Origin of the sequence: Pseudohaliea sp. (assembly GCF_040217025.1) — a bacterium.
Taxonomy (GTDB): domain Bacteria; phylum Pseudomonadota; class Gammaproteobacteria; order Pseudomonadales; family Halieaceae; genus Pseudohaliea.
Genome location: NZ_JAVJOA010000010.1, coordinates 734,085 through 788,248, shown reverse-complemented (window position 1 = coordinate 788,248; position 54,164 = coordinate 734,085). Strand labels below are relative to the sequence as shown.

Annotated in this window: 56 protein-coding genes (1 of these 56 only partly in view); 23 read left to right on the top strand and 33 right to left on the bottom strand. The window is 70.0% G+C overall.

Going from position 1 to position 54,164, the window contains the following annotated elements; genetic code table 11:
- The 3 genes in view from RKE50_RS15015 to RKE50_RS15005 are tightly spaced (at most 23 nt apart) and all read left to right on the top strand, a layout consistent with a single transcriptional unit that may run on beyond the window.
- Positions 1 to 690 carry the final stretch of a BCD family MFS transporter gene (locus RKE50_RS15015; RefSeq protein WP_350037666.1) on the top strand. The gene continues 699 nt to the left of window position 1, outside the view, so the window shows 690 of its 1,389 coding nt (coding positions 700-1,389); its start codon lies off the left edge, out of view; its stop codon occupies positions 688 to 690.
- Between the two features lie 5 nt (positions 691 to 695).
- Complete coding sequence (locus RKE50_RS15010) at positions 696 to 1,889, top strand: geranylgeranyl diphosphate reductase (protein WP_350037664.1); 1,194 nt, start codon at positions 696 to 698, stop codon at positions 1,887 to 1,889.
- 23 nt (positions 1,890 to 1,912) lie between these two features.
- Positions 1,913 to 2,167 carry a hypothetical protein gene (locus tag RKE50_RS15005; protein WP_350037662.1) on the top strand — a complete coding sequence of 85 codons (255 nt, stop codon included), beginning with the start codon at positions 1,913 to 1,915 and terminating at the stop codon, positions 2,165 to 2,167.
- 25 nt (positions 2,168 to 2,192) lie between these two features.
- Here RKE50_RS15005 and acsF read toward each other — a convergent pair whose 3' ends face one another.
- Positions 2,193 to 3,251, bottom strand: coding sequence for a magnesium-protoporphyrin IX monomethyl ester (oxidative) cyclase (gene acsF, locus RKE50_RS15000; RefSeq protein ID WP_350037660.1), 1,059 nt, complete (start codon positions 3,249 to 3,251; stop codon positions 2,193 to 2,195).
- A gap of 219 nt (positions 3,252 to 3,470) precedes the next feature.
- On the opposite strand from acsF, the gene RKE50_RS14995 reads away from it, so the two are divergent.
- Positions 3,471 to 3,941 (top strand): BLUF domain-containing protein, encoded by a 471-nt coding sequence (locus tag RKE50_RS14995; RefSeq protein WP_350037658.1) that lies wholly within the window; start codon positions 3,471 to 3,473, stop codon positions 3,939 to 3,941.
- Positions 3,942 to 3,991: 50 nt separating this feature from the next.
- Here RKE50_RS14995 and RKE50_RS14990 read toward each other — a convergent pair whose 3' ends face one another.
- From RKE50_RS14990 to RKE50_RS14980, 3 genes are all read right to left on the bottom strand, one after another.
- Positions 3,992 to 4,636 carry a DUF4136 domain-containing protein gene (locus RKE50_RS14990; protein WP_350037656.1) on the bottom strand — a complete coding sequence of 215 codons (645 nt, stop codon included), beginning with the start codon at positions 4,634 to 4,636 and terminating at the stop codon, positions 3,992 to 3,994.
- A 75-nt stretch (positions 4,637 to 4,711) separates the two neighbouring features.
- Positions 4,712 to 5,710, bottom strand: coding sequence for a DUF3080 family protein (locus RKE50_RS14985; protein WP_350037898.1), 999 nt, complete (start codon positions 5,708 to 5,710; stop codon positions 4,712 to 4,714).
- A gap of 46 nt (positions 5,711 to 5,756) precedes the next feature.
- Positions 5,757 to 6,386, bottom strand: coding sequence for a glutathione S-transferase family protein (locus RKE50_RS14980; protein ID WP_350037654.1), 630 nt, complete (start codon positions 6,384 to 6,386; stop codon positions 5,757 to 5,759).
- Positions 6,387 to 6,613: 227 nt separating this feature from the next.
- Between RKE50_RS14980 and RKE50_RS14975 the strand changes: the two genes are divergently transcribed.
- Positions 6,614 to 7,066 carry a c-type cytochrome gene (locus tag RKE50_RS14975; RefSeq protein ID WP_350037652.1) on the top strand — a complete coding sequence of 151 codons (453 nt, stop codon included), beginning with the start codon at positions 6,614 to 6,616 and terminating at the stop codon, positions 7,064 to 7,066.
- A gap of 32 nt (positions 7,067 to 7,098) precedes the next feature.
- On the opposite strand, the gene RKE50_RS14970 is transcribed toward RKE50_RS14975, so the two are convergent.
- From RKE50_RS14970 to RKE50_RS14960, 3 genes are all read right to left on the bottom strand, one after another.
- On the bottom strand, positions 7,099 to 9,087 hold the full coding sequence (locus tag RKE50_RS14970) for a UvrD-helicase domain-containing protein (protein ID WP_350037650.1): 1,989 nt from the start codon (positions 9,085 to 9,087) through the stop codon (positions 7,099 to 7,101).
- 75 nt (positions 9,088 to 9,162) lie between these two features.
- A complete protein-coding gene (locus RKE50_RS14965; protein WP_350037648.1) occupies positions 9,163 to 10,662 on the bottom strand; it encodes a YifB family Mg chelatase-like AAA ATPase in 1,500 nt (499 codons plus the stop codon).
- A 49-nt stretch (positions 10,663 to 10,711) separates the two neighbouring features.
- Positions 10,712 to 10,975, bottom strand: coding sequence for an accessory factor UbiK family protein (locus tag RKE50_RS14960; protein WP_350037646.1), 264 nt, complete (start codon positions 10,973 to 10,975; stop codon positions 10,712 to 10,714).
- A gap of 357 nt (positions 10,976 to 11,332) precedes the next feature.
- Here RKE50_RS14960 and glnK (RKE50_RS14955) point away from each other — a divergent pair, with 357 nt between their 5' ends.
- The 3 genes from glnK (RKE50_RS14955) to glnK (RKE50_RS14945) all read left to right on the top strand — a co-directional run bounded on the left by glnK (RKE50_RS14955) (position 11,333) and on the right by glnK (RKE50_RS14945) (position 13,420).
- Entirely contained in the window at positions 11,333 to 11,671 is a 339-nt protein-coding gene (glnK, locus tag RKE50_RS14955) for a P-II family nitrogen regulator (protein WP_350037644.1), read from the top strand.
- Between the two features lie 37 nt (positions 11,672 to 11,708).
- Positions 11,709 to 12,947 (top strand): ammonium transporter AmtB, encoded by a 1,239-nt coding sequence (gene amt / locus RKE50_RS14950; RefSeq protein ID WP_350037641.1) that lies wholly within the window; start codon positions 11,709 to 11,711, stop codon positions 12,945 to 12,947.
- A gap of 134 nt (positions 12,948 to 13,081) precedes the next feature.
- Entirely contained in the window at positions 13,082 to 13,420 is a 339-nt protein-coding gene (gene glnK / locus RKE50_RS14945; RefSeq protein ID WP_035518223.1) for a P-II family nitrogen regulator, read from the top strand.
- A 46-nt stretch (positions 13,421 to 13,466) separates the two neighbouring features.
- On the opposite strand, the gene RKE50_RS14940 is transcribed toward glnK (RKE50_RS14945), so the two are convergent.
- From RKE50_RS14940 to argH, 6 genes are all read right to left on the bottom strand, one after another.
- Positions 13,467 to 14,168 (bottom strand): HAD family hydrolase, encoded by a 702-nt coding sequence (locus tag RKE50_RS14940; RefSeq protein ID WP_350037639.1) that lies wholly within the window; start codon positions 14,166 to 14,168, stop codon positions 13,467 to 13,469.
- Positions 14,165 to 15,112 carry a tyrosine recombinase XerC gene (xerC, locus tag RKE50_RS14935; RefSeq protein ID WP_350037637.1) on the bottom strand — a complete coding sequence of 316 codons (948 nt, stop codon included), beginning with the start codon at positions 15,110 to 15,112 and terminating at the stop codon, positions 14,165 to 14,167. The genes RKE50_RS14940 and xerC overlap by 4 nt, the downstream gene beginning before the upstream one ends.
- Before the next feature lie 4 nt (positions 15,113 to 15,116).
- Positions 15,117 to 15,830: a DUF484 family protein gene (locus tag RKE50_RS14930; protein ID WP_350037635.1), complete on the bottom strand. Its 714-nt coding sequence runs from the start codon at positions 15,828 to 15,830 to the stop codon at positions 15,117 to 15,119.
- A 17-nt stretch (positions 15,831 to 15,847) separates the two neighbouring features.
- The gene (dapF, locus tag RKE50_RS14925) at positions 15,848 to 16,678 is read right to left on the bottom strand and encodes a diaminopimelate epimerase (protein WP_350037633.1); all 831 of its coding nucleotides are present in this window, start codon (positions 16,676 to 16,678) and stop codon (positions 15,848 to 15,850) included.
- 8 nt (positions 16,679 to 16,686) lie between these two features.
- Positions 16,687 to 17,937 carry a diaminopimelate decarboxylase gene (gene lysA, locus RKE50_RS14920; protein ID WP_350037632.1) on the bottom strand — a complete coding sequence of 417 codons (1,251 nt, stop codon included), beginning with the start codon at positions 17,935 to 17,937 and terminating at the stop codon, positions 16,687 to 16,689.
- A 190-nt stretch (positions 17,938 to 18,127) separates the two neighbouring features.
- Positions 18,128 to 19,549 (bottom strand): argininosuccinate lyase, encoded by a 1,422-nt coding sequence (gene argH, locus RKE50_RS14915; RefSeq protein WP_350037896.1) that lies wholly within the window; start codon positions 19,547 to 19,549, stop codon positions 18,128 to 18,130.
- Positions 19,550 to 19,662: 113 nt separating this feature from the next.
- Here argH and RKE50_RS14910 point away from each other — a divergent pair, with 113 nt between their 5' ends.
- From RKE50_RS14910 to RKE50_RS14885, 6 genes are read left to right on the top strand one after another with little or no spacing between them, the layout of a single operon-like run.
- Positions 19,663 to 20,724 (top strand): sensor histidine kinase, encoded by a 1,062-nt coding sequence (locus tag RKE50_RS14910; protein WP_350037630.1) that lies wholly within the window; start codon positions 19,663 to 19,665, stop codon positions 20,722 to 20,724.
- Entirely contained in the window at positions 20,721 to 21,440 is a 720-nt protein-coding gene (locus tag RKE50_RS14905; RefSeq protein WP_350037628.1) for a LytR/AlgR family response regulator transcription factor, read from the top strand. Before RKE50_RS14910 ends, RKE50_RS14905 begins: the two co-directional genes overlap by 4 nt.
- A gap of 55 nt (positions 21,441 to 21,495) precedes the next feature.
- Positions 21,496 to 22,428, top strand: a complete 933-nt coding sequence (gene hemC / locus RKE50_RS14900; protein WP_350037626.1) for a hydroxymethylbilane synthase — start codon at positions 21,496 to 21,498, stop codon at positions 22,426 to 22,428.
- Positions 22,428 to 23,213 carry a uroporphyrinogen-III synthase gene (locus RKE50_RS14895; RefSeq protein ID WP_350037624.1) on the top strand — a complete coding sequence of 262 codons (786 nt, stop codon included), beginning with the start codon at positions 22,428 to 22,430 and terminating at the stop codon, positions 23,211 to 23,213. Before hemC ends, RKE50_RS14895 begins: the two co-directional genes overlap by 1 nt.
- On the top strand, positions 23,210 to 24,589 hold the full coding sequence (locus RKE50_RS14890) for a uroporphyrinogen-III C-methyltransferase (RefSeq protein ID WP_350037622.1): 1,380 nt from the start codon (positions 23,210 to 23,212) through the stop codon (positions 24,587 to 24,589). The genes RKE50_RS14895 and RKE50_RS14890 overlap by 4 nt, the downstream gene beginning before the upstream one ends.
- The gene (locus RKE50_RS14885; protein ID WP_350037620.1) at positions 24,589 to 25,878 is read left to right on the top strand and encodes a heme biosynthesis HemY N-terminal domain-containing protein; all 1,290 of its coding nucleotides are present in this window, start codon (positions 24,589 to 24,591) and stop codon (positions 25,876 to 25,878) included. The genes RKE50_RS14890 and RKE50_RS14885 overlap by 1 nt, the downstream gene beginning before the upstream one ends.
- 92 nt (positions 25,879 to 25,970) lie before the next feature.
- Here RKE50_RS14885 and ubiD read toward each other — a convergent pair whose 3' ends face one another.
- From ubiD to trxA, 3 genes are all read right to left on the bottom strand, one after another.
- Entirely contained in the window at positions 25,971 to 27,455 is a 1,485-nt protein-coding gene (gene ubiD / locus RKE50_RS14880; RefSeq protein WP_350037618.1) for a 4-hydroxy-3-polyprenylbenzoate decarboxylase, read from the bottom strand.
- 46 nt (positions 27,456 to 27,501) lie between these two features.
- Positions 27,502 to 28,770, bottom strand: coding sequence for a transcription termination factor Rho (gene rho, locus RKE50_RS14875; protein WP_350037617.1), 1,269 nt, complete (start codon positions 28,768 to 28,770; stop codon positions 27,502 to 27,504).
- A gap of 216 nt (positions 28,771 to 28,986) precedes the next feature.
- Entirely contained in the window at positions 28,987 to 29,313 is a 327-nt protein-coding gene (trxA, locus tag RKE50_RS14870; RefSeq protein WP_350037615.1) for a thioredoxin TrxA, read from the bottom strand.
- 118 nt (positions 29,314 to 29,431) lie between these two features.
- Here trxA and RKE50_RS14865 point away from each other — a divergent pair, with 118 nt between their 5' ends.
- Positions 29,432 to 29,695 carry a GIY-YIG nuclease family protein gene (locus tag RKE50_RS14865; protein WP_350037613.1) on the top strand — a complete coding sequence of 88 codons (264 nt, stop codon included), beginning with the start codon at positions 29,432 to 29,434 and terminating at the stop codon, positions 29,693 to 29,695.
- Here RKE50_RS14865 and RKE50_RS14860 read toward each other — a convergent pair.
- Positions 29,640 to 31,592, bottom strand: coding sequence for an ABC-F family ATP-binding cassette domain-containing protein (locus RKE50_RS14860; protein WP_350037611.1), 1,953 nt, complete (start codon positions 31,590 to 31,592; stop codon positions 29,640 to 29,642). The genes RKE50_RS14865 and RKE50_RS14860 overlap by 56 nt on opposite strands.
- An 83-nt stretch (positions 31,593 to 31,675) precedes the next feature.
- Between RKE50_RS14860 and RKE50_RS14855 the strand changes: the two genes are divergently transcribed.
- Both RKE50_RS14855 and bamJ read left to right on the top strand, forming a co-directional pair.
- A complete protein-coding gene (locus RKE50_RS14855; protein ID WP_350037610.1) occupies positions 31,676 to 32,158 on the top strand; it encodes a TIGR02444 family protein in 483 nt (160 codons plus the stop codon).
- Positions 32,159 to 32,250: 92 nt separating this feature from the next.
- Positions 32,251 to 33,021, top strand: a complete 771-nt coding sequence (gene bamJ / locus RKE50_RS14850; RefSeq protein WP_350037608.1) for a BamJ family beta-barrel-assembly machinery protein — start codon at positions 32,251 to 32,253, stop codon at positions 33,019 to 33,021.
- Positions 33,022 to 33,072: 51 nt separating this feature from the next.
- Here bamJ and RKE50_RS14845 read toward each other — a convergent pair whose 3' ends face one another.
- From RKE50_RS14845 to moaA, 7 genes are all read right to left on the bottom strand, one after another.
- Entirely contained in the window at positions 33,073 to 33,567 is a 495-nt protein-coding gene (locus RKE50_RS14845; protein WP_350037607.1) for a disulfide bond formation protein B, read from the bottom strand.
- A gap of 20 nt (positions 33,568 to 33,587) precedes the next feature.
- Positions 33,588 to 35,171, bottom strand: a complete 1,584-nt coding sequence (gene gshA / locus RKE50_RS14840; protein ID WP_350037605.1) for a glutamate--cysteine ligase — start codon at positions 35,169 to 35,171, stop codon at positions 33,588 to 33,590.
- 90 nt (positions 35,172 to 35,261) lie between these two features.
- Entirely contained in the window at positions 35,262 to 35,714 is a 453-nt protein-coding gene (locus RKE50_RS14835; protein ID WP_350037603.1) for a PilZ domain-containing protein, read from the bottom strand.
- A gap of 17 nt (positions 35,715 to 35,731) precedes the next feature.
- A complete protein-coding gene (locus RKE50_RS14830; RefSeq protein WP_350037601.1) occupies positions 35,732 to 37,621 on the bottom strand; it encodes a DUF1631 family protein in 1,890 nt (629 codons plus the stop codon).
- 19 nt (positions 37,622 to 37,640) lie between these two features.
- A complete protein-coding gene (locus RKE50_RS14825) occupies positions 37,641 to 39,077 on the bottom strand; it encodes a VWA domain-containing protein (RefSeq protein WP_350037599.1) in 1,437 nt (478 codons plus the stop codon).
- 6 nt (positions 39,078 to 39,083) lie between these two features.
- On the bottom strand, positions 39,084 to 40,013 hold the full coding sequence (locus RKE50_RS14820) for an AAA family ATPase (protein ID WP_350037894.1): 930 nt from the start codon (positions 40,011 to 40,013) through the stop codon (positions 39,084 to 39,086).
- A 26-nt stretch (positions 40,014 to 40,039) separates the two neighbouring features.
- A complete protein-coding gene (gene moaA, locus RKE50_RS14815) occupies positions 40,040 to 41,050 on the bottom strand; it encodes a GTP 3',8-cyclase MoaA (protein WP_350037597.1) in 1,011 nt (336 codons plus the stop codon).
- Between the two features lie 145 nt (positions 41,051 to 41,195).
- Between moaA and RKE50_RS14810 the strand changes: the two genes are divergently transcribed.
- Both RKE50_RS14810 and RKE50_RS14805 read left to right on the top strand, forming a co-directional pair.
- Positions 41,196 to 42,575 carry an SLC13 family permease gene (locus tag RKE50_RS14810; protein WP_502937895.1) on the top strand — a complete coding sequence of 460 codons (1,380 nt, stop codon included), beginning with the start codon at positions 41,196 to 41,198 and terminating at the stop codon, positions 42,573 to 42,575.
- Between the two features lie 102 nt (positions 42,576 to 42,677).
- On the top strand, positions 42,678 to 43,322 hold the full coding sequence (locus tag RKE50_RS14805) for a paraquat-inducible protein A (protein WP_350037595.1): 645 nt from the start codon (positions 42,678 to 42,680) through the stop codon (positions 43,320 to 43,322).
- Here RKE50_RS14805 and RKE50_RS14800 read toward each other — a convergent pair.
- Positions 43,319 to 43,798: a peroxiredoxin gene (locus RKE50_RS14800; RefSeq protein WP_350037593.1), complete on the bottom strand. Its 480-nt coding sequence runs from the start codon at positions 43,796 to 43,798 to the stop codon at positions 43,319 to 43,321. The two genes, RKE50_RS14805 and RKE50_RS14800, sit on opposite strands and share 4 nt — an antisense overlap.
- 71 nt (positions 43,799 to 43,869) lie before the next feature.
- On the opposite strand from RKE50_RS14800, the gene RKE50_RS14795 reads away from it, so the two are divergent.
- Positions 43,870 to 44,514 carry a class I SAM-dependent methyltransferase gene (locus RKE50_RS14795; protein ID WP_502937894.1) on the top strand — a complete coding sequence of 215 codons (645 nt, stop codon included), beginning with the start codon at positions 43,870 to 43,872 and terminating at the stop codon, positions 44,512 to 44,514.
- An 8-nt stretch (positions 44,515 to 44,522) separates the two neighbouring features.
- Here the strand turns inward: RKE50_RS14795 and RKE50_RS14790 are convergent, their stop codons facing one another.
- The 5 genes from RKE50_RS14790 to hslO form a co-directional block, all read right to left on the bottom strand.
- Complete coding sequence (locus RKE50_RS14790; RefSeq protein ID WP_350037589.1) at positions 44,523 to 45,197, bottom strand: TetR/AcrR family transcriptional regulator; 675 nt, start codon at positions 45,195 to 45,197, stop codon at positions 44,523 to 44,525.
- 20 nt (positions 45,198 to 45,217) lie between these two features.
- Entirely contained in the window at positions 45,218 to 45,694 is a 477-nt protein-coding gene (locus RKE50_RS14785) for a phasin family protein (protein WP_350037587.1), read from the bottom strand.
- A 141-nt stretch (positions 45,695 to 45,835) separates the two neighbouring features.
- Positions 45,836 to 46,339, bottom strand: a complete 504-nt coding sequence (locus RKE50_RS14780; RefSeq protein ID WP_350037585.1) for a hypothetical protein — start codon at positions 46,337 to 46,339, stop codon at positions 45,836 to 45,838.
- A gap of 211 nt (positions 46,340 to 46,550) precedes the next feature.
- On the bottom strand, positions 46,551 to 48,110 hold the full coding sequence (locus tag RKE50_RS14775; protein WP_350037583.1) for a phosphoenolpyruvate carboxykinase: 1,560 nt from the start codon (positions 48,108 to 48,110) through the stop codon (positions 46,551 to 46,553).
- A 125-nt stretch (positions 48,111 to 48,235) separates the two neighbouring features.
- On the bottom strand, positions 48,236 to 49,123 hold the full coding sequence (gene hslO / locus RKE50_RS14770; RefSeq protein ID WP_350037581.1) for an Hsp33 family molecular chaperone HslO: 888 nt from the start codon (positions 49,121 to 49,123) through the stop codon (positions 48,236 to 48,238).
- Positions 49,124 to 49,190: 67 nt separating this feature from the next.
- Between hslO and RKE50_RS14765 the strand changes: the two genes are divergently transcribed.
- Complete coding sequence (locus RKE50_RS14765; RefSeq protein ID WP_350037579.1) at positions 49,191 to 50,066, top strand: DMT family transporter; 876 nt, start codon at positions 49,191 to 49,193, stop codon at positions 50,064 to 50,066.
- 20 nt (positions 50,067 to 50,086) lie between these two features.
- Complete coding sequence (locus tag RKE50_RS14760; RefSeq protein WP_350037577.1) at positions 50,087 to 50,392, top strand: polyhydroxyalkanoic acid system family protein; 306 nt, start codon at positions 50,087 to 50,089, stop codon at positions 50,390 to 50,392.
- Here the strand turns inward: RKE50_RS14760 and RKE50_RS14755 are convergent.
- Both RKE50_RS14755 and RKE50_RS14750 read right to left on the bottom strand, forming a co-directional pair.
- Positions 50,385 to 51,449 (bottom strand): patatin-like phospholipase family protein, encoded by a 1,065-nt coding sequence (locus RKE50_RS14755; protein ID WP_350037575.1) that lies wholly within the window; start codon positions 51,447 to 51,449, stop codon positions 50,385 to 50,387. The genes RKE50_RS14760 and RKE50_RS14755 overlap by 8 nt on opposite strands.
- Entirely contained in the window at positions 51,442 to 52,440 is a 999-nt protein-coding gene (locus RKE50_RS14750; RefSeq protein ID WP_350037573.1) for an AraC family transcriptional regulator, read from the bottom strand. Before RKE50_RS14750 ends, RKE50_RS14755 begins: the two co-directional genes overlap by 8 nt.
- Positions 52,441 to 52,560: 120 nt before the next feature.
- Here RKE50_RS14750 and RKE50_RS14745 point away from each other — a divergent pair, with 120 nt between their 5' ends.
- Positions 52,561 to 53,769: a ferritin-like domain-containing protein gene (locus RKE50_RS14745; protein WP_350037571.1), complete on the top strand. Its 1,209-nt coding sequence runs from the start codon at positions 52,561 to 52,563 to the stop codon at positions 53,767 to 53,769.
- 127 nt (positions 53,770 to 53,896) lie between these two features.
- Here RKE50_RS14745 and rpsT read toward each other — a convergent pair whose 3' ends face one another.
- Positions 53,897 to 54,163 (bottom strand): 30S ribosomal protein S20, encoded by a 267-nt coding sequence (gene rpsT, locus RKE50_RS14740; RefSeq protein WP_350037569.1) that lies wholly within the window; start codon positions 54,161 to 54,163, stop codon positions 53,897 to 53,899.
- Position 54,164 lies beyond the last annotated feature (1 nt).

Here is a 54,164-nt window from a genome sequence, read left to right as displayed (position 1 = left end):
GTCTGGGAAGAGGCCGACGCACGCCGCTTCACGATCTTCGTTTTCGTTTCCATGCTCGCCTACAGCACCCAGGACCTGATCCTTGAGCCCTACGCGGGCACGGTCTTCGGCATGACTCCCGGGGAGTCCACGCAACTTGCCGGCGTGCAGCATGGCGGGGTGCTCCTGGGCATGCTGCTCGTGGCGATTAGCGGTACCGCCGCGCGGCGCGCGGCGCCGGGGCTGCTGCGCTGGTGGACCGTGGGCGGCTGTGCCGCCTCGGCAGTGGCCCTGGCGGGCATCGCCTACGGGGGCGGGCAGGCGCTCGCCTGGCCGCTGCGCCTCAACGTCTTCCTGCTCGGCGTCGCCAACGGCGCCTTCGCGGTGGCCGCCATAGCTTCGATGATGACCCTCGCCGGTCGCGGCAGGCGTCGCAGCGAGGGTATCCGCATGGGGCTGTGGGGCGGCGCCCAGGCCATTGCCTTCGGCCTGGGCGGTTTTCTCGGCACCGTCGCCATCGACGTGTCGCGACAGTTTCTCGACAACCCGGTGCACGCTTACGCCATCGTCTTTTCCGGCGAGGCGGCACTGTTCATCTACGCGGCGGTGCTCGGACTGACCGTGCGCCTCGCTACCACGGACAACACAGCTGACCGGCCGGCACCGACCTTCGGGGACGTGGCCATGGCCGAGGTACTCCAGGGGAGGTAACCCGGATGCAGGACACAGAAACCTTTGACGTGGTCGTGGTCGGCGGCGGTCCCGCCGGTGCGACTGCCGCCACGGACCTCGCTCGCGGCGGGCACAGCGTGCTCCTGCTGGAGCGGGCCTTCCGCATCAAGCCCTGCGGCGGCGCCATTCCGCCGCGGCTGATCGAGGACTTCGATATCCCCCAGCACCTGCTCGTGGCCCGGATCAGCGCCGCGCGCATGGTCTCCCCGGCCAACGAGCGTGTCGACATGCCCGTAGGGGATACCTATGTCGGCATGGTGGACCGCGACGTCTTCGACCCCTGGCTGCGCAAGCGCGCGGCGGAGGCCGGCGCGACGGTGCGCACCGCCACCTTCAAGGAGCTCGAGTACCTCGACGACGGCAGGGTCCGAATCACCTACCTGGACAAAGATACGGTGGGCGAGAAACGGCAGGTCGTGGCCCGCGCGGTGATCGGCGCCGACGGTGCCCGCTCCCGGGTGGCCGCGGGCTGCGTGCCCGGTGGCGACAAGGTGCGCACGGTATTCGCCTACCACGAGATCGTCGAGTCGCCCGCGGCCAACGACGGCGCCGACTTCGACCCGCAGCGCTGCGATGTCTGGTACCAGGGCCGGCTGTCACCGGATTTCTACGCCTGGGTGTTCCCCCACGGCGACAAGACCAGTATCGGCGTGGGCAGCGAGCAGAAGGACTTCTCGGCGCCGGAGTCCGTGGCAAAGCTGCGGGCCGACGTGGGCCTGACCGACGCCCGCACGGTGCGCCGGGAAGGCGCGCCGATTCCCCTGAAGCCGCTGAAGCGCTGGGACGACGGGCGCAACGTCCTCCTCGCCGGCGATGCCGCCGGGGTGGTGGCGCCGGCCTCGGGCGAGGGCATCTACTACGCCATGGTCGGTGGTCGCCTGGCCGGTGAGGCCGTGGCCCAGTTCCTGGCTACCGGTGATGCGCGCGTACTCAAGCGCGCGCGCAAGCGCTTCATGCGCGAGCATGGCCGGGTCTTTTTCATTCTCGGCATCATGCAGCGCTTCTGGTACACGACCGACAAGCGCCGCGAGAAGTTCGTGAAGATCTGCAAGGACCCGGACGTCCAGTACCTGACCTGGCAAGCCTACACGCAGAAGAAGCTGCAGCGCGCCCGCCCGGTGGCGCACGTGCGCATTTTCTTCAAGGACGTCGCCCACCTCCTCGGCTTCGCCCGCTAGCCGGGGCCTCGGGCCCCGGCGGCGTGGAAAGCTGGTTCGCCAGCGGGCGCATCGTCGATGCGCTACTGCTGCTGGTGCTGGTTGAAGCGATAGTTTTCCTGTGCGCCGGCAGGGGCCGGATGCTGCTCCCCAATCTCGCCGCCGGCGCCTGCCTGCTGCTGGCGCTGCGCTCGGCGCTGACCGGTGCACCGGTTGCGCTCACGGGCCTGTGGCTTGCCCTGGCGGGCGTGGCCCACGGGCTGGACGTGGCCGGTCGCTGGCGGACCGGCCGGGGTTAGCCTGGCGGCGGGCTTGACCCGCGGCTCACCAGGCCGGTGCCATGCGCACCTGCTCGGGCAGCTCGTTCGACTTCACGGGCATGAGGTAGAGGCGGGCGAAGGTCGCCGCGCCGCGTAGCGCCAGCCAGCCCCGCTGCAGCCCACCGACAATGCCGCCGCGCTGCTTGGCTGCCTGGGTGGCGACGTTGATGTCGCGCAGCCGCTCCAGGCCGCGGCGGAAGGCCGGGTTGTCCGTATCGAGGGTGAGCGGGAAAGTCTGCTTGCTGATCTCCGTGGTGATGTCGAAGACCTTGTAGTCGAACTCCGTCGGGTCCATGCCCAGCGCCCGGTAAAGCTGGGGCCGGGTGTGGTCGCGCACGTACATTGTCGAATACACCGCGAGCAGGAAGAAGCGGATCCACAACTTGTTGAGGCCGCTGGTCAGGTGCGGATTCGCGCGCATGATCAGCGCGAAGGCCTCGCCGTGGCGGAACTCGTCGTTACACCACTCCATGAACCAGTTGAAGATCGGGTGGAAGCGGTACTCCGGGTGCCGCTCGAGATGCCGGTAGATGGTGATGTAGCGGGCGTAGCCGATCTTCTCGGAGAGGTAGGTGGCGTAGAAGATGTACTTCGGCTTGAAGAAGGTGTACGCCTTCTCCCGCTTGAGGAAACCGAGGTCCACGGCGACGCCGAGGTTCTTCAGGGACTTGTTGATGAAGCCGGCGTGGCGCGACTCGTCCCGGGCCATGTAGCCCATGAGGTCGGCGATGTCCTTGTTCTGCACGTTCTTCTGGATTTCCTGGTAGAGCACGCAGCCGGAGTACTCCGAGGTCACCGACGTGGTGAGGAAATCGAGGAACTCGTCGTGCAGCTCTTCCGGAATGTTGACGTCGTCGAAGGTGATTTCCTTGCGGAAGTGGGGCCGGTTCTCATCACGCTCGAATTCGGCCATCATCTCGTCCCATTCGCGACGAACGGGCGTGATGTCCAGGCGGTCCATGGCGTCGTAGTCCGTGCGGTAGAAGCGCGGCGACAGCAGGGTTTCCTGGGTGGCTTTTTCGGTGGTGGATGAGATGCCGGTGGCGGCGATGGTCTGACTCATGGCGTTTGGTCCTCGTCATTCCCGCGCAGCACGCCCGCGCGACGGCAGCCAGGGGTGCAATGCGAATCACTCCCATGAGCATGGGTCAGCGGCGCGAGACTGTCAATAAAATTTGACATTATGCATGTCAAGTATAGGTAACTATACTTGGAGTCTCAAGCTAACCGCCCGTCAGTGGCGGTAGGCCGGCACTCCCGCCGGCTCGAGGGAGGGAAGGCAATGCCAGATGGTTCGGAACGCGGCCGAAGCCGCGAACCCGGGGGCCAGCCCACGCTGTATCACATCGGTTACGTGAGTACCCAGCGTAGGCCCATGACCGCCGATGAGCTCCTGCACCTGCTGGAGAACGCCCGCGCCTACAACGAGGCCCGCGGCATTACCGGTGTGCTTCTGCACCGCGACAATTCCTTTTTCCAGGTTCTCGAGGGGGCGGAGAGCGACGTCCGCGCGATCTTCTCCCGGGTCACCGCTGACCCGCGCCACGAGCGTGTTGAGGTGCTGTTCGATGAACCGGTGGAGGAGCGCGAGTTCTCCGACTGGCGCATGGGCTTCCTGGAACTCGATGGGGTCGACGTCACCCAGCTCGACGGTGTCTCCGACTTCCTCACCCGGGATCTCGACCCGCGGGAAATGTTCACCCGCCTGTCCCGGGCCAAGCGGCTGATGCTGCTGTTCCGGCAGATGTGCTAGCGGGTTTCCGCGTCACCCCGGCCGCGGTGCCGGGGCGACGGTGAGCGCGGCTACTCGCTGTCGGGCAGTCCCGCCAGGGGCGGGAAGGCGGCGAGGATGCGCACCGCGGCGCTGTCGTACTTGTCCTGGTCACGCTCCGGCTCGCCCTTGAGCCGGGAGCTGGTCACGCTTCGCCAGACCGATTTCTTCAGTGCCGGGTCGATCATGTCGACAATGAAGGTGCCGAGCGTGTACTGCTGCACGGAGACATCCGTCCGTGTGGGCATGCAGGACCAGCAGCTGTACATGGAGTAGCGGTTGTATGGTCCCCAGCCGGCACCGTACATGCCGCCGTAGGCCGGCGTCTCGTAGGTGCGCACGTCGGTCTTGTCTTCCGTCGCGAGATGCCAGCTCAGGAGCAGGTCGGCGTTCGCAGGGTCGTCGACGATGGTGATGCCCTTGGCTTCCAGCGCCCGCTCGAGTGCGAGATCGATGCGGTCGCGGGTCATGTCGGAGAGGTTCAGCGGGTTCTGGCCGCCCACGTGACCCGAGTCCCGGTACCAGGCCACGGTGTCCACGCCGCTGAAGTCATAGCCGGGGTTGAAGTCGACCATCGATTCCGGTGGCTTGCTGGCGCAGGCGCCCAGTCCGGCCAGTACGAACAGTGCGATCACGGCGCCGACGAGGCGGTGCGGGAAGAGGAGTCGGTCAGTCATGGGGGCGTCCTTCCGTTGGCGTCTTCTCATGGTACCACCGCTGCCGGCGCCGTGAACGGTGGCCCGGCTGTGCCGTCAGGCGGGTGCGGGGCCGGGGGAAACGCCAGGGCCGCCGGGGCAGTCGGCGAGCAGCTCGAGAATGGCTTCCACGTGCCGTCGCGGGGCCCCGGCCGCGGCGAGGACCTCGTCGCGCTGCCGGCGCCACTGCAGGTAAGGCGGGGGCAGTGCCTCCACCAGCCGACCCTCTAGCGCCTCGAGCGGTGGCAGGAGCTGCTGTCGCCGCCGCTCCACGGCAGCGGACCAGGGCTGGACCCCGCCCACGAAGAACTTGCGCACGACCGTGCGCAGTACGTCGACTTCCGCGGGCACGAGGCCGCCCCGGCACAGCGGGCCCTCGGCCGAGCGCCGCGCCAGCATGGCGTTGGCGCGGGCCAGCGCCTCCCGCTGCAGGGCCAGCGCGGCCAGCAGCGCACCGCCGTCGCCGCGGGCGACGGCGGAGAGCAGCAGCTCGAAGGCCTGGTTGTCCGCGCGGTAGTCGCCGGCGAGCCAGCGCGCCGCGAGCGCGTCGATAGCGGCGAGGGCGCTCACCGGCTCGCTGCTGGTTTCCGCCGGATAGGCAGCGAGCGTCGCCGGAGCCCGCCAGAAGTCGCGGAACTCGTCACTGCCCAGGGTGGCGTTGAAGATCCGCCCCGGGAGCTGCGCCCGCTTGCTGGCCGCTGCCCGGTCAAGGGTCGCCGCCAGCTCGTCGCGCCCCTCGCCGCGGAGCCGCTCGCTGCAGGCGGGGGCGAGGCGAAGGAATTCCAGCTCCAGGAGCAGCCGCTGCGAGGGCGCGGCGAGGCGGCCCAGGCTGCTGTTGCGCTTGCCGACGGTGACCTGCAGCGCGCAGCCGCGCAGCGCGAGAAAGTCGAGGGCGTCGATGCTGTCGCCGGGCAGCGCCAGCTGGACCGCGCCCACCCGCGGTGGCAGCGGGCGGCCGGCGTCGCCGGCCTCGGGCGCGGCGGTGCCCAGGGCCCCCTCGAGGCGGCCGACGTAGCGCTCGAGGTCTTCCCCCGGCCCGCGCGTGCAGGCGCCCAGGCAGGCAGCGAGGACCAGGGCTGTGAGCGCGCCGCGGGGCAGGACGCTAGCCCTGGATGCCCAAGGTCTCGCGCGTGCGGGCCAGCCAGCCGTGGAGGTGGGTACAGCTTTCCGGCACCGACTCCTTGATCCAGCCGGCGAACTCGATGGCCACGAGCAGGTCGATGTCCGCGAGGGTGACGCCACTGCCAACGAGGAAGTCGCGCCCGGCGAGTGTCTTGTCCAGCGCCGGCCAGGTCTGCGCGAGCCGCTGCCGGCCGCGCTCGCAGAGGGCCGGGATCTGCGTGACCTTGAAGGGCCCCGGGAGGGCGCGGTCCTCGAAAGCCGGGTTGCCGTTGCGCAGGGTCTCGGCGATGGCCATGAACACGCCGACGAAAAGGTGATGGTCCCAGGCCAGTACCTGCGCCCGCGCCAGGGGGCCGTCGCCGAAGAGCGGCTTTTCCGGGTAGAGCGCCTCGAGGTAGTCGCAGATACCGATCACCTCGGCCATCACGGTACCGTCATCGAGCACCAGGGCCGGGACCGTTCCCGCCGGGTTGATGGCGCGGTAGCTCTCGCCCAGCTGCTCGCCCTTCATGAGATCGACCTGGGTGGTCGGAAGCTCGATGCCCTTGTAGGCGAGGAACAGGCTCAGGCGCCGGGGGTTCGGGGCCGGGTCGAAGGTGTAGAGCTGCATGCGGTGACTCCCACGGATCTGGAACGGGCCCGTAATGTAGCAGCCCCCGCAGGACATGTCGTGCCGGCGTCCCCGGCCAGTTCCCGGCGGCTCCTGTGCGCGTTCCGGCAGGGAGCCCGAGGGCGATCAGCAGGCGCTGCGAGGCGGTTGAGAAGGGGTTGCCGGGCGAGTTTCCGGCCGGCGGCCGAGTGGCTATAATGCGCGCCCATTAACAGGGAGGAAACACCGTGTTGAAACAGATTCTTGTGGCGGCCGCGGCCGGCAGCCTGGCCCTGTCGGCCATGGCCGTTGACCTGACCGAAGAGCAGCGCGCCGAGATCGCCAAGCGGCTCGAGCCCGTCGGCTCCGTGTGCCTCCAGGGTGACAGCAGCTGCGTGAAGCAGGCCGGCGGTGCCGGTGCGGCAGCGGGCGGCGACGCGATGGCGGCGGCCACGGTCGACGGCGAAGCCGTTTACAACCAGGCCTGCATGGCCTGCCACGCGACCGGCGCCGGCGGGGCGCCGATGGTCGGCAACGTCGACCAGTGGGAGCCGCGGATCGCCAAGGGCATGGACGCGCTGCACAGCAGTGGCATCAACGGCGTTGCGGGCACCAGCATGATGGCCAAGGGTGGCCGCGCCGACCTGTCCGACGAGCAGGTGATGGCCGCCGTTGACTACATGGTCGAGAACAGCCAGTAAGCCCTTCCCGGACCGGCGGCCGCCGGTCCGGCTCAGTCAAACAGCGCCTGCAGCGAGGCCAGGGTTTCCTGGCCCCGTTCGCTGTTTTTCTTTTCGTCCGCGTCTGTACCCCCGACACGTTCGAGGTCGCCCTGCGGCAGCTCGTCGAGGAAGCGGCTCGGCGTCGTGTCGATCTTTTCGCCGTACTGGCGCCGCTGGCGCGCCCAGGTCAGGGTCAGCGTCTCGCGGGCGCGGGTGATGCCGACGTAGGCCAGCCGCCGCTCCTCCTCGATGGCACCGTCCTCCAGACTGTTGCGGTGCGGCAGCAGCCCCTCCTCCATGCCGATGAGAAACACGTGGGGAAACTCGAGCCCCTTGGCCGCGTGCAGCGTCATCAGCTGCACCGCCTCACCGCTGGCGCGCTCCTCCTCCTGCTGCTCCATGAGGTCGCGCAGCACCAGCTGTGCGACCGCGTCTTCCAGCGACAGGCTTTCCCGGCGCATGAGCTCGCCGAGGCTGTCCACCAGGAACCAGACGTTGCGCATGCGACGTTCGGCCACTGCCTCGTCCGAGCTCTGCTTGACCAGCCAGTCCTCGTAGCGGATTTCCCTGAGCAGCCCGCGCAGGGCCTCCGTGCCGCCGCCCTCGCGGGCCGCGCGCCGGGCCCTGCCGAGGAGGGCGGTGAAGGCGCGCAGCCGCTCGGCGGTCGCCGCAGGCAGGCCCTCGCCCTCGCAGGCCCGGGCCAGGCTGGTGCCCGAAGCCGCGGCGGCCTGGCCGAGCGCCGCGAGGGTGGTCGCACCCAGGCCCCGGCGGGGGGTGTTGGCGGCGCGCAGGAAGGCGTTGTCGTCGTCGGGGTTGAGGAGCAGCCGCAGGTAGGCCATGACGTCCTTGATCTCGTTGCGGGCGAAGAAGGACGTGCCGCCGCTCAGCTGGTAGGGCACCTGCTGGCGCTGCAGTACCAGCTCCAGGAGCCGCGCCTGGTGGTTGCCCCGGTAGAGGATCGCGTAGTCGCCCCAGCGCGTGCGCCGGCGCAGCCGGTGGTCGGCGATTTCAGCGACGACCTGTTCGGCCTCCGCGTCCTCGTCGGCACACTGCATGACGCGAAGCGGATCGCCGGGGCCCAGCTCGCTCCACAGTGACTTTTCGTGCAGGTGCGGGTTGTTGGCGATGAGCGTGTTGGCCGCGTGCAGGATGCGGGTGCGCGAGCGGTAATTCTGCTCGAGCTTGATGACGCGCAGGGCCGGGAAATCACGGCCGAGCTGGCCCAGGTTCTCCGGCCGGGCGCCGCGCCAGGCGTAGATGGACTGGTCGTCATCGCCCACGGCGGTGAGGGCACCGCGCGGGTCCACGAGCTGCCGCACCAGCAGGTACTGCGCCTCGTTGGTGTCCTGGTACTCGTCCACGAGCAGGTAGTGCACCCGCTCCTGCCAGCGCTGCCGCGTTTCTGCGCAGCGCCCGAGCAGCTGCGTCGGCAGCGCCAGCAGGTCGTCGAAGTCGACGGCGTTGAAGGTGCGCAGCGCCTCGTCGTAGCGCTCGTAGGCGCGGGCCGCCAGCAGCGCGGCGGCGTCGGTTGCGGTGCCGGCGGCCTGCGCGGGCTGCACCCCGGCATTCTTCCACTGGCTGATGCGCTGCATGACCGCCGCGGCCTGGTCTGCCGCGCGGCCCTGTTCACCGGCGAGCAGGTCCCGGAGCAGGGCGAGGCTGTCGAGGTTGTCCATGATGGAAAAGCCGCGGCGCAGCCCCGCCTTGCCGAGCTCTGCACGCAGGATGCGCAGGCCGAGCTGGTGAAAGGTACTGATGGCCAGGCCCTCCGCCTGCTCCCGGGGCAGCAGCCGGTGAAGGCGCTCGCGCATCTCCCGGGCCGCCTTGTTGGTAAAGGTCACCGCGGCAACGCGATCGGGGCGCAGGCCGCAGTCGCGCACCAGGTACGCGACCTTGCGGGTGATGACGCTGGTCTTGCCGCTGCCGGCTCCGGCGAGGACGAGGAGCGGGCCGTCGATGTAGCGAACGGCTTCGCGTTGCTGGGCGTTCAGGTCGGTCATCGGGCGGGTCGTGGCTGTCCGGGCGCGTAGCGTGTCACGAAGGCCGCGGCAGGGGAACCTTGAAACCTTGATCAGTCACTCCGCCGCCGGCTGCCGGTAGCCGAGCGCCTCCACCAGCTGTGCCCGGCCGGGTGCCAGCACCGCGGCGAGGTCTGCCAGGGTCAGGGCGACGCGCAGGCAGCGCTTCAGGGCCCGCGGTGACAGCCCGAGGCGCTCCGTGGCCTGGGCGAGCAGTTCGCGATCAGCGCCGCCCAGGGGGCAGTATTGGGCCAGCGCCTCGTCGTCCAGTTCCGCGTTGCACCGGCCCTGGCGCGCGCGCTGCCGGTTCCTTGCCACCAGCACCCGCTCGCGCACCGGCGCGCTGCCCTCGCCGCGGGCAGCCTGCGCGAGGAGATCCCGGGGCGGCGGGCGCGGGACGGGGACGTGCAGGTCGATGCGGTCGAGCAGCGGCCCGGAGACCCGCTGCCGGTAGCGGTTGATCTGCTCGGGGGTGCAGCGGCAGGCGTGATCCGGGTCGCCGTCATAGCCGCAGGGGCAGGGATTCATGGCCGCGACCAGCTGGAAGCGCGCCGGGAAGCTGACCCGGTGCCGGGCCCGCGCCAGGGTGACGCGGCCGGCTTCCAGCGGCTCGCGGAGCATGTCCAGCGTGTGGCGGCCGAACTCCGGCAGCTCGTCCAGGAAGAGCACGCCGCCGTGGGCGAGGGATATCTCGCCCGGTCGGGGTACGCTGCCCCCGCCCACGAGCGCAGCGGCGGTCGCACTGTGGTGCGGTGCCCGGAAGGGCCGTTCGGGCACGCTGCCGCGGCTTGCAAGGCTGTGCAGGGCCAGTGTTTCGAGCGCCAAGCGCGGCTCCGGCGGCGGCAGGAGGCCCGGCAGGCGGCTGGCGAGCATGGTCTTGCCCGTGCCCGGGGGACCGGTGAACAGAAGGTGGTGGCCCCCGGCGGCGGCGATCTCGAGCGCGCGCCGTGCGCCCGGTTGGCCGATCACGTCGGCGAGGTCCGGCGCGGGCGGGGGCGCGGCGGCCATTGCCGCGGTGGCCGGCTGCAGGGGGCGGGTGCCGCGCAGCCCGGCGCAGAGGGAGAGCAGGTCCGGGGCGCAGAAAACCCGGCTGCCGGGCACGCGCGCTGCCTCGCCGGCCGCGGCGTCCGGCAGGGCAAGGCGCCGCCCCGCGTCGGCGGTCGCGATGCTCACCGGCACCACGCCGGGCACCGGGCGCAGGCCCCCGTCCAGGGCCAGTTCGCCGATGAACTCCCAGGCGCCGAGGCCCGCTGCCGGCAGCTGGCCGGAGGCGGCGAGGATACCGAGGGCGATGGGGAGGTCGAAGCGGCTGCCGCCCTTGGGCAGGTCTGCCGGGGCGAGGTTGACGGTGATGCGCCGCTGCGGAAAGGTGAAGCAGCTGGTGAGCAGGGCGCTGCGCACCCGGTCGCGGCTCTCGCGCACGGCGGTCTCGGGCATGCCGACGACCTGGAAGGCGGGCAGGCCGTTGGCGAGGTGGGTCTCGACTCGCACCAGCGGGGCGTCCAGCCCGGCGCTCGCACGGCTGTAGACCATGGCGTAATCGGTCGCGTCGTCCATCGCTCGTCCCTGAGCAGCTGCGTTGCTGGCGGCCGGTGCGGCGGCCCGGTCAACCCCGGTTTTTCTCCAGCGCGTCCAGCTGTTCCAGCAGGGCCGCCAGCTCGGCCTCCAGTGCCTGCACCCGGGCGCGGGTGCGCGCCAGCTGCGCGGCCTGGGCGTCGAACTCCTCGCGGCTGACCACGTCGAGGCGCGCCAGCGCGGATTGCAGCAGCAGCTTCGCGTTGCGGTCGACCTCGCCGCGCAGTCCCTCGGCCCCGACGAGCTCGTTGACCTGCTGGATAACCTCGCCGATCGGTGGTGGTTTCAGCGCCATTGGGTGTCCCCCGGTTTCCAGCGGGCAGTGTAGAGGATCGCGCAGACAGGGCCCAGCGCCGGACAGTGCACCATGGCGGTGCATTGCTTTCTCGTGGTGCGGCAGTCTCTGCGGGATCGCGTGCCGCGGCGGCCGCCGCATGGCCCTGTTTTTTGTAAGTCATTGTTATCCGGACCAAAAATATTCGCTGGCATACGCTCTGCAATCCCGCCGGCAGGAATCGTCATCCGCCACTGACCTGGCTCGGTGGTCCGGCTGAGACTGCGGCGATCCGGGCGCTGTCGGTGACAGCGCCACCTGCGAGGACACAGAACTCGGCGCGCCTGTGAAGCGCCGCCAGGACATCGGGAGAGTTACATGAAACTGATCACGGCTGTGGTGAAGCCCTTCAAGCTGGACGACGTGCGCGAAGCGCTGTCGGAGATCGGCGTACAGGGCATCACTGTCACGGAAGTCAAGGGGTTCGGTCGCCAGAAGGGCCACACGGAGCTCTACCGGGGCGCGGAATACGTGGTGGATTTCCTGCCCAAGGTGAAGATCGAGGTCGCCGTCGGCGAAAGCCTGTTCGAGCAGACGATCGAGGCGATCACCAAGGCAGCCAATACCGGCAAGATCGGCGACGGCAAGGTGTTCGTCTCCACCCTCGAGCAGGTCATTCGGATTCGCACCGGCGAGACCGGTGAAGAAGCCATCTGAGACCGCTTAACAGGACTTCGAGACGAGAGTGAATCCCATGGAAAACGATATCTTTCAACTGCAATACGCGCTGGACACGTTTTATTTCCTGGTGTGCGGGGCCCTTGTGATGTGGATGGCGGCCGGCTTCTCCATGCTCGAGGCCGGTCTCGTGCGGGCCAAGAACACGACGGAGATATTAACCAAGAACGTGGCGCTCTACGCGATCGCCTGCATCATGTACATGGTCTGCGGCTACGCCCTCATGTACGGCGGCGACATCTTCCTGTCGACGATAGCCGGTGACGGTGTCGCCGGGGCGGACGAGCCCGCCGCCTACGCGCCGTCGGCGGACTTCTTCTTCCAGGTGGTGTTCGTCGCCACGGCCATGTCCATCGTCTCCGGCGCGGTCGCCGAGCGCATGAAGCTCTGGGCGTTCCTTGCCTTTGCGGTGATCATGACCGGTTTCATCTACCCGATGGAGGGCAGCTGGACCTGGGGCGGCAACCCGGTCTTCGGCATCTACACGCTCGGCGACCTAGGCTTCCTCGACTTCGCCGGCTCCGGGATCGTCCACATGGCCGGCGCGGCGGCAGCCCTGGCCGGTGTGCTGCTGCTCGGGCCGCGCAAGGGCAAGTACGGCTCCGACGGCAGCGTCAACGCCATTCCGGGCGCCAACCTACCGCTGGCGACGCTCGGCACCTTCATCCTCTGGATGGGCTGGTTCGGCTTCAATGGCGGCTCGGTGCTGGCCACGGCCAGCGTCGAGAGCGCCAACGCCGTCGCCGTGGTGTTCATGAACACGAACACGGCGGCCGCCGGCGGCCTCGTCGCCGCGCTGCTGACCGCGCGCCTGATGTTCGGCAAGGCCGATCTCACCATGGCACTGAACGGCGCCCTCGCCGGCCTCGTGGCCATCACCGCCGGCCCGGATACGCCGAGCGCGCTGCAGGCGACGATTTTCGGCGCCATCGGCGGGGTCCTGGTCGTGTTCTCGATCATCACCCTGGACAAGCTGCACGTCGACGACCCCGTCGGTGCCATCTCCGTCCACGGCGTGGTCGGCCTGCTGGGCCTGCTCCTGGTCCCGGTCACCAACGGCGAGAACTCCAGCTTCACGGGGCAGCTCATCGGCGCGGCGACGATCTTCTTCTGGGTCTTCCTCACCAGCCTGATCGTGTTCTTCGTGATCAAGATGGTGATGGGCATCCGCGTGGGTGAAGAGGAAGAGTACGAGGGTGTCGATCTCGGTGAGTGCGGCCTCGAGGCCTACCCGGAGTTCGTCACCCAGAAATAGCACAAGCTTGCGGGCGCATTGAAAAATGCGTTTTAGGGGGCCCTCGGGCCCCCTTTTTTTATCCGCGCTTTGTCCTTGCCACCTGCCCCCTCGCCTTCCTATCATCGCGGTTCAATTCCCGGAGACGCGCGACCATGAAGCTTGTTACCGCGATCATCAAACCCTTCAAGATGGACGACGTGCGCGCCGCCCTGTCCGATATCGGTGTGCAGGGCATCACCGTTACCGAGGTCAAGGGCTTCGGCCGCCAGCGCGGCCACACGGAGCTCTACCGCGGCGCCGAGTACGTCGTGGATTTCCTGCCCAAGCTGAAGCTGGAGATCGCCGTGGCTGAGGGCCAGCTCGATGCCATCGTCGAGGCGATCATCAAGGCGGCCAACACCGGCAAGATCGGCGATGGCAAGATCTTCGTCACGGACCTCGAGCAGGTCATCCGCATCCGCACCGGGGAGACCGGCGAAGAAGCCGTCTGAACCCGGTCTCCGCCGACAGGGCGTCGGTGACCGGCGGTCCTGAAGGCTAGAGAGCCGCCAGCGCCGACGGCAGCTCCGTGAGCTGTTGCACCGTTGCATCCGGCCGTGCACCCTGGGCCGGGTCCCAGGGCTCTGCGCCGGGATTGAACCAGACCGTTTTCAGGCCCGCCTCCCGCGCCCCGGCCACATCGTGGGACGGCGAGTCGCCCACGTGGGCAATGGCCGTCGCCTCGACCCCGGCCCGCTCGATGGCCGCGCGGAACAGCTCCGGCGCGGGCTTGCTCGCACCGACGTCTTCCGCCAGGAAGGCAAAGTCGAAGTAGTCTCCCGCGTCCGTCTTGTAGATGTCGGCATTGCCGTTGGTCAGTGCGCCGATACGGTAGTGACGGGCGAGCTGCTCGATGACCGCCAGCGCCTCCTCGTACAGCTCCACCTTGTGGCGTTCCCCCAGGAAGACGGTGAACGCGGCCTCGGCGCCGGCCCGCGCCTCGCGCTCGCCGTAGCCCGCGTCGCGCTGCAGTTCGTAGAGGAACTGGCGGCGCATGTCGCTCACGTGGTGTGCGAGCCGCGGCTCGCGGCGCACCAGCGCGCGCTTGCGCTCGAACAGGGCGCTGTCATCCAGGCCGGCGAGCGCGCCGGGGCGGTGCCGCTCCAGCCAGGCGCGCTGCGCGGCCTCGGCGCGCAGCAGTGCGGGCTCCACGTCCCAGAGCGTGTTGTCCAGGTCGAAGGTGACCACCGCGACGGTCATTCGTCCTCCCCGCCCTCCTTGCCTGCGGGGCGCCGGGCGCGGGGGTGGGCGGCATCGTAGACCTTCGCGAGGTGCTGGAAGTCGAGGTGGGTGTAGATCTGCGTCGTGCCGATATTGGCGTGTCCCAGCAGTTCCTGCACGGCGCGCAGGTCACCGCTGGACTCGAGCAGGTGGCTGGCGAAGGAGTGCCGCAGCATGTGCGGGTGCACGTCCTGGCGCATGCCGCTGCGCCGGCCCTGGAGCCGCAGCCGGGCCTGGATGTTGCGCAGACTGATGCGGCGGCCCCGGCTGCTGGTGAACAGGGCGCGGCTGCCGTCCGCGTCGGCCTGCAGCGAGGGCCGGACCCGCAGCCAGGCCTCGAGCGCGTCCAGGGCGACGGTGCCCACGGGCACGGTGCGGGTCTTGCGGCCCTTGCCGGTCACCGTGACCAGGCGCTGCTGCCGGTCCAGGTCATCGATGTCGAGGGCGACGAGTTCCGCCAGGCGCAGGCCCGACGAATAGAACAGCTCCGCAATGGCGCGATCGCGGATCGCCAGCGGCGCGTCCTGCTCGAAGACGAGGTATTGCTGCAGCTGGTCCGGATCGAGGGTGCGCGGCAGCTTGCGCGCGCGCCGCGGCGCCTGCACGGCGGCCGCCGGGTTGCGCGGGTGCCCGCCGCTGCGGCCGAGATAGTTGAACAGCGAGCGGGCGGCCGAGAGGGCACGCTGGATGCTGCCGCCGGAGAGGCCGCGGCGGTGCAGGCCGCCGACCCAGTGGCGGATGTGCGCCTCCTGGACCTTCTCCGGGCGGTAGATGCCCTGGCCGCCTAGCGCGTCGCCGAGCCCGGCGAGGTCGCGGGCGTAACCGTCGACGGTATGCGGCGACAGCTGGCGCACGTCGCGCAGGTAGGTGAGGAAATCATCCACCGCCGTGGCGAAGTCCACGGTCTCCCGCGCGGCGGTCACGGCGTCAGGCGTCGGCTGCCGGCGCTCCCTCGCGGTCGAGACGGGCGAGGACGCGGCCGATCACGGCGGCCAGGTGTTCGAGGAAGAGGGTGCCCATCTGGCTGTGGTAGCGCTTGGCGTCGCCGCTGCCCACGGCGACCAGGCCGCGGTCGCCGCCGAAGTCCAGCGGGACGAGGGCCGCCGAGCCGGCACCGCGGGCGCCGGGGAACAGGTAGCCGAATTCCTCGGCGCGCAGGGCGCCGCAGGCGGGCTTGCCGCCGCGCAGCAGGCTGCCCAGGTGTGCCTCGACGGCTTCGCGGTCGGCGCAGCGGCAGGCGCCCTCCGCCGGCCCGTCGCCGTAGACCACGAGGGCCGCGTGCGGGGTGTCGAAATGCTCGGCCATGCCGTTCTCGAAACGCGCCAGCAGGTCCGGCAGGTCCGCCGCCTCGAGGAGCGACAGCACGAGGGCGCGGGTACCCACGTAGAGGGTCTCGTTCTCCCGTGCGGCGTCCGTCAGCTCCTTCAGGCGATGACGCAGGTCGACGTTGCGCTCGCGCAGCACGCTGACCTGGCGCTCGACGAGCGACACCGCGTCGCCGCTCCCGTGGGGAATGTGCAGGGTGCGCAGCAGGTCCGGATTGCGCTGGAAAAAATCGGGGTTGTCGAGGAGGAAGTCGCGGAGCTGCGACTCGTCCGGTACCGCCTCGGCGGCACTCTGCCGCGGGTTCTGTGCTGCCATGCGCTGCGTCCTCGCCGCTAGAGTCGGATCGTGCCCTCGAAGGCTATGGCCGTGGGGCCGCTGAGCAGGACCGGTTCGCCCTCGCCCGCCCAGCTTACGGAAAGCTTACCGCCGGGCAGGTGTACTGTCACCTGCTCGTCCAGCCAGCCCTGGAGCCGGCCCCAGACCACGGCCGCACAGGCGCCCGAGCCGCAGGCCAGGGTCTCGCCGGCGCCGCGCTCGTAGACCCGCAGGCGCACGCTGCTGCGGTCGACCACCTCCAGGAAGCCGGCGTTCGCGCGCTCCGGGAAGTCGGGGTGCCCCTCGATGGCGGGACCGAGGCGCTCCAGGTCGCAATGGGCGACGTCGTCGACGCGCAGCACCGCGTGCGGGTTGCCCATGGAGAGCGCGCCGATGCGCAGCGGCTCGCCGTCCACGGCGAGCTCGTAGGTCGCTGCGCGGGTCTCGCGGTGCAGCGGGATGTCCGACGGGTCCAGGCGCGGTGCACCCATGTTCACCTCGACCTGGTGCTTGTCGAGCATGCGCAGGGTCATGGGCCCGCCCTGGGTTTCGACGGTGATCAGTTGCTTCGCGGTCAGCTTGCGGTGGCGCACGAAGCGGGCGAAGCAGCGCGCCCCGTTGCCGCACTGGCCGGCCTCGCTGCCGTCGGCATTGAAAATGCGATAGCGGAAGTCCACGTCCGGCCGCCCGGGCGGTTCGGCGATCAGGACCTGGTCACAGCCGATGCCCCGGCGCCGGTCCGCGAGGCGGCGGATGTCCCGGGGCTTCAGCTGCAGGTGCTGCGTGACCCCGTCGAGGACGACGAAGTCGTTGCCTATACCGTGCATCTTGGTGAAGCGGATGGCCACGGCGGACCTCAGGCGGGCAGGCGGCGCTCGCCGCGCAGCAGGTCGTCGAGGGTTTCGCGCTCGCGCACCACGTGCCACTGCTCGCCGTCGACGAGCACCTCGGCGGCGCGCGGCCGGGTGTTGTAGTTCGAGCTCATGACGAAACCGTAGGCGCCGGCCCCGCGCACCGCCAGCAGGCTGCCGGGGCTGAGCGACAGCTCGCGGCCGCGGCCGAGGAAGTCCGCGGTCTCGCAGACCGGTCCGACCACGTCCCAGCTTCCGGTCTCGCCGCCGGCGCTGTCGTCCACGGGCTCGATATCCACCCAGGCCTCGTAGAGCGCGGGGCGGATGAAGTCGTTCATGCCCGCGTCGACCAGCGCGAAGTTGTGCCACGCGGAGTGCTTGAGGTAGTTGACGGTGGTCAGCAGGACGCCGGCGTTGGCGACGATGGAGCGGCCCGGCTCGAAGACCAGCTCGAGGTCGCGCTCGCCCACGGCCCGGCGCAGGGCAGCGATGTAAGCCGCGATCGTCGGCGGCTGTTCGTCCCGATAGCGAACGCCGAGGCCGCCGCCGATATCGAGGTGGTGAAGGGTGATGCCCTCGTCGGCGAGCCGGTCCACCAGCTCGAGCATGCGCGCCACCGCGTCCAGGAAGGGGCCGGTGCTGGTCAGCTGCGAGCCGATATGGCAGTCCATGCCGATGACGCGCAGGCCCGCCCGCTCCGCCGCCCGCCGGTAGACGGCCAGGGCGCCGTCGCTGTCGATGCCGAACTTGTTTTCCTTCAGCCCGGTGGAGATGTAGGGGTGCGTCTCGGCGTCCACGTCCGGGTTCACCCGCACGGAGACCGGCGCGACGACGCCGTGCGCGCGGGCGACGCTGTCGAGCAGCTCGAGCTCCGCCGGCGATTCCACGTTGAAGCAGCGGATGCCGAGCTCCAGCGCCCGGGCCATCTCCCCGGCCTGCTTGCCGACGCCGGAGAAGACCACCCTGGCGGGGTCGCCGCCGGCGGCGACGACGCGCTCGAGCTCACCGCCGCTGACGATGTCGAAGCCCGCGCCCCGGCGGGCGAGCAGGTCCAGTACGGCGAGGTTGGAGTTCGCCTTCACGGCGTAGCAAACCAGGTGCCTGCAGCCGGCCAGGGCCTCGTGGTAGGCGTCGAGCGCCGCCTCCATGGCGGCGCGGGAGTAGACGTAGCAGGGCGTGCCCTCGGCCTTTGCGATGGCCGCCAGCGGTACCCCCTCGGCGTAGAGCTCGCCGGCCCGGCGCGGGAAGGCGTTCACGATTCCGCTTCCCTGGCATCCTCGGCGGGCGGCGCGGGGTAGAGGGGCCCCAGCTGGCCGCAGCCGGCGCCGAGGGCGAGCGCCACGAGCAGCAGGGCGCGGTACAGGCGATTCACGATAAGCACTTCCGGAAACGTCAAACGGCGCAGTATAGCGCCGCGCCCGAGGGCACGCGAAGGGCCCGCCCGGACTAGCGCGGCTTGCCGCGGGCCTCGACCCGCGCCAGGGCCCGCTCGGCGGCGGCGCGGACCTGCGCCGGGGCGGTGCCGCCGATGTGCTCCCGCGCGGCCACGGAACCCTCGAGGGTCAGCACGGCGAAGACGTCGTCGTCGATGCTGCTCGAGAAACGCCGCAGCGTTTCGAGGTCCATCTCGGCGAGGTCCTTGCCGGTGTCCAGCCCGTGTGCGACGGCCTTGCCCACGACCTCGTGGGCGTCGCGGAAGGGCAGGCCCCGGCGCACCAGGTAATCGGCGAGGTCCGTCGCCGTGGCGAAGCCGCGCAGCGCCGCGGCGCGCATCGTGTCGGCCCTGGGCTCGATGGCCGGCACCATGTCGGCGAAGGCGCGCAGGGCGTCGAGGACCGTGTCGACAGAGTCGAACAGCGGTTCCTTGTCCTCCTGGTTGTCCTTGTTGTAGGCGAGCGGCTGGCTCTTCATGAGCGTGAGCAGGGCGACCAGGTTGCCGTTGGTGCGGCCGCTCTTGCCGCGCACGAGCTCGGGGACGTCCGGGTTCTTCTTCTGCGGCATGATCGAGGAGCCGGTGCAGAAGCGGTCCGGCAGCTCGACGAAGCCGAACTGCGCGGAGGTCCAGAGCACGAGCTCTTCCGCCATGCGCGAGAGGTGGGTCATGAGCAGCGCGGCGAAGGCGCAGAACTCGATGGCGAAGTCCCGGTCCGAAACCGCATCCAGCGAGTTCTCGCAGGGACCGTCGAAGCCGAGGGCGGCGGCCGTCTGCGCCCGGTCCAGGGGGAAGGTGGTCCCCGCCAGCGCCGCTGCGCCCAGGGGGCACTGGTTCATCCGCGCCCGGCAGTCGCGGAGGCGGCCGTAATCGCGCTCGAGCATCTCGTTCCAGGCCAGCAGGTGGTGGCCGAAGGTCACCGGCTGCGCCGTCTGCAGGTGCGTGAAGCCGGGCATGATGGTGTCGGCGTGGCTGCGGGCGAGGCCGATGGTGCCGCGCTGGAGCCTGCCCAGCTCGTCGGCGATGCGGTCGATGGCCTCGCGCAGCCAGAGGCGGATGTCGGTGGCGACCTGGTCGTTGCGCGAACGCCCCGTGTGCAGGCGTTTCCCGGCGGGGCCCACGAGCTCCGTCAGCCGTGCCTCGATGTTCATGTGCACGTCTTCCAGGCGTTCCGACCAGGAGAACGCTCCCGCCTCGATCTCGGCGGCGACCTGGTCCAGGCCGCTGGCGATGCGCTCGTGGTCGTCGGCGCTGAGCACGCCGCGGTCGCGCAGCATCGCCGCGTGGGCACGCGAGCCGGCAATGTCCTCCCGCGCCAGGCGCCGGTCGAAGGCCACGGAGGCGGTGAAACGCTGCACGAAGGCATCGGTCGCCTCGCTGAAGCGTCCTCCCCAGACGTTGCTCGTGTCGCCGTCGCTGCTGCCGTCCCTGCTCATGCCCTCTTCCCTGTCGCCGTTGTCCGCCGCGTTGCTGTCCGCCGCCAACCCTCGCCTTGTCCACCGCGGGCGGGCGTGCAAGTATAACAGCGCCGTTTCACCGGGAGCCGGCGATGCCGCGACGCGAGCCGCCGGGCGCGGCTGGTCCGCTGCCCGAAGACGATTTCTTCCTGCCCGACCTGTGTGCGCCGCGGGCCGTTTTCTTTGCGGTGCTGCTGGCGGAACTGCTCGTGCTGGTCCACCATCTCGCCGACAGCGTGCCCCGGCCTTTCGACTGGCAGGCGCTCGGGCCGGCCTCCCTGTTCGTGCAGTGGTGCGTGCTGTTGTCATCCGCGCTGCTCTGCGCCCTGCGCCCGCTCCTGGCCCGCTTCGGATTGCCGTTCGTGACCGTCGTCGCCCTCGCCGTGGTCGCCACGGTGACGGCGGTGAGCAGCGGCCTTGCGCGCCTCGCCTACCCGCCGACGCTGGAAGCGGTGCAGGCCCCCGGCTGGATTCTGCGCAACGTGCTGGTTGCCGTGCTCCTGGCCGGCATCGTCCTGCGCTATTTCTACCTGCAGCAGCAGCTCGTGCGGCAGCAGCGCGCGGGGCTGCAGGCGCGCCTCGCCTCGCTGCGTTCGCGCATCCACCCGCACTTCCTGTTCAACACGCTCAACAGTATCGCCAGCCTCATCGGTGCCAGGCCCGCGGCTGCGGAAAGGGCCGTCGAGGACCTCGCGGACCTGCTGCGAGCGAGCCTGCGTGAGGACGAACAGGAGACAACGGTCGCCGAGGAGCTCGCGCTCTGCGAGCGCTACCTGGCGATCGAGACCCTGCGCCTGGGCGACCGGCTCGCCGTGGAATGGGCGGTGGACGACGCCGCCCGCGCCGAGCGGCTGCCGTCGATGCTGCTCCAGCCGCTGCTCGAGAACGCCGTCAACCACGGCATCGCCCGCCTGCCCGAGGGCGGCTGCATCCGGGTCGTGATCGAGGCGCGGGACGGCGAGCTGCGCCTCTCGCTGGTAAACCCGGTACCCGGGGAGGGCGGGGCCGGCGCCGGCTCCGGCGAGCACCTGGCCCTCGACAATATCCGCCAGCGGCTTGCGGCACTCTACCCGGAGCGCCACCGCTTCCGCGCCGCGCGGGCGGGCGACAGCTACGCCGTGGCCGTGCGGCTGCCGCTGCACCGAGCGCGATGAGAATCCTGGTCGTCGATGACGAACCCCTGGCCCGCGAGCGGCTGCAGCGGCTCCTCGCGCGCCTGCGCCCGGACGCGGCCGTCAGCGAGGCGGGGGACGGCGAGAGCGCGCTGCGCGCCGTGCAGACCGCGCCGCCGGACCTCGTGCTGCTCGACATCCGCATGCCCGGCATCGACGGCCTCGCCGTCGCGGAGCAGCTCGCCGCCATGGCGCAGCCACCGGCCGTGGTGTTCTGCACCGCCTACGATGCCTACGCCCTGGATGCCCTGCGCCACGCGGCCGTCGGTTACCTGCTGAAGCCGGTCCGCGAGGCCGAGCTCGCGCAGGCCCTGGCCGCGGCCGGCCGGGTCAACCGCGCCCAGCTCGCGGCGCTGCGCGGTGACGAGGGCCGCCGTGAACTGGTGAGCAGCGGCCACGGCGGCATGCGAACCCTGCCCGTCGACGCGGTGCGCTGCCTGCTGGCGGAGCAGAAATACGTGGTTGCCTACACCCCCGGCGGTTCGCTGGTGCTGGACGAAACCCTGAAGGACCTCGAGCGCGAGTTCCCGCAGCGCTTCGCGCGCGTGCACCGCGGCGCCCTCGTCGCGCTCGCCCACGTCACCCGCCTCGCCCGCGGGGACGGCGGCTGGGTCGTTGAGCTCGACGGGGTCGACCAGCGGCCTGCGGTGAGCCGGCGGCACCTGGGGGCGTTCCGGGAGCGGCTCGCGGCGCGCTGACCCCCGGGGCGGTCGCTGGTATCATGGCGCCGCTTTCAGACACCGGGGGAACCACATGGGCCAGACAGTCACCATCGCGACCCGCGAGAGCGCGCTCGCGCTGTGGCAGGCGGAGTACGTACGCGACGCGCTCACGGCGGCGCACCCGGGCCTAAGCGTCGAGCTCCTCGGCATGACCTCCCGCGGGGACCAGATCCTCGACGTTCCCCTGGCCAAGGTCGGCGGCAAGGGCCTGTTCGTGAAGGAGCTGGAGACGGCCCTGCTCGACCGCAGCGCCGACATCGCCGTGCACTCCATGAAGGACGTACCCATGGAGTTTCCCGACGGCCTCGGCCTCGGCGTGATCTGCGAGCGGGAGGAGCCCACCGATGCCTTCGTCAGCAACCGCTACGGGCGCGTCGAGGACCTGCCCGCGGGGGCGGTGGTCGGCACCTCCAGCCTGCGCCGGGAATGCCAGCTGCGCGCCCGCCGGCCCGATCTCACGGTGCGGTTCCTGCGCGGCAACGTGCAGACGCGGCTGCGCAAGCTCGACGACGGCGAGTACGACGCGATCATCCTCGCCAGCGCCGGCCTCCTGCGCCTGGGACTCGGCGAGCGCATCCGCAACCACATCCCCGTCGCCGACTCGCTGCCGGCGGGCGGCCAGGGCGCCGTCGGCATCGAGCTGCGCACCGAGGACCGAGCGACCCTCGAGCTCCTGCAACCGTTGCACCACGGGGCCACCGCCGAGCGTGTGCTGGCCGAGCGGGCCCTGAACCGGCGCCTGCAGGGCGGTTGCGAGGTGCCCATTGCCGCCTACGCGGAGCACGTGGACGGCGGCAGTGCACTCTGGCTCCGCGGTCTCGTGGGCCGCCCGGACGGCACCACGGTGCTGCGCGCCGAGGGCCGCGCGCCGGCGGCCGAGGCGGAGGCCCTGGGTATCGCCGTGGCGGAGGATCTCCTCGGCCAGGGCGCCGAGGCCATCCTCGCCGAGGTGTACAACCGCTAGTGCGCCCGGGCCCCGCGCCGACGGTCCTGGTCACGCGCCCGGCCGGCCAGGGCGACAGCCTCTGCGAGCGGCTCGAGGCGGCGGGATTCACGGTCACGCGGCAGCCGCTCCTCGCCCTGGAGCCCCTCGGCGGACTGGCGCCTGCGCAGCGCCGGCTGGTAGAGGACCTCGATCGCTACCAGCACTGCATCTTCATCAGCCGGAACGCCGTGCGCTTCGGCCTCGAGCTGCTGTTCGACTACTGGCCCCAGTGGCCGCCGGGCGTCGCCTGCTACGCAGTGGGCGACAGCACCGCTGCGGCACTGCGCGAGGCCGGCCTCGCGGTGCGTACCCCCGGTGCCGACATGACCAGCGAGGGACTCCTGGCGTTGCCGGAACTGGCGGCCGTGCGCGGCGATCGCGTCCTCATCGTCAAGGGGGAGGGGGGACGGCAGGCCCTGCGCGAGACGCTAGCCTCCCGCGGGGCCGAGGTCGACGAGCTGGCGTGCTACCGGCGCGTGGCACCGGCCCTCGACGGGGCCGGGCTCCGGGACCGGCTGGCGCGGGAGGCTGTGCGCCTGATACTCATTTCCAGCGGTGAAGCACTCGCTAACCTGACGGCATTGCTTCGGCCCCGGGAAACGCATAAGTTAGCGGACATCACGCTGGTCGTACCGTCGGCGCGGGTGGCGGAGGAAGCCGTCGCCGCGGGCTGGCAGCAACCGGTGGTCGCGGCCAACGCCGCAGACGACGCCATGCTGGCCGCGGCGCAGCGCTGGTGGTCGGCCCTGGGGGAAAGCGAGTGACGAAAGACGAAGACCGCGACGGCGACAGCGCGGAGTACCACGACACCACCGACGGGGCCGATGCAACGTCAGCGCCCGACGGCGACGCGGCAGAGCACGCCCCGGTGGACGACGGCCCGGCGGCGACAGCGGCAGGCAGCGGGAGCGCGGCGCACACCGCCGCTGCAGCCGGCAGCGCGGCCGGCCCCGCAGCCACCCCGGCAGCAGCGCCGGCGACCGCGACCGAGCCCGCGGGCAATCCCCTCATCCCGAAACTCGCCCTGGCCATCGCCGTGCTTGCCGCCGGCGCGGCTTTCTGGGGCCTGCTCGACGGGCAGCGCCGGGACAGCGACGTGCTGCAGCGGCTCACCGGCCTCGAGGCCGTGTCCGGCCGCGAGAGCGCGACCCTCGAACAGCTCAACACCGCCCTGGAGCGCCAGGTCGAGCTCGCGGTGAAGGCCGCGGAGACACAGCTGCGCGGCGAGCTCCAGGCCGCCGACGACGAGCTCCGCGACCGGCTGGCGGATGTGGCGGAGGACGCCCGCGACGCCCGCAGCGGACAGGCGGAGACCGCAAAGGCCGTCGCCGGCCTGCGCGATTCGGTGGCGGGACGCTTCGAGCGCCTCGACGGCCAGCTTGCCCGCCAGCGCAGCCAGCTCGAGGAGTTCCAGCAGGTCAGCGCCGGCGATCGCGACAGCTGGCTGCTCGCCGAGACCAACTATCTCCTGCGCCTCGCCAACCAGCGCCTGGTCATGACCGGGGACACCGCCTCCGCTCAGGCCCTGCTGCGCAGTGCCGATGGTGTGCTGCGCGAGCTCGACGATCCATCGCTCCACGCGGTCCGCGAGGCCATCGCCGAGGACCTCGCCGCGGTACGCGCGGTACCGAAGCTCGACCGGCAGGGCGCCTACCTGCGCCTCGCCGCCCTCATCGACCGCATCGACAGCCTCGAGGTCTTCGCTACGCCCTCCCTGCCGGAAGGCGACGCTCCGCCGAAGGGTGAGGGCGATTGGCAGAGCCGGCTGCGCCAGGGCTACGAGCGCGCCCTCGCCAAGCTTTCCGACTACGTCGTGGTGCGCCGCCGGGACGAGCCGGTGGAAGTCCTCATGGACCCGCAGTGGGAGCGGCTGGTGCGCCAGAACCTGCGCATGCTGCTGGAGCAGGCCCAGGTGGCGCTGCTCTCCGGCAACGGCCGGCTGTACCGGGAAAGCGTGGAGCGCGCCGCGGGCTGGGTCCGCGAGTTCGAGGCCAGCGACCCCGAGGGCGCTGCCGCCATGGTCGCCGAGCTCGAGGACCTCGCGGGTGAGCGCGTGAGCGTCGACGTCCCCGACGCGACCGGCAGCCTCGCCGCCATGCAGTCCGTGCTCGCCGCGCGCGCGGGCCGGAGCGGCGACTGATGCGCAGCTTCTTCCTCCTTGCGCTCATCGCCCTGCTGCTGGGCGTGGGCCTGGTGGCGATGATCGAGAGCGAGCCGGGCTACCTGCTCATCGCTTTCGGGGGCTACACCGTGGAGTCGAGCCTCTGGGTCGGCCTGCTGCTGATTGCCGTGCTGGTCCTGGTGCTGTACGCGGTCGTCGGCACGATTGCCCGGCTGCTGGCGAGCCCCGGGTCGGTGCGCTTCTGGGCCACCGGCCGGCAGCGCCGCCAGGCCGCGCGCCTCACCAACCGGGGCCTGATCAGCTATATCGAGGGCGACTGGCGCAAATCCCGCCGCGCATTGCAGCGCGGTGCGAAGCACAGCGCGTCGCCGGTTTTCAATCACCTGATGGCCGCCCGCGCCAGCTTCCAGCTCGATGACCCCGAACAGATGCGGAGCGACCTCGAGGCGGCGCTGCGCGAGGATGTGCAGTCCGCCGTTGCCGTGGACCTGACCCAGGCTGAACTCGCCCTGCAGGGCGGCAAGTTCGATCGCGCCCTGACCTGCCTCGAGCGGGTGGCCCAGCGCAGTAACAGCCCCCAGGTCTCGCGGCTGCGCTGCAAGGCGCTGCTCGGTCTCGGCGACTGGGAGGGGCTCGCCGAGCTGCTGCCGGTACTCAGGCGGCAGGGTGCGCTGCCGGACAAGGAGCTAGCCCGCCTCGAGCGCGAGTGCCACCTGCGGCTCCTCGAGGGCGCGGCCCTCGATCTCGGCGACGACACGGCCGCGGCCCTCAAGCTCACCTGGCGCCGCGTGCCGCCGGCGCTGCAGCAGGATGAAGCGCTCCTGCACCGCTACGTGGAACTGCTGGAGAAGGTCGGCGCCGGGGACGACGCGGCAAAGCTGATCACGCGCACGCTGAAGAGGCGCTGGGACCCGGCGCTGGTCAATCGCTACGGTCGCCTGGCGCTGGAGAAGGGCAAGCGCCAGCTCACGCAGGCCGAGCACTGGCTGGGCAAGCACGGCGACGACCCGGAACTGTTCCTCTGTCTCGGCCGCCTCGCCGCCCGCCAGCAGGACTGGAATCGGGCGCGGCAGTACTTCGAGCGCAGCATCCAGGCCGGCCCCACGGAAGAGGCCTGCGCGGAGCTCGGCCGGCTGCTGCTGGCCAGCGGGGAGACGAGCCTGGCCGCCCAGTACTTCAACACGGGCATCACCCTGCAGGGCGAGGCCCTCCCGGAGCTGCCGCTGCCGGACGTCGTGGGCGGGGACGACCTCGTGCCCGAGGATCGCCGCCTCGACGGCGAGCGGGTCGAAGAAGAGAAAGACTGAAACCTCGCGGCAACCCGCGCAACAATTCCCGCTGCCCCGTTCACGGCCCTTTTCACAGGGGCTTCGGCGCCCCTCCGGTCAGCGGCGTGTCGCTACAGCCCCAGGCTGTCCCAGATCGCGTCCACCCGTTCCCGGGTCGCGTCGTCCATGCGGATGGGTTCGCCCCACTCGCGGTCCGTTTCGCCGGGCCACTTGTTGGTGGCGTCGAGGCCTACCTTCGAGCCGAGGCCGGCAACCGGTGAGGCGAAGTCCAGGTAGTCGATCGGCGTGTTGTCCACGAAGGTGCAGTCGCGGCGGGGATCCATGCGCGTGGTGATTGCCCAGATCACGTCCTGCCAGTTGCGTGCGTCGACGTCGTCGTCGGTGACGACGATGAACTTGGTGTACATGAACTGGCGCAGGAAAGACCAGATGCCGAGCATCACCCGCTTGGCGTGCCCCGGGTATTCCTTGCGCATGGTCACTACCGCCATGCGGTAGGAGCAACCCTCCGGCGGCAGGTAGAAGTCGACGATCTCCGGGAACTGCTTTTTCAACAGGGGCACGAAGACCTCGTTGAGGGCCACGCCGAGAATGGCCGGCTCGTCCGGTGGACGCCCGGTGTAGGTGCTGTGGTAGATCGGCGCCTCGCGGCTGGTGATCGCCTCCACGGTGAACACGGGAAAGCGGTCGACCTCGTTGTAGTAGCCCGTGTGATCGCCGAAGGGGCCTTCGTCGGCGAGTTCGCCGGGCTCGAGGTAGCCCTCGAGGACGAATTCGGCACTCGCCGGGACCTGCAGACCGTGCTCGCGGCAGAGCGGCGTCACGCACTCGGCGAGCTCCGTCTTGCCGCCGCGCAGGAGGCCGGCGAAGGCGTATTCGGAGAGGCTGTCCGGCACCGGCGTCACGGCGCCGAGGGTGGTGGCCGGGTCCGCGCCGAGGGCGATGGCCACCGGGTAACGCTTGCCCGGGTACTGTTGCTGCCAGTCGCGGTAGTCGAGGGCACCGCCCCGGTGCGACAGCCAGCGCATGATCAGCTTGTTGCGGCCGATGAGCTGCATGCGATAGATGCCGAGGTTCTGCCGCTTCTTCTGCGGCCCGCGGGTAATGACCAGGGGCCAGGTCACGAGGGGGCCGGCGTCGCCGGGCCAGCAGGTCTGGATGGGCAGCTCGTAGAGGTCCACCGCGTCGCCCTCGCGCACGTGCACCTGGCAGGGCGGGTTGCGCACGACCTTCGGCCCCATGGCCATGACTTTCTTCAGCAGCGGCGCCTTGTCGATGGCGTCGCGGAAGTTCTCCGGCGGATCGGGCTGGCGCAGGTAGGCGAGCAGTTCGCCGATTTCGCGCAGGGCGCTGACATCGTCGGCGCCCATGCCGAGGGCGACCCGGCGCTCGGTGCCGAAGAGATTGGCGAGCACGGGAACGGAGGAGCCCTTCGGGTTCGTGAACAGCAGCGCGGGGCCGCCGGCGCGCAGCGTGCGGTCGGCGATCTCGGTCATTTCCAGGCAGGGGTCGACTTCGATGTCGATGCGTTTCAGTTCACCCTGTTTTTCCAGGGCGTCGATGAAATCCCGCAGGTCTGCGTAGCGTGCGGCCATGCCGTGCCCTCTCGCAAGTGGGCGGGGAGTATAGCAAGCTGCGCGCTTACTTCCGGCGCATGGACATGAAGAACTCGTCGTTGGTCTTCGTGTCCTTCAGCTTGTCGATGAGGAACTCGATGGCCGGCAGATCCTCCATGCCGTGGAGCAGCTTGCGCAGGATCCACATGCGCTGCAGTTCCTCTTCCCCGGTAAGCAGTTCCTCGCGGCGGGTGCCGGAGCGGCGGATGTTGATAGCCGGGTAGACGCGTTTCTCGGAGATCTTGCGGTCCAGGTGCAGCTCCATGTTGCCCGTGCCCTTGAACTCCTCGTAGATCACCTCGTCCATCTTCGAGCCGGTGTCGATGAGCGCCGTGGCAAGGATGGACAGGCTGCCGCCCTCCTCGATGTTCCGGGCCGCGCCGAAGAAACGTTTCGGCCGCTCCAGGGCGTGCGCGTCGACACCACCGGTGAGCACCTTGCCGGAGCTCGGGATCACCGTGTTGTAGGCGCGGGCGAGACGGGTGATGGAGTCGAGGAGGATGACCACGTCGCGCTTGTGCTCGACCAGGCGCTTGGCCTTCTCGATGACCATGTCGGCCACCTGCACGTGGCGGGCCGGCGGCTCGTCGAAGGTGGACGCCACCACCTCGGCGCCGCGGATGCCCACAGAGCGCTGCATTTCGGTTACTTCCTCGGGCCGCTCGTCGATGAGCAGCACGATGATGTAGCACTCCGGGTTATTGCTCATGATCGCCTGCGCCATGCTCTGCATCATGATGGTCTTGCCGGCCTTGGGCGGTGCCACGAGCAGGCCGCGCTGACCCTTGCCGATCGGCGCCACGAGATCGATGATGCGGCCGGTGAGGTCCTCGGTGCTGCCGTTGCCCTTCTCGAGGGTCAGCCGCTCCGTCGGGAACAGCGGCGTCAGGTTCTCGAACAGGATCTTGCTCTTGGAGTTCTCCGGCCGATCGAAATTGACCTCGCCTATCTTGAGCAGGGCGAAGTAGCGCTCGCTGTCCTTGGGCGGACGGATCTTGCCGGTAATGGTGTCACCGGTGCGCAGGTTGAAGCGGCGGATCTGGCTCGGTGACACGTAGATGTCGTCGGGGCCCGCGAGGTAGGAGCTGTCCGCCGAGCGCAGGAAGCCGAAGCCGTCCTGGAGAATCTCCAGCACCCCGTCGCCGTAGATGTCCTCACCGCTCTTCGCGTGCTTCTTGAGGATGGAGAAGATGATGTCCTGCTTCCGGGACCGGGCCATGTTCTCGAGGCCGATACCCTGGGCGATGTCGATGAGTTCTTGCGTTGCTTTGGTCTTCAGGTCGGTCAGGTTCATAGATTTGTTCTGGGGTGTGATTCGAGAGGGAAAGGACAGGCCCGGGCCGCGCGGGCGGCTAGGGGGCGCCACGGGCACCCGGATATTGGAGCAGCCGGTCAGGTTTCGGGGTTATTATCGCTGCGCAGGGGTGCGCAACGGAAATGAATCTAGCATGGTGGGGTGGGGGCGTCTACCGGTTTTTTCCGCGCCGGCGGGCGCCCCGCGACCGGGAAATCAAAGCGCCTCTTCGATGAATTCGACGAGCTGTGTCTTGGACAGCGCACCGACCTTCGTCGCTTCCGCGGCGCCGTTCTTGAACAGGATCAGCGTGGGGATGCCGCGGATGCCGAACTTCGGCGGAATCTCCGGGTTGGAATCCACATCGACCTTGCACACCTTCAGGCGCCCCGCGTACTCGCTCGCCACCTCGTCGAGGATCGGCGCAATCATCTTGCAGGGGCCGCACCATTCGGCCCAGAAGTCGACGATGACCGGCACGTCTGCGCCCAGGACGTCCTGATCGAAACTGGCATCGGTCACGTGTACGATGTTTTCACTCATTGGGGTCTCCAGCTGGTAGGGGTATCGGGCAGAGGTGGTTGACGGAGTTAATGCTAACACCGGGCCGGCCAACGACCAATCCGCGCAGAAGGCCGCACGAAAGGCCGCGCACGAGGCGATGGCAACAGCGTGGTTCGTCTACGTATTGCGCTGCGCCGACGGTTCACTCTACACGGGCGTGACCCGGGACCTCGCGAGGCGCCTGCGTCAGCACAACGGTGAGCTCGCCGGCGGGCCGCGTTACACCCGCGGCCGGCGTCCGGTGGTGGTCGCCTGGAGCACCGCCGCAAGCTCGCGCAGCGAGGCACAGCGGCAGGAGGCCCGCATCAAGCGCTGGCCGCGCCGGGCGAAGCTTCGCCTCCTGCAGCGTTCGCGTCAGTGAAAGACGCAGCGGCCTCCTCGAGGGCCGCCTCGGCCTCCAGCCACGCCTCTTCCAGCGCCTCCGTCTCGCCGCGCAGTTCGCCCTCGCGGCGCAGCAGCGCCGTCAGCTCGTCGCCGGCCGCTTCCGCGTAGAGCGCCTCGTCACCGAGCTTCGCCTGCACGGCGGCAAGGTCCTTTCCGCTGCGCTCGAGGGCACGCTCCAGTTGCTCCACTTCCCGCTGCAGCGGGCGCAGCGCCTCCCGGCGCGCCGCGGCCGCCTGCCGCCGGCTGCGGCGGTCTTCGCCGGCCGCGGCCGATCCGGAATCCAGCTGTTCGCGCGGCGCCGGCCCGGCGGCGGCGAGCACCGCCGCCTCGTAACCGGCGAGGTCGCCGTCGTAGTCGCGGACCGTTCCGTCGGCGACCAGCCAGAGCCGGTCCACGGTCGAGCGCAGGAGGTGGCGGTCATGGCTCACCAGCAGCACGGTGCCGTCGTAGCCCTGCAGGGCCTCGGCAAGGGCCTCGCGCATGGCGAGGTCCAGGTGGTTCGTGGGCTCGTCGAGCACCAGCAGGTTCGGCGCCTGCCAGAGCACCAGGGCGAGGGCGAGGCGTGCCTTCTCTCCGCCGGAGAAGGGGGCGATCGGCGTGGTCGCGCGCTCGCCGCGAAAGTCGAAGCCGCCGAGAAAATCGAGGATGGCCTGTTCCCGGGCCCCGGGCGTGGCGCGCTGCAGGTGCTGCGCCGGGCTGGCGGCCAGGTCGAGGACTTCCAGCTGCTGCTGGTCGTAGTAGCCGAGCCGGCACCGGTCGGACGCCCGGCGGTCGCCGGCGAGGAGCGGCAGGCGTCCGACCAGCGCCTTGAGCAGGGTACTCTTGCCGGCGCCGTTGCGGCCGAGAAGCCCCACGCGGTCGCCGGGCGCCAGGCGCAGGGTCACGGCGTCGAGCACGACCCGGTCCCCGTGCCCGAGGCGGGCCCGGTCGAGGGCGAGGGCCGGGTCCGTGAGCGGCGGCGCCGGCGGGAACTCGAAACGGAAGGGCGTATCGACGTGTGCCGCGGCCACCTGCTCCATGCGCTCCAGGGCCTTGAGCCTGGACTGCGCCTGGCGCGCCTTGCTGGCCTTGGCGCGAAAACGGCGCACGAAGGCCTCGATTTCGGCCGCGCGTCGCTGCTGGCGCTCCTGCTGTGCCTGCTCCGTGGCCAGCCGCTCGGCGCGCTGGCGCTCGAAGTCGCTGTAGCCGCCGCGGTAGGCCTCCAGGGTGCCGCCGGCGAGATACAGCACGCGGTTGCAGGTGGCGTCGATGAAGTCGCGGTCGTGGGAGATGAGCAGCAGCGTGCCGCCGTAGTCCGCCAGCCAGCCCTGGAGCCAGAGGCTGGCATCGAGGTCGAGGTGGTTCGTGGGCTCGTCGAGGAGCAGCAGGTCCGAGGGTGTCATCAGCGCCCGGGCGAGATTGAGGCGTATGCGCCAGCCGCCGGAGAACGCGGCCACCGGGCGTTCGCCATCCCCGGGGGCGAAACCGAGGCCGCGCAGCAGCCGCTCCACGCGCGCATCGGCGGTGTAGCCACCGCAGTCCTGCAGCGCCGCATGGGTCGCCGCCGCGCCGTCGAAATCGCCGGTTGCCTCCTGCGCGCGCAGCCGGTCGCGGAGCGCAGCGAGCTCGGCGTCACCGGCGAGGACATACGCCGCCGCCGGCAGGTCGCTGGCTTCGACTTCCTGCGCCATGTGCGCCAGGCGCAGCCCGTCCAGGCCCTCGACCTCGCCGCCGTCGGCGCCGAGTTCGCCGAGGAGCAGGGCGAAGAGGCTGCTCTTGCCGCTGCCGTTGGCACCGATCAGCGCAATGCGCTCACCGTGCGTCAGTGTGGCCCGGGCGCGGTCGAGGAGCAGCCGGTCGCCGCGGCGCAGGGAAAGTTCACGTAAGATCACCATGGGGGCAGCATTCTACTGGGCGAGCGGGTTGCGGGGCGAGCGAACACGGCGGATGAGCAGGGCAGGCAGGCGGGGCGCGGCGCATGGCGGATGACAGCGGGAGCGGGACACTCTGGGCGGGCATCACGGCGCTCTACGCCGAACCGGGGGTGGCGGAGGCCTGTATCGCCGCGCAGGATGGCGCGGGTGCGGACGTGCTGCTATTGCTCGCCGCGGCCCTGAAGACCCGCCACGGGGTGAGCCTTGACGGGGCCGGCCCCGCGCTGGCTGCCGCCGTGGAGCCCTGGCGCAGCGAGGTCGTGCGCCCGCTGCGGGCCCTGCGCCGGCGCTGGCGCGGCCTCGATGGCGTCGACCCGCTGCGGGAGCGCCTGAAGGCGCTGGAGCTCGAGGCAGAACGCGCGCAGTTCGAGCGCCTGGCGCCGCTGCTCGCCGGGCCGCCCGCCGAAGCCACCGCTGCGCTGCTGCGCGCGAATCTATCGGCGGTCGAGCCGGCGCTGTCGCGCGAGCACCTCGATGCGCTGGCGGCGGCGCTGCTGCGGGGGTGGCGACCGGACCCCGGCGGGTAGTACCATTCGGCGCATCAGCGCCAGTGCGCTGCGCGCCCGCAGGGGCCCGCGCGCCGGCTCCGGTTTCCCCCGCAAACGATGGAAAGCACGCTATGAACAGATTTGTCACGCCCGTGGCCGCGGTCGCTCTCGTCCTCGGCCTGCAGGCCTGCAACCAGCAGCAGTCCGGCGGCGACAGCCCCGCCGGCATCGAGCCGGTGGCCCTCGATACCCCGAACAAGCGCCTGAGCTACGGCGTGGCCCTCGGCCTCGGCCGCAACATGAAGAACGACGGCATGGAGATGGATATCGACGCTTTCGCCCTCGGGCTGCGCGACGCGTTCACCGGTGCCGAGCAGCGGCTCACGCCGGAGGAAATCCAGGCCGAGATGCTGGCGTTCCAGGAGAAGATCCAGGCCGAGCAGGAGGCCAACCAGCAGGCGCTGGCGACGGCCAATGCCGAGGCCGCAGAGACCTTCATGGCCGAGAACGGTGCGCGCGAGGAAGTCACCGTTACCGAGAGCGGCCTGCAGTACGAGGTCATCGAAGCCGGGGAAGGCCCGGTGCCCGGCCCCGGCGACAGCGTCGAGGTGCACTACCGCGGCACGCTGCTCGACGGCACGGAGTTCGACTCCTCCTACAAGCGCGGGCAGCCCGTGACCTTCGGCGTCGACCAGGTCATCGCCGGCTGGACGGAAGCGCTGCAGCTCATGCCCGTGGGTTCGAAGTGGAAGCTCTACATCCCGCCGGAGCTCGCCTACGGTGCCGGCGGCGCGGGCAACGTGATCGGGCCGAATGCGGCGCTCACCTTCGAGGTCGAGCTGCTGTCCATCCCGAGCCAGGCCGAAGCAGCGTCCGGCGAGGACGCATCGGCCGAGGGCTGATAACCGCGGTCTAGCGATCCACCCCACCCGCCCCGCCCGGGGCGGGTTCTCTCAGCCTCGCAGTAGCTGCCAGAGGCTGAGCAGGCACAGGACGACAAAGCCCGCCAGCGTCTGCTCCGGGATGCTGAGGCCGAGGAAGGTCCAGACTGTTTCCGCGCAGTTGCCGTCCCCCATCATGATGACCGAGAAGGCCTCCGACAGGGGCAGCGTGTCGAGCAGGTAGCCGAGGCTCGGGCCGCAGGCCGGGACCTGGTCCTCGGGCAGGTGCTGCAGCCAGACGTGGCGCCCGGCGACGGCCGCACCGCCGCCCGCGGCGAGGACACACAGGCCCGCGTAGAGGCGACGCCCGGTGATGCCGGGGTTATGCAGCGCCGCGAACAGCGCGAACAGGCCCGTGAGGATCATGAACCCGCGCTGGGTCACGCAGAGCGGGCAGGGGGCCAGGCCCAGGTGCTGCTGCAGGAAGAGCACGGCGAACAGCATGGCGAACACCGTGCCGAGGAACAGCAGGAAGAATACGGACCGGGGGGACATGAGCGCTGGCATGGTGCAGGAATTCTCCGGGGTCAGAGCGCCGCGTACTGATCGTAGTAGGCGGCGAGGTAGCTGGCGAAGTCCAGCGAGTCCGCTGCCTCCAGCTCACGCTGGGCGGCCAGGGAGCGTTCCGTCTCGGCCTCGAGTGCCGCGAGGGCGGCCTCGCCGGGCGCGCGCTCCCGGAAGTACTGGCCCCAGTGCTCGCTGTAGCGCAGGCCGAAGCGGTAGAAGGGCAGCCCGTCGCGGGCCATCTCCGCAAGCACCCGTGCCGAGGGCGTGGCTGCGGGATCGCTCACCTTCGCTTCCTGCGCCGCGACGGCCGCGCGGTAGCTGCCGTCACCATGGGCTGCATCGAGGAGTGCCGCCGTGCGCGCGACCCCCTGCAGCCGTTCGCCGGCGAGCGCCGCGAGCGGCCGGCGGCCCGCGGCGCTGGCGAGGGTGAGCCCCGGTTCGCGGCCGCGGTCGACCACGGTGGCCAGGTTCTCGTCGAGCACGAGCTGCTCCGCCGGCGAGCAGGGCGGGCTGTCCTCCACCAGGCAGTGCAGCAGGAACGCGTCGAGAAAGCGGATCGTCTCGGCGTCCAGGCCGAGCGGGGCAAAGGGATTGACGTCGAGGCAGCGCACCTCGATGTACTCGATGCCGCCGCGGCGCAGCGCCGTCAGTGCCGTTTCGCCGGAGGCGGCGACGCGCTTCGGGCGGATGGTGCTGTAGAACTCGTTCTCGATCTGCAGCAGGCTGTCGTTGAGCTGCTGGTAGTCACCGCCCTCGCCGCTCGGGAACTGCGCGTAGGCCGGGTGCGGCGTGAGGATCGCCGCCTTCAGGGTCTTCAGGTAGCTGTCGAGATCGTTGTAGCAGACCGCGAGGCCGCGCTGCGCCTCGCTGTTGTAGCCGAGGCCGCCCATGCGCAGGGACGTGGCATGCGGCCGGTAGAGCGTGTTGCCTTCCGGGTCCATGGGCTCGAGGCCGTGGCCCTGGCGCCCGCGGAGGAAACTGGCGCAGACCGCCGGTGAGGCACCGAAGAGGTAGATGAGCAGCCAGGACCAGCGGTGAAAGTTGCGGATCAGGCCCAGGTAGCGCCCGGTGATGTAGTCCTGGCGCGTGCCGGGTGCCCCATCGTCCTGCCACGCCGCCTCCCAGAAGGCCTCCGGCGGCGAGAAGTTGTAGTGGATACCGGCGATGGCCTGCATCATGCGGCCGTAGCGGTGGCCGAGGCCCAGGCGATAGACGGTCTTCATGCGGGCGACGTTGGAACTGCCGTAGCGGGCGACGGGAATGCCGGCGTCGCCGCTGACGATGCAGGGCATGCTGAGCGCCCAGAGCCGCTCGTTGCCGAGCTGCCGGTAGACGAAGCTGTGGATGTCGGCGAGAGTCTCGAGGGTGTCGTCGATGCCCGTGCTCACGGGCGTGATGAACTCGAGGAGCGCCTCCGAGTAGTCCGTGGTGATGCTGCCGTGGGTCAGGGCGGAGCCGAGCCCGGGCGGGTGGGGCGTCTGGGCGAGCGTGCCCTCGGGGCTGATGCGCAGGCTCTCTTTCTCGACGCCGCGGCGGATCCCCGCGATCAGGGCAGGCTGCCCAGCCGCCAGCCGCTCGAGCTGTGTCTGCCAGTGCGATGTCACGGGGTATCCTTTGTCGTGGGCCTCGTCGAGAGAACGCGGGAGTTTAGCGGCGAAGCGCGGGGGAGTACAGGACGCGCCCCGGCTGCGCCATCAACCGGTTTCGGGCGCATCGACGAGTTCGAGCGCAGCCTCCCACTGGGCCGTGTCCGAGCCCTCGGCCTCGAGGATCTCGAAGCCGGCGATCCACGCCCCGGGCAGGTCCTTGGCGCGCATGCGCCAGCGCACCTGGCCAACGAGGTAGAAGGGGTCGGTGTGGCCGGGGATATCGACCCCGACCTGCAGGATGGCGCCCACGGTCACGCGCTCGTCGAGCACCACCCGCAGGCCCCGCTGCGAGACCTCCAGCGTGTGGCAGCGCACGATCTTGCCGGGGCCGACGGCGCCCGGGGGCGGGGACTCGATCTCGATGAAGACCGTGCTCGCCAGCGGCAGCCGGAAGTAGCGTCGCTTGTCGGGCTGCTTTCCCGGCGGCTGCCCCGGCTTCCTGTCGTCCTGCCCGCCGGTCTTCCCTTCGGTCTGTTCTTCGCTTTTCTTTTCGGTCATGGCCGATCCTCCCGAGACTATTCGTCTCGCTGCTCCCTGGCGCGCTGCACTTCGTCGCGGAAATAGCTCCTGGTCTCGAGGATGTCCACGAGGCCGTCGTCGATGAGTTCCAGTAGTTCGCTGCGGCTGATTTCCCGCAGCGCGATCCCGCGCCGGTTCACGAAGATATAGTGCTCCCGGCGCGGGTCGAACACGACGAGTTTCGCCATGATCGGGGTCTCGCCATCGTGGAAGCCCAGCCAGGCTCCCATCGGTACGTCGAGCTCCGGGCCCGGCGGGAGACGGCGCCGGCGCCCGCCGCTGCCCGGCGGCTGCTCGCCGTCGCCGCCGCCGGACCCCGCTGAATCTCCGCTGCTGTTGTTATCTGAGTTCACGAGTTCGAGCTCCATGGACGGTTGCGTTTGGTAGGCCTGCCGGGTCGCGGTGGCAGCGGCGACCTCGGCGTTGCTCGCGGGCGCCGCGAGTGGTTCTTCTTCGCTGTGACTTCCCCCGGCATCGTCCCCGTCACCGTGATCCGGTTCGGGATCTCCGGCTTTCTCCTCCTCGGGTGCCGCTTCCGTCTCCACGGGCGGCACGTAGTTGGGGTCGACCAGGGCGCGCAGCTTGTGTTCGTCGTCGATGCCCGCGGCGTGAGCCAGGGAGAGGCTGAAGGTATCCGCGGTCGCCAGGTGCCGGGCCGCACCGGAGCGCAGATCCTCGATGAACTGGCTGCGGCCGAGATCCATGGCCTTCAGGCCGACGGCGTTGGTGAACAGGAGGTGGTGCCCCTCCTCCAGCTGCAGGCTGAGGCGGGCGCGCAGGTCGCCCTCCTCGTCCCGGAGCATGAACCACTGCCCGGTCTCCAGCGCCCGGGTCTCGTCCGCCCCGTCCTCGTCGTCGTTCTTCTCGCCCGGGATGTCGATGGGCCGGGCCGTGGCAAGGCCGAGGTCCTGGCCATGGCTCATGCGCAGGTGGACGTACTCCACCAGGCCGATGGCGTCGTCCGCGGCGGCGCTGTCGTGTTCAAGGCTGAGCAGCCACTGGCGCAGGTCCGCGGACAGCTTGCGCAGCGCCTCGCTGCTGCGGTCGGCCGTGTTGCCTTCCGGCGGTTGCACGGACGCCATCAGCTGGTCGGTTATGCGCCCCGCCTCCCGCCACTCCGAAGAGCTGGTGCCGTGGCGCAGCGCGACGAGCTGGAGGCTGTCGTACCAGGGGCCCTTGATGAACTCCGCGATCGCCGCGGGGAGCGGGTAGCTGGCCAGGCCCTGGTTCAGCAGGCGCCCGGCCTCGCGCCGCGCCAGGCGCATCCGCGCTGCCGCCTCTTCCGTCTCCTCGAGCCGACGCACCATGCGCGCGGCTCGCTCCTCGTCGCGCTCTGTCGCCGCTGCCAGTTCCTCCGCGACCGCGGCGAAGTCCGTTTCCGGGTCCTCGTGCCACTTGAGCGCCTGTTCGACCCCGCGCTGTACGCGCTGCTCGAGCATCTGTCCGGCGCGGTCCAGGCGTTCCTGCCAGCCGGTGGCACTTGCCTGGAGCTGGTCGAGGAGCCGGTGCAGCGGGTGCTCGCCGGGCTGGAAGAAGTTCTCGTCGCGCAGGGCCACGGCCGCGGCCAGGGGCAGCAGCCTGCGCAGGGCCTCGCGCATGCTCCCCTCCAGGGGGTAATCACGCTCCCAGCCCTCGAAGGCGAGGGCCACCCACTCGATCGTGGATGCATCGGTGGCCCTGGGCAGTTCGCCATCGTCCTCGTTGCCCTGGCGGCGGAGCGCCTTCAGCGGCGTCTCGCCCTCCTCGCAGGCGGCCCTGACCCGGGCCGCCAGGGTGTCCGCATCGAGCACCCTGGCGTCGGCCCCGGGTTCTTCGTGCGGGAAATTGCGGTTGACCAGGTCCCGTAGGGAGCAGGGAAGCGGCAGGTGTTCGTTGGGCAGCGTCATCGCGACGAGCCGTGGGGCATCAGTGGACGCTGCGCAGCAGCTGGTCGACCACCTTTTCCAGCTGGCGCAGGTTGTGGCATTCGGCGGCGAGATGGCAGGTGCTCAGGTAGCGGTGCATCTCGGAATCACCGGTCCCCCAGGCGCGCCGCGACTCCGGGTTCAGCCAGATCACCTGTTTACTGCGCTGGTAGATACTCTGCATGATCGGAAGCTCCGGATCGCCCCGGTTGTTGCGCGCGTCGCCGAGGATGATAACCGATGTATGCCGGTTTATGTCATTGAGGGCCAGGCGGGAAAAGTCCCGCAGGCTGGCGCCGTAGTCGGTCGCGCCGCCGTAGCGCCAGTTCACCAGTTCGACCGCGCGCTCGATGGGCTCTTCCTCGAACAGCCCGCTGACCTCGCCGAGGTGGCTGGAGAACGCGAAGCTGCGCATCCGCGGCAGCACGTCCTGCAGGCTGTAGAGGAAGATCAGCAGGAACTTGGCGTAGGCCGCCACGGAGCCGCTGACGTCGCACAGGGCAAGTACCTGGGCACGGTCCCGGCGCCGCTGGCGCCAGTGCGTCTGCATGAGCACGCCGTCGTGCGGGATGCCGGCGCGCAGCGTGCGCGCCATGTCCAGGCGCCCCCGGCGCCGGGGCCGCGGTTTCGGACTGTGGCGGCTGGCGAGCTTGCGCGCCATGCGCTGCACGAGTTCGCGCACGCGCGCCGTGTAGTGCTGCTCGATGTTCGACAGCCGGGTCTTCGCGAGCACGTCGTCCATGAACTGCCGGTTGTGCCCCTCCGCGTGCAGCAGGTACTGCGCGTCCACGTAATCGCGCACCTGTTCCCGGAGCAGGTCGCGGTAGCCGCGCAGCCGGTCGAGGGCGGGGTCGCCGCGGCGCTCGAGGTCGATAATGGCGCCGCGGAGCTGGTCCTCGCCCATGGCGGCGAGAATCCGCCGGGTGTACTGCCCCTTCTGCGTGAACAGGCGGATCTCGGCGATGCCGGCGTCCTTGCCCGCCTGTCGGAGCCGGGCGCTGAGCTCGCCGCGCTGGCCGCCCAGCAGGGCCTGCATGAGCGGCGAGGCGAGCAGGTCGCGGACGCGCTCGCTGCCGGCGGCCGCGCGGTCGAGCACCGGGTCGCCGCTGTCGCCACTGCCACCACCGCCCCGGCCGTCGCCGGCGGCCTCGGTCGGTGCCGGCGGCGTGTCGCCAGCGGGACCCTCGTCGTCGGCGAGCACGCCGGCGCTGGCGAAATCGCCGGCGCTGTGATCGAAGTAGCGATCGAAGAGTACGCGGAAGATCTCCTCCTCGCGGCGGCTCTTGGCGAGCGCCGCGGCGAGGCCGTTGCGCAGCCGCTGCCGGTCGCCGTAACCCAGGGCCTCCGCAGCGGCCAGGGCGTCGAGCGTCTCCGCCGGTGACACGCGCAGGTCGTGGCTGCGCAGGATGCGCACGAAGCCGACCAGCGAGCTCTCCATTGCGGCTCAGGCCCCCGCGCGCAGCAGCTCCGGGAGGGACGCCTCGGCGGTCTCGATGTCCTGCTCGAACTTGAGCAGGATGTTGAGGGTGCTGCGGGCCACATCCTCCCCCAGCTCGTCGACGTGCAGCAGGACCAGGCTGCGGGCCCAGTCGATGGTCTCGGAGATGGCCGGCGTCTTGCGCAGGTCCAGTTCCCGGAGCGAGTGGACGAAGGCGACGAGCTGCTGGCGCAGCGCGGCGGCCACTTCGGGCACCCGGCTCTGCACGATGCGCTCTTCCAGCGCCCGGGACGGGAAGGGGATGTAGAGGTGCAGGCAGCGCCGCTTGAGGGCGTCGGAGATTTCCCGGGTGTTGTTGCTGGTGAGGAACACGAGGGGCCGTGTGCGCGCGCGTACCGTGCCGATCTCGGGGATTGAGACCTGGTAGTCGGAGAGCGTCTCGAGCAGCAGCGACTCGAACTCGTGGTCGGCCTTGTCGATTTCATCGATGAGGAGCACGGCTCCGCGCTCGTGGCGCATGGCGGTGAGCAGCGGTCGCGGCTCGAGAAAATCCTCGGAGTAGAAGATGTCGCCGAACTCGTGCAGCCGCTCCACCGACTCCGCGAGGCCCCGGGCGCCCTGGAGCAGGTCGCCCAGCTGTTCTTTCAGTACCTGCGTGTACAGCAGCTGCTTGCCGTACTTCCACTCGTAGAGCGCCTTCGCCTCGTCCAGGCCCTCGTAGCACTGCAGCCGCACCAGGGGCAGGGCGAGGAGCGCCGCCGCGGTCTTCGCCAGCTCGGTCTTGCCCACTCCCGGCGGGCCCTCGACGAGCACCGGCTTGCCCAGGCGGGCGGCGAGAAACACCGCCGTGGCGATTTTCTCGCTGCAGATGTAGCCGAGGCCGTCGAAACCGTCCTCGATGGCGCCGACGGACGCGAGCTCGCTGAATTCGGGGATGTGCACGGATTCTCCTCGTGGGGGGGTCAGCCGCCGGTGGTGCTCATGAAGCGGACGATTTCCGGCTCGTCGCTGTGGCTGAAGTGATGGCGTTCCGGCTTGCGCGCCATCGCGCCCGCGATGGCCCGATGCAGGGCCAGGGGATCGCCCTGCGGTCGACGCACAAGCTCGCGCAGGTCCAGCGAATGCTCGTTGCCCAGGCAGAGCAGCAGGCGTCCCTCCACGGTGACGCGGACGCGGTTGCACAGGTGGCAGAAGTTGTTGCTGTGCGGCGAGATGAAGCCGACCTGGCTGTCGCTGCCCGCGATACGGAAGCGCCGCGCCGGGCCGGCGGCACCGGCCGGGTCGCCGAGGGCCTCGAGGCGGAAGTGGCCGGCCAGGCGGTCGCGCAGGTCGGCGCTGCTGATGAACGCTTCGGCCCGGCTGTGCTCGTCGATATGCCCCAGGGGCATCTCCTCGATGAAGGCGATATCGAGGCCGCGGTCGCGGGCGAAGGTCACCAGGTCGATGACCTCGTCGTCGTTGCGTCCGCGCAGGATGACTGTATTGAGGCGGATGCGGTCGAAGCCGGCGGCGCGCGCCGCCTCGATGCCGGCCAGGACCCGGCCCAGGTCGCCGGTGCGCGTGAGCGCCCGGAAGCGGTCCGGCTGCAGGCTGTCGATGCTGATGTTCAGCCGGCGCACGCCGGCGTCGCGCAGCGGCGCGGCGAGCGCGGCCAGCCGGGCGCCGTTCGTGGTGAGCACGAGCTCGTCCAGGCCCGGCAGCCGGCCCAGCCGGCGCGCGAGGTCGACGATCCCGCGACGCACCAGGGGCTCGCCGCCGGTGAGGCGGAGCTTGCGCACGCCGAGGTCGACGAAGGCCGCCGCGACGCGCTCCAGCTCCTCGAGGCTGAGCACCTCGCGCCGGGGCAGGAAGGTCATCTCCTCTGCCATGCAGTAGACGCAGCGAAAATCGCAGCGGTCCGTGACGGACAGGCGAAGGTAGCGAATGTGCCGGCCGAAGGCGTCGACCAGCTCTTCCGGGAGCGGCGCAGGCATGGCCCGAGTCTACCCGCCTGTCGCCCCGCACTCCAAGCGGCGGCGACCTTTACTTGCCACCCCCGCTGGGCCAGCATGGCCCGATTTCCACGGAAGCGAGCGGCATGACGACAGCAGCAACCCGCCCCGTTCGCGGGGCGGGCCCGTGATCAGCCCGGCGCGCCTGGCCCTGCCCGGGGGGCCATTGCTCGCCGCCGGGGCCGTGGCCTGGCTGGCCGCCGCGGGGCAGCCGGTGCCCGTGCTCGTGGTCGCGGCGGTGGCGGTGCTGTGCGTCGTGTGGTGGATCTTCGAGCCGCTGCCGATTCCCGTGACCTCGCTGCTGCCGCTGGCGGTGCTGCCGCTGGCCGGCGTGCTGACCCCCGCGGAGGTCGGCCAGGCCTATGGCTCGCCGCTGATTCTCCTGCTCCTCGGGGGCTTCCTGCTGTCGCGCTCGATGGAGGCCTCGGGTGCACACCGGCGCATCGCTCTCGGCATGATCCGCCTGTTCGGGGCGAGCAGCGGGCGCCGCCTGGTGCTCGGCTTCATGGCCGCCGCGGCGGTGCTGAGCATGTGGATCAGCAATACCGCGACCACGCTGATGCTGCTGCCGGTGGCCCTGGCCGTGCTCGAAGGCGCCCGCGAGCGCGAGCGCCTGGCGCCGCCGCTGCTCCTCGGCATGGCCTACGCGGCCAGCGTCGGTGGCGTCGGTACGCCCATCGGCACGCCGCCCAATCTCATCTTCATGCAGGTCTTCGCGGACACGACCGGCGAGTCCGTGAGTTTCCTGACCTGGATGGGCTGGGCCGTCCCGGTGGTGCTGGTGCTGGTCCCGCTCATGGCCCTGGTGCTGACCCGCAACCTCGGCGGTGCCATCGCCGTCGAGCTGCCCGCCGTCGGCCCCTGGCGCAGCGCCGAGCGCCGCGTGCTCGCCGTGTTCGCGGTGACCGCGCTGCTCTGGGTCAACCGCAGCGGGCCCTTCGGAGGCTGGAGCGCCTGGCTCGGCCTCACGCAGGCCAACGATGCGTCGGTCGCGCTGCTGGCGGTCGTCGTCATGTGCCTGCTGCCGGACGGCAAGGGGGGGCGCCTGCTCGACTGGGAACACGCCAGCTCCATTCCCTGGGGTGTGCTGCTGCTCTTCGCCGGCGGTATCTGCCTGGCGCGCGGCTTCGTCAGCTCGGGGCTGTCGGACCTCCTCGGCAGCTGGCTGGCAGGTCTCGCGGGGCTGCCGCCGCTCGCGCTCATCGGCGCCATCTGCCTCGGTGTGACCTTCATGACCGAGGCCACCTCGAATACCGCCAGCACCTCGCTGCTCATGCCGGTGCTCGCGGCGGCGGCACTGGGCGCCGGTATCGCCCCGGAGCTGATGATGGTGCCGGCGGCCATGAGCGCGAGCTGCGCCTTCATGCTCCCGGTCGCCACGGCGCCGAATTCCGTCGTCTACGGCTCCGGCCTCGTCACCACCGCCCGAATGGCCCGGGAAGGCCTGCTGCTCAACTTCCTCGGCGCGGCGGTGATCAGCGTGGCCTGCTACGTCGCCCTCGGCTGAGGCGCAGTGCTACCGCCTGTCGCTACCGTTTAGCCGCAGCCGTCAGTGGCCGCCGTGCGTAGACTAGAATGGGGGCCCAGCCCCCGCCCGGAGTTCCCCGCCATGTCCACAGGTCGCCGCCTCGCGCTGCTGTTGCCCATCGTCATCGCGCTGGGCCTGCTCTATCCCGGAATTACCGAGCCGGTGCTGACGCTCAGCGGAGAGCTGGAGAAAAGCGAGGTCGCGGAGCTCGGCATCGAGCTCATCGCGGGTCCGGAGGCCGAGGGGCAGTCGCGGCAGGTGCTGAATATGATCTCCGCCTTCCTCGGCCTCGACCAACTCGAGGGGCGCGTAGAGGCCTACCGCAGCACCCGCTCCATCGCCGGCATGGCGCGGGAGCTGGCCGATGGCGGCAACGTCCTGGTCGCGGTGCTCATCGTCACCTTCAGCGTCGTCATCCCGGTGGGCAAACTGCTGCTGCAGGCCGCGGCGGTGCTCGCACCGGCGCCGCTCACGCGGCCGTTGCTGGTGCTCAACGGGGCCCTGTCAAAGTGGTCCATGGCGGACGTCTTCGTGATGGCGATGCTGGTGGCCTGGCTGGCCGGCAAGGCGTCCGCGCACGACGGCGGCCTGCTGATCATGCAGGCCGAGCTGGAGCGCGGGTTCTGGTTCTTCCTGGCCTACTGCCTGTTCGCGATCACCGCGGGCATCCTGGTGTTGCGCCAGGTGCCCGCGGCCCAGGCTTCACGCCGGGATAGCGAGTGCTAGAGGAGCGCGAGGATCGCCTCGGCAGCGCTCACCTCGACGCCGGGGCCTTCCTCCACCTGCAGGTGGGTGACCACGCCGTCATTGACGACCATGGCGAAGCGCTGGCTGCGCATGCCGAGGCCGAAGCCGCGGCCGTCGAGCTCGAGGCCGAGGGCCTGGGTGAAGTCGCCGTTGCCGTCGCCCAGCATGAGGATTTCGTCGGCGTTCTGTGCCTTGCCCCAGGCGTCCATGACGAACGCGTCGTTAACGGCCATGCAGGCGATCGTGTCGACACCCTTGGCCTTGATCTTGTCCGCGTTGACCACGTAGCCGGGCAGGTGCGTCATGCTGCACCCGGGGGTGAATGCGCCGGGCACGGCGAAGAGAACCACCTTCTTGCCGTCGAAGAGCTGCGCTGTCGTGACGTCTTCCGGTCCGTTGTCACCCATGACCTGCAGCTTGCCGTCGGGGATGCGATCGCCCACGTTGATGCTCATTGCCTTCTCCTTCGTCTTATCGGGGGTGGCGGACTCCGGGCGGGTCCGGGCTCGAAGCATAGCAGATGGCCGTGACCCTGTGCCCACTCTGTGCCGGGGCCGCCAGCAGCCCGTTCAGCGAGGACCGGCGGCGCCCCTACCGGCGCTGTGAGCGCTGCGCGTTGGTGTTCGTACCCGCGCCCTGGCGGCTCTCGGCGGCGGAAGAGCGGGCCGAGTACGACCGGCACGAGAACCACCCGGGCGACGCCGGCTACCGGCGCTTCCTGGGCCGCCTCGCAACGCCGCTGCTCGCCGCCCTTCCGCCCGCGCAGGCGGGGCTGGATTTCGGCTGTGGCCCGGGGCCGGCCCTCGCGGCCATGCTGCACGAGGCCGGCCACCGGGTCGATCTCTACGACCCGTTCTACGCACCGGACCGGGCGGCGCTGGCCCGCGGGCAGCGCGATTTCATTACCGCCACGGAGGTGGTCGAGCACCTGCACCGGCCCGGGCTGGAGCTCTCGCGGCTCTGGGCGCGGCTGCGGGTCGGTGGTGTCCTCGGCATCATGACCAAGCACGTGCGGGACCGGGCGGCCTTCGATGGCTGGCACTACAAGAATGACCCGACGCACGTGTGTTTCTTCAGCGTGGAAAGCTGGCGCTGGTGGGCCGGGGCCCGGCGCGCGCGGCTCGTCTTCGTCGCCGACGACGCGCTGCTGATCCACAAGCTGGGCTGTTGAACGCCGTATCAGGCTGTGGGCTCGGCGCCCGGCTCCTCCTCGAGCATCTGCCGGTAGATGGCCTCGCAGTCGCGGTAGAAGGCCAGTTCCCGCTCGCCGAGATAGGGGGCGATCATGGTCAGCAGCTGCAGCACGCCCTGGTGAATGGTCACCATCTGCGGTCGCGAGGGGTGCAGGAGCCGCTCGTAGTTGAACCAGAAGGTGAGGGTCAGCGTGAGGTTGTCGACGAGCCCGACCAGCTGCTGGTCGCGGGCGCCGATGACCTCCCGCTGCAGCAGGTTGTCGCAGATCGCGTAGAGCGCCGCGCGCTTCAGCTGCAGCAGGCGCTGAAAGCCCTTGTGTATCGACGGGTAGCGCCGCAGCAGGTCGTCCAGGTTGTGGTAGAGGAAGCGGTACTGGAACATCTCTTCCAGTACCACGTAGAGGTAGTACCAGTTGTTCTCGACGCCATCCCGGCCGCTGTCCAGGGGCTTCTCCAGGGGTGCCGCGAGGGTCTCTCCCAGCGCGACCTCGTACTGGTGAAAGAGCTCGGCGATGATCTGGTCCTTGCCCTTGAAGTGGTAGTAGAGGTTGCCGGGGCTGATTTCCAGCTCCGTCGCGATGTCCAGGGTCGTGGTGTGGGCCTCGCCGGCCTCGTTGAACAGCTCGAGGCTGGTGACCAGGATGCGGTCACGGGTCTTCACGGGCCGGCTGCTGTGCGCGGCTAGCTGCTTTTGCGCGCCGGCGCTTTCCTGCGGGTCGTTGCCTTGCGTGCCGCGGTGCCGCGGGCAGGGTTCTTCTTGCGGGCGGCGGCTTTCTTCTTCGGCGCCTTCACGGTGCCGCTGGCGGCCAGCGCATCGGCGAGGGCGTCCACCTTGTTGGTGAGCCGGTCGATCTTCTCGTGCAGGGCGAGCAGGTCCTCGCCACGCACCGGGCGCTGCAGGTTGAAGTTATCGCGCACCCGGGTGATGCGGTCTTCGACCGACTGCCGCGCGCTCTGGCTGGCGCCGCGGGCCTCCTCTTCGAGCGCCGCTCCGGCCTTGACCAGGTCCTTGAACAGTTTCGGTGGTTCCACGCCGGCCTTCTCCAGCCGGCCCTGGGCCTCGTCCACGGCGCGGCCGTAGGCGCCGACCCCGGCGAGCCAGATGTTCTTGGCAATCTCGCTGGCCTTGTCCGACACCTTGCCTTTTTCATCCGTCATGGCGGTACCTCCTCGTTATTCTGCTGTCGTGGCTGACGCCGGAGGAACATTAAGGCAGAAGCGACAGGCAAAAAAAAGGGGCCGCAAGCGCGGCCCCGGGGGTCCCAGTGAGGGACAAGTGAACCTGGATGGGTACGGCCCTCAGGCCGCGGTCTTGAAGCCTACGGACTCCTTCAGCTCGCTGAAGCGCTCGCGGGCCTTGTCGAGGCGGGCCTCGAGTTCCTTGCGATCGGCCAGGCCGTCGAGCTTGGGCAGTTCGAAGTCATCGAAGGCGCTGCGCGCCTGCTTTTCGACCTTCTCGCCGCGCTTGACCAGGTCGGCGTACAGCTTGTCGGCCTTCTTGCGGCGGGCTTCCAGCTCGCGCTGGACGCTGGTGAACTGCTCTTCCACCTGGTCGTAGGCCTTGCCGTAGAAACCGAGGCTGGCCAGGAACGCCTTGCGGCTGGCTTCCCGCGCGCGGGTTGCGAAATCGTTGCGCGCTGCGGCCTTGCGACGGGGCGCACTCTTGCGTGCGGTGCCGGTCTTGCGGGCCGTGGTCCGGCGCGCGGTGGCCTTTGCGGCCGGGCGCTTGCGGGCCGTCGTCTTGCGCTTCGGGGCCGCCTTGGCGGCGCCACTGCTCTTTGCTTGCGTCTTTGCTTCTGCCATGACTGCTTCCTCCTTGGTCGCTGGCGGGCTGTGTTCCCGCCCTTTAGCTGTAGTGGTGTCTACCACTCAACCCGGAAGATAGAGGAAAAAATTAGAGTAAACATACTAGAACGCCGGCCGGCGGCGGGTCACCGGCGGGCAAGGGCGCTGCAGGTGCAAGCTGGCGGGCACCGGGCGCCCGCGGGGCACAGCCGGTGCTTCTGTCGTCGCTTCAGTCGGCTCGCGGGCCGGCCGCGACGACCGCGGCGGCGGGGCTGAACTGCTCGATGTTGTCCTGGAACAGGCGGGCGAGCTTGCGCGCCTGCTCGTCGTACGCGGCCGTGTCGCCCCAGTTCTCGCGGGGGTTCACGAAGCGGTCCTCGACGCCCGGGATCGCGAGCGGGAAGTCGAGGTTGAGAATATCCAGGTGGCCGGTGTCGGCGTCGATGAGCTTGCCGCTCTGGGCCGCGTGCACCACGGCGCGGGTCACCGGGATCGGGAAGCGCGAGCCCGTGCCGCCCGGCGCGCCGGAGCCGCCGGTCCAGCCGGTGTTGACGAGGTAGACGCGGCTGCCGAAATCGTCGATGCGCTTCATCAGCAGCTCGGCGTAGTCGTTGGCCGGGCGCGGCATGAACGGTGCGCCGAAGCAGGTAGAGAAGGTCGGGTGAATGCCGGCCGCGGCGCCGACTTCCGTGGAGCCCACGCGTGCCGTGTAGCCGCTGAGGAAGTGGAACGCCGCCGCTTCCTTGGACAGGATGGCGATGGGCGGCAGCACCCCGGAGACGTCACAGGTAAGAAAGATCACACAGTTGGGTTCGCCGGCGGCATTGGCCGGCACCCGCTTGGGGACGTGGACGAGCGGATAGCAGCAACGGCCGTTCTCGGTCAGGCTCGTGTCGTCGTAATCCGCGTGGCCGCGCTCGTCGACGACGACGTTCTCGACGATGGCGCCGAAGCGGATCGCGTCCCAGATGATCGGTTCGTTCTCTTGCGACAGGTTGATGGTCTTGGCATAGCAGCCGCCCTCGAGGTTGAAGACGGAGCCCCGCGTCCAGCCGTGCTCGTCGTCGCCGATCAGGTAGCGTTCGGGGTCGGCCGAGAGGGTGGTCTTTCCGGTGCCCGAGAGGCCGAAGAACAGCGTGGTCTCGCCGTCCTCGCTGACGTTGGCGGAGCAGTGCATGGCCATCACGTCTTTCTCGGGCAGCAGGAAGTTCTGCACGGAGAACATGGACTTCTTCATTTCACCGCCGTACTGCATGCCGGCGATGAGTATCTTGCGCTGGCCGAAGTTGACGATGACCGTGGCGTCGGAGTGGGTGCCGTCGCGCTCGGGGTCGCAGGCGAAACCGGGCGCGTTGAGGACGGTCCACTCCGGCTTGTGGTCGCCGTTGTACTGCTCCGGCTTGATGAACATGTTGCGGCCGAACAGGCCGTGCCAGGCCCACTCGGTGATGACCTTGACGGGCAGGTAGTGGTCGCTGTGCGCGCCGACGTGCAGGTGCGAAACAAAGCGATCGCGGCAGCCTAGGTAGCTCTCGACCCGGTCCCAGAGCGCGTCGAAGCGGTCGGCCTCGAAGGGACGGTTGACGCTGCCCCAGGCAATGGCGTCCTCGCTGGACGGTTCGCGGACGATGAAACGGTCTGCCGGGGAGCGCCCGGTGCGCTTGCCGGTGGTAACGAGGAGAGCACCGGTATCGGTGAGTGTGCCCTCGCCGCGCTTCAGCGCCTGCTCAACAAACTGGGCGGGTTCCAGGTCGACGTATTCCTGGCCTAGCTGCGTGTCTGCGGTCATCGATCAATCCTGTCGGCTGTCCCGCCACGCAGCGGGACAGGGGAGCGGCCGGGGGGCCGGGTCGGTTTTTGGGGCCGCGATTATGGCAGATTACCGGGCGCCGTGCGAACGGCGGGGGCGGGGCTTCAGTGGATCGGATCGGTCCGTTCCGGGAGCAGTTCGGGCGCCTCGAAGACGTACTGCTGGTTGCAGAATTCGCAGTCCATGGTGACGGAACCCTGCTCCTTCAGGATGTCGCGGATCTCGGCCTCGCCGAGGGTGGCAAGGGCCCTGCGGCTGCGCTCGCGGGAACAGCTGCAGCGGAAACGCACGGGCTGCGGATCGAACAGGCGCACCGGGTCCTCGTGGTAGAGCCGGTAGAGCAGCGCAGCGGCGTCGAGCGCCAGCAGTTCCTCGCGGGAAACGGTGGCGGCGAGGGTGCAGGCGTGCGTCCACTGCGCCTCGCGCTCCAGCGGGTCCGGCGTCAGCTGCGTGGGCAGCTGCTGGAGCAGGAGCCCGGCGGAACGGGTGCCGTCGCAGGCCAGCCACACCCGCGTGTGCAGTTGCTCGGACTGCTCGAAGTAGGCATCGAGGCTCTCGGCCAGGGATTCGCCTTGCAGGGGGACAATGCCCTGGTAGCGACGGCCGCGCTCCGGCTCGACGGTGATGGCCAGCTGGCCTTCCGCGAGCAGCTCGCCGAAGCGCAAGGCGGTGGCTTCCTGCGCGCCCCGGGCGATTGCGCGCACGGACAGCTCCGAGGTGCACTCCGCCATGATCAGCGGGACCTGGCCGCCGCTGCGGGCCTGCAGCGTGAGGCGACCCTGGAATTTCAGCGTGGTCGCCAGGAGTACGGCGGCGGCCAGGAACTCACCGAGGAGGTCCCGTACCCCCGGGGCATACTGGTGGTTCTGCAGGATAGCGGCGAAGGCACCGTCGACGCGCACGACTTCGCCGCGCAGGTCCGCGCCCTCGAAGAGGAAACGGCGCACGGCGCTGTCGCTTGGGGTGGCGGCGTCCGGGGTGGGTACATCCATGGGGGCAATGGTACCGCATTCGCAGACGCGCCTGTGGTAACGTCCCCGCTCCGCGCCGGAGGGCTTCGTGAACACCGCCATCCTCTACCTGTCGACGGTGCTCATCTGGGGCACGACCTGGATCGCCATCCGCTACCAGCTGGACGGTGCGGCGCCGATGGTGTCCATCGCCCACCGCTTCGCGCTGTCTGCCGCCGTGATGCTCCTGCTCACGGTGCCGGCGCGGCGCCTGGTGCGCCTCGCGCCGCGGGACCACGGCTTCGTGTTCCTGCAGGGGCTGTGCCTTTTCTCCGGCAACTACCTGTTCATCTATACCGGTGCCGCCGACCTCGCCAGCGGTCTCATCGCCGTGGTCTTCTCCACCATGGTGATCTTCAACATCGCCGGGGGCGCGCTGTTCCTGCGCCTGCCGGTGAGCCCCTGGGTGGCCGTGGGCGGCGTCCTGGGTCTCTCCGGCATGGCCGGTATTTTCCTGCCGGAGCTGGCCGGGCTCGATACCTCGGCGGTGACGCTGCGCGCCCTCGGTCTCTGCCTGCTCGGGACCGTGTGTGCCTCTGCCGGCAACATCATCGCGGCCCGCAACCACCGTCACCAGCTGCCGGTGCTCACCTGCAACACCTGGGGCATGCTCTACGGCTGCCTCACGCTCTACGCGGCGGCCCTGCTCAGCGGCACGCCCATCGTCCTGCCGCTGGAGCGGGACTACCTGCTGTCGCTCGTCTACCTGGCGCTGTTCGGGTCGGTGTTCGCGTTCTGGGCCTATGTCACACTGATCGGCCGCATCGGTCCGGACCGCGCTTCTTACACCACGCTGCTCTTCCCGCTGGTGGCCCTCGCCGTGTCCACGGTCTTCGAGGGCTACCGCTGGAGCCTCTCTGCGGCCCTCGGGCTCGTGCTGGTGCTGGCCGGCAACTGGCTGGCCATGCGGCGCAATCGCGCCTGACCTATACTGCGGCCTTTCGCATGCCGCGCACCGATCCCGGGGTTCCCATGGCCAGCTTCCGCCTGCGCAAGGCGACCACCCAGTCCCGCCCCGAGCTCCGGGCCACGGCGGCCGCTCTCGCCGCCGAGCTGGAGGCCGCACACGGCGTGCGTGCGCGCTGGGAGAGCGACGACGTGGTCGCGATCCGCGGCGCCGGTGTCGAGGGGCGCCTGGTCCTCGCTGACGACGCGGTGGAGGTATCCGTGCGCCTCGGCCTCCTGGCCTCGGCTTTCCAGGGACCGCTCCGGGCCGAGATCGAGCGCTACCTCGACGAGCACGTCAGCTGAGGCTGACCCCCGCAAGCGGGTCCGGCCCCGCAACCTGCGCCGCGAAAGCGTCTGCCAGCTCCTCGCCCCGGGCCAGGCAGGTCCGCCAGTGGCTCAGGCGCTCTGCCGTTTCCAGCTTCGTGAAGTCGCCGCGGTCGGGAATCTTGCCGAGCGGAAGGCTGGCCACGAAGTCCGGGTGCGGTGCGACCAGCACCAGCCGCTCGACCAGTTCCGGGGCCAGGCGACGCCAGGGCAGGAACTTGTCGAACCAGCCCGGCGTCAGGTCGCCGCGGAAGTGCGGGTAGAGAATGAGCCCGTCGGCATGCAGGGGACGGGGGTCGAAGTGGTAGTCGATGATGCCGCCGTCCCAGTAGTGGCCGGGCGGCGCGCCGGGGATGTCCCGCTCGCCGGCCAGCAGGAAGGGGATGGAGCCGCTGGCATGCAGTACGGTGCGGACGTTGCCCGCGGTGAGCGGAGCGTCCGCCGAGGCAAAGCCCGGCAGGGCCGGTGCGCCGGCGCCGCTTGAGAACACCACGCGCTGGAACGCCGCGGCGAGGCCCGGCCGGGCCAGGGCGTTGACGCCCGCCGCGGCGGCCAGGCCGAGGGCGAGCAGCGGGCCGCCCGCAGCGGCGCACGGTCCGCGGCCCCGGGCGGTGACGATGTGCGTGCTGATCCGCGGGTGGCCGGCAATGGCCTGCGCACCGTCGCTACCGAGCAGCTGGTCCAGCGTTGCCAGGCTGGTGCGGCTCACCTCGGCAGCGTCGGGGCGTGCCGCGTAGACCTGGCCCAGGTAGGACTCGGCAAAGCGGTCGATGGCGGCTACCGGGTCGGCCTGGGCGAGGCAGGCGTGGCGCCAGGCGCCCACGGAGGAGCCGAGCACTGCCAGGGGGCGGGTCGAGCGCAGCAGGTAGTCCCCGAACAGGTAGCGGTCCAGGGCCGCGAGAATGAACCACTTGGGGCCGCCGGAGGCGCCCAGCAGCAGGCTGAACAGGGACGGGTCCCAGCCGTGGCGGGAAAGGGTGGCCGCGGCCTCGCGGCCGGCGTGGATGGCAAGCGGGCCCGCCGCCGGGCTAGCCACCGGCGCGCACCTCGGCCGGGGAGCGCCCGGTCCAGCGCCGGAAGGCGCGACGGAAGTTCGACGGGTCGTTGAAGCCCACCATGTAGGCGATGGTGGAGAGCGGCAGCCGCGTCTGGGTGAGGTGGCGGGTGGCGTGTTCCACCCGCACCCGGTCCAGCAGGGCCTGGAACGATTCCCCCTCCCGGGCCAGCCGGCGGCGGTAGGTGCGCGGGCTCATGTTGAGCATGCGCGCCAGCTGCGGCATCTGCGGATACTGGCCCTCGAGCTTGCGCAGCAGGCGCAGCGTCTGCTCGGCTACCGAGGCATCGCTCTCGAGGTCCTGCAGCAGGCGGGTGCACTCCTGCTCGTAGAGCGCCCGCAGCGCCGGGTTCGAGGAGGGCAGCCGGGTCCGCAGCAGCGCGCGGTCGAAGCGGATACGCCCCCGGGGCCGGTCGAAATGGACGTGTTCGCCGAACAGCGCCCGGTACTCGCCCTCGTGGGCCGGCGCCGCGTAGGGGAACTCCAGCTCCAGCACCAGTTCCTCGCGGCCGAGGAGACCGCGCAGGGTGTTGCGCATCGCGGCGCTCATGAGTTCGAAGCCGAAGACCTCGAGGTCCGGGTCGGGGATGGCCACGGTGGTGATCACGCATTCCCGGTCCGTCACCTCGTATTCGAGCTCCAGCGCCGGGGACAGGAGGTGGTAGTAGCGCATGAACAGTTCTATGACTTCCGCCAGGTCCTGGCAGGTCATGAAGGCCTGGCCGAGCACGGCGTGGGCGCTCAGGTTCAGCCGTTCGCCGAGGCGCAGCCCCAGCGCCGGGTCGCCGGTGAGGCGGTGCGCGTTGGCGACCAGGCGGACGAAGTCACCCTGCGATACGCGGGCGCCGATACCGCTGATGCCGCTGTCGGCCAGGGTCGTGCCCTCGAGGATCGCCGCCTGCGGGTGTCCACGCCCCGTGACCAGGTCGATGAGAATGAGAACGTAGGGTGCGGGGGTCGTGGGGGCTGCCATGGGGCTATTTGGCCACATATGACCCCATTGTGGCAACCAGGCACCTTGTTAGGGGGCGGGGGCGCTGGCCTGATAGGCGAAATGCCGATAACGCTCGATAACGATAGCAGGAGTCACCCCATGAAAGTCGAATGGAAAGAGCAGTCCCCGCGCAAGATCCAGCAGTTTGCCCATGCCGACTACCCGCGGGAGAACCCCGACCTCGAGGACCTGTTGACCTCCGAGGACGTGGACCACATCGCCGAGATCTTCCAGACCCCGCTCACCGGTTCCTACAACTGGGACTACAGGGTGCAGGACGACCGCATCAAGAAGCTGTATGACCTGGGCAAGCAGCTCAACTGGGACCCGGAGGTCGACATCGACTGGAACCGGCCCTGGCCCGACGAGGAGCGCGCGCCGGAGCTCATGAACCTGCACGAGTACCCGCCCTACCTCGCCATGGACGACAAGACCAAGGACGAGTTCTGGCTGCACATGAATGCCTGGAGCCTGTCCCAGTTCCTGCACGGGGAGCAGGGCGCGCTGCTGGTGGCCTCGCAGCTCTGCTCCTGTGCGCCGACGCTGAATGCCAAGCTCTACGCCGGCTCGCAGACCTTCGACGAGGCCCGGCACGTCGAGGTGTTCAACAAGTACCTGCAGAAGCGGATCGGCGTCATGTACCCGATCAACACGCACCTGAAGAGCATCATCGACAAGATCCTCACCGATCCACGCTGGGACATGAAGTTCATCGGCATGCAGATCGTGATCGAGGGCCTGGCGCTGTCCGCCTTCAATACGACGCGCGAGACCACGCCGGACCCGGTGCTCAAGGACGTGGTCTACCTGGTCACCCGGGACGAGGCCCGGCACGTCACCTTCGGCGTCAACTACCTCGAGGAGTTCGTGAAGACCCTCTCGGACGAGGAGCGCGAGGAGCGCGCCGAGTTCGCCTACCAGGCCTGCGTGGTCAGCCGCGAGCGGCTCGTGGCCACGGACGTGTTCCGGCACTTCGGCTGGGACGTCGAGGAAGCGCGCAAGCAGGTGCTGGAGGGCTTCGTCATGTCCACCTTCCGCAACCTGCTGTTCCAGCGGGTGGTGCCGAACCTCAAGCGCATCGGCCTGCTCACGGACAAGGTGCGGCCGAAGTTCGAGGAACTCGGCATCCTCGACTTCGAGAACCTGGCCACGGACGGCGACATCGACTGGGCCGCCCTGGAGCGCCCGCTCGACACGGAGGAGGCGCAGTCCCACGAGCAGAGCATGCTCGCGGCCTTCCACGCGGCGCACGAGGAGGAGCAGGCGTCCAGGGAAAGCGAGGAGGCGAAAGCCGCGGGCTGCTGCTGAAGGCGGCCCCGTCGGCATTGACGGGTCTTCGCACGGCTCCGCCAGGAGCCACAAAAAAAGGCCGGCGCGCAGGCGCCGGCCTTTTTCTTGGAGTGCGGTTCAGCGGCTGGGCGCAGGGCCCGCCCGCTCAGGCGGCCAGGTTCTTGACCTGGGCGCTCAGCCGGCTCTTGTGCCGCGCTGCCTTGTTCTTGTGGATGATGCCCTTGTCGGCCATGCGGTCGATGACCGGGACCGCCTGCGTGTAGGCCTCGCGGGCTTTTTCCACATCGCCGCTCTTGATCGCCGCGACAACGCCCTTGATCTTCGTGCGCACGAGCGAGCGCAGGCTGGCGTTGTGGTTGCGGCGCTTTTCCGCCTGGCGGGCGCGCTTGCGGGCTTGCGGTGAGTTGGCCACG

Excerpts from the sequence above, each read along its gene's own strand:
- ubiD (WP_350037618.1), bottom strand. The coding sequence starts at position 27,455 with ATGGCCGCACGCTACGCAGACCTGCGGGATTTCATCGACGCCCTGGAA.
- rho (WP_350037617.1), bottom strand. The coding sequence starts at position 28,770 with ATGAACCTGACCGACCTGAAGACCAAAGCAACGCAAGAACTCATCGAC.
- RKE50_RS14865 (WP_350037613.1), top strand. The coding sequence starts at position 29,432 with ATGGCAACAGCGTGGTTCGTCTACGTATTGCGCTGCGCCGACGGTTCA.
- RKE50_RS14855 (WP_350037610.1), top strand. The coding sequence starts at position 31,676 with ATGGCGGATGACAGCGGGAGCGGGACACTCTGGGCGGGCATCACGGCG.
- moaA (WP_350037597.1), bottom strand. The coding sequence starts at position 41,050 with ATGCCTGCGCCGCTCCCGGAAGAGCTGGTCGACGCCTTCGGCCGGCAC.
- amt (WP_350037641.1), top strand. The coding sequence starts at position 11,709 with ATGGAAAACGATATCTTTCAACTGCAATACGCGCTGGACACGTTTTAT.
- RKE50_RS14905 (WP_350037628.1), top strand. The coding sequence starts at position 20,721 with ATGAGAATCCTGGTCGTCGATGACGAACCCCTGGCCCGCGAGCGGCTG.
- RKE50_RS14965 (WP_350037648.1), bottom strand. The coding sequence starts at position 10,662 with ATGGACGACGCGACCGATTACGCCATGGTCTACAGCCGTGCGAGCGCC.
- glnK (WP_035518223.1), top strand. The coding sequence starts at position 13,082 with ATGAAGCTTGTTACCGCGATCATCAAACCCTTCAAGATGGACGACGTG.
- RKE50_RS14980 (WP_350037654.1), bottom strand. The coding sequence starts at position 6,386 with ATGCAGCTCTACACCTTCGACCCGGCCCCGAACCCCCGGCGCCTGAGC.
- RKE50_RS14990 (WP_350037656.1), bottom strand. The coding sequence starts at position 4,636 with ATGACTGACCGACTCCTCTTCCCGCACCGCCTCGTCGGCGCCGTGATC.
- RKE50_RS15010 (WP_350037664.1), top strand. The coding sequence starts at position 696 with ATGCAGGACACAGAAACCTTTGACGTGGTCGTGGTCGGCGGCGGTCCC.
- RKE50_RS14910 (WP_350037630.1), top strand. The coding sequence starts at position 19,663 with ATGCCGCGACGCGAGCCGCCGGGCGCGGCTGGTCCGCTGCCCGAAGAC.
- RKE50_RS14930 (WP_350037635.1), bottom strand. The coding sequence starts at position 15,830 with ATGGCAGCACAGAACCCGCGGCAGAGTGCCGCCGAGGCGGTACCGGAC.
- RKE50_RS14885 (WP_350037620.1), top strand. The coding sequence starts at position 24,589 with ATGCGCAGCTTCTTCCTCCTTGCGCTCATCGCCCTGCTGCTGGGCGTG.
- glnK (WP_350037644.1), top strand. The coding sequence starts at position 11,333 with ATGAAACTGATCACGGCTGTGGTGAAGCCCTTCAAGCTGGACGACGTG.
- RKE50_RS14835 (WP_350037603.1), bottom strand. The coding sequence starts at position 35,714 with ATGACCGAAAAGAAAAGCGAAGAACAGACCGAAGGGAAGACCGGCGGG.
- RKE50_RS14825 (WP_350037599.1), bottom strand. The coding sequence starts at position 39,077 with ATGGAGAGCTCGCTGGTCGGCTTCGTGCGCATCCTGCGCAGCCACGAC.
- RKE50_RS14995 (WP_350037658.1), top strand. The coding sequence starts at position 3,471 with ATGCCAGATGGTTCGGAACGCGGCCGAAGCCGCGAACCCGGGGGCCAG.
- argH (WP_350037896.1), bottom strand. The coding sequence starts at position 19,549 with ATGAGCAGGGACGGCAGCAGCGACGGCGACACGAGCAACGTCTGGGGA.
- hslO (WP_350037581.1), bottom strand. The coding sequence starts at position 49,123 with ATGGATGTACCCACCCCGGACGCCGCCACCCCAAGCGACAGCGCCGTG.
- RKE50_RS14750 (WP_350037573.1), bottom strand. The coding sequence starts at position 52,440 with ATGGCAGCCCCCACGACCCCCGCACCCTACGTTCTCATTCTCATCGAC.
- bamJ (WP_350037608.1), top strand. The coding sequence starts at position 32,251 with ATGAACAGATTTGTCACGCCCGTGGCCGCGGTCGCTCTCGTCCTCGGC.
- RKE50_RS14860 (WP_350037611.1), bottom strand. The coding sequence starts at position 31,592 with ATGGTGATCTTACGTGAACTTTCCCTGCGCCGCGGCGACCGGCTGCTC.
- hemC (WP_350037626.1), top strand. The coding sequence starts at position 21,496 with ATGGGCCAGACAGTCACCATCGCGACCCGCGAGAGCGCGCTCGCGCTG.
- RKE50_RS14845 (WP_350037607.1), bottom strand. The coding sequence starts at position 33,567 with ATGCCAGCGCTCATGTCCCCCCGGTCCGTATTCTTCCTGCTGTTCCTC.
- trxA (WP_350037615.1), bottom strand. The coding sequence starts at position 29,313 with ATGAGTGAAAACATCGTACACGTGACCGATGCCAGTTTCGATCAGGAC.
- RKE50_RS14970 (WP_350037650.1), bottom strand. The coding sequence starts at position 9,087 with ATGACCGACCTGAACGCCCAGCAACGCGAAGCCGTTCGCTACATCGAC.
- RKE50_RS14960 (WP_350037646.1), bottom strand. The coding sequence starts at position 10,975 with ATGGCGCTGAAACCACCACCGATCGGCGAGGTTATCCAGCAGGTCAAC.
- RKE50_RS14745 (WP_350037571.1), top strand. The coding sequence starts at position 52,561 with ATGAAAGTCGAATGGAAAGAGCAGTCCCCGCGCAAGATCCAGCAGTTT.
- RKE50_RS14805 (WP_350037595.1), top strand. The coding sequence starts at position 42,678 with ATGTCCACAGGTCGCCGCCTCGCGCTGCTGTTGCCCATCGTCATCGCG.
- RKE50_RS14785 (WP_350037587.1), bottom strand. The coding sequence starts at position 45,694 with ATGACGGATGAAAAAGGCAAGGTGTCGGACAAGGCCAGCGAGATTGCC.
- RKE50_RS14760 (WP_350037577.1), top strand. The coding sequence starts at position 50,087 with ATGCCGCGCACCGATCCCGGGGTTCCCATGGCCAGCTTCCGCCTGCGC.
- RKE50_RS14800 (WP_350037593.1), bottom strand. The coding sequence starts at position 43,798 with ATGAGCATCAACGTGGGCGATCGCATCCCCGACGGCAAGCTGCAGGTC.
- RKE50_RS14940 (WP_350037639.1), bottom strand. The coding sequence starts at position 14,168 with ATGACCGTCGCGGTGGTCACCTTCGACCTGGACAACACGCTCTGGGAC.
- RKE50_RS14780 (WP_350037585.1), bottom strand. The coding sequence starts at position 46,339 with ATGGCAGAAGCAAAGACGCAAGCAAAGAGCAGTGGCGCCGCCAAGGCG.
- RKE50_RS14775 (WP_350037583.1), bottom strand. The coding sequence starts at position 48,110 with ATGACCGCAGACACGCAGCTAGGCCAGGAATACGTCGACCTGGAACCC.
- acsF (WP_350037660.1), bottom strand. The coding sequence starts at position 3,251 with ATGAGTCAGACCATCGCCGCCACCGGCATCTCATCCACCACCGAAAAA.
- RKE50_RS14830 (WP_350037601.1), bottom strand. The coding sequence starts at position 37,621 with ATGACGCTGCCCAACGAACACCTGCCGCTTCCCTGCTCCCTACGGGAC.